General features: G+C 39.2%; 59 protein-coding genes (1 of these 59 cut by a window edge). 23 read left to right on the forward strand and 36 right to left on the reverse strand.

Annotated features, from left to right (window positions below; translation table 11 throughout):
* Window positions 1-30 precede the first annotated feature (30 nt).
* From CBG49_RS06120 to CBG49_RS06145, 7 genes are read right to left on the reverse strand one after another with little or no spacing between them, the layout of a single operon-like run.
* Window positions 31-963, reverse strand: coding sequence for a sugar transferase (locus tag CBG49_RS06120; protein ID WP_009412465.1), 933 nt, complete (start codon window positions 961-963; stop codon window positions 31-33).
* Between the two features lie 30 nt (window positions 964-993).
* Window positions 994-2,133 carry a glycosyltransferase family 4 protein gene (locus CBG49_RS06125; RefSeq protein ID WP_193433079.1) on the reverse strand — a complete coding sequence of 380 codons (1,140 nt, stop codon included), beginning with the start codon at window positions 2,131-2,133 and terminating at the stop codon, window positions 994-996.
* Window positions 2,134-2,145: 12 nt separating this feature from the next.
* Complete coding sequence (locus tag CBG49_RS06130) at window positions 2,146-3,123, reverse strand: cation diffusion facilitator family transporter (protein WP_088593797.1); 978 nt, start codon at window positions 3,121-3,123, stop codon at window positions 2,146-2,148.
* Window positions 3,124-3,147: 24 nt separating this feature from the next.
* The gene (locus CBG49_RS06135) at window positions 3,148-4,557 is read right to left on the reverse strand and encodes an alkaline phosphatase (protein WP_088593798.1); all 1,410 of its coding nucleotides are present in this window, start codon (window positions 4,555-4,557) and stop codon (window positions 3,148-3,150) included.
* 10 nt (window positions 4,558-4,567) lie between these two features.
* A complete protein-coding gene (locus CBG49_RS15855) occupies window positions 4,568-4,717 on the reverse strand; it encodes a hypothetical protein (RefSeq protein ID WP_167372070.1) in 150 nt (49 codons plus the stop codon).
* Between the two features lie 13 nt (window positions 4,718-4,730).
* Window positions 4,731-5,780 carry a thiamine-phosphate kinase gene (gene thiL, locus CBG49_RS06140; RefSeq protein WP_088593799.1) on the reverse strand — a complete coding sequence of 350 codons (1,050 nt, stop codon included), beginning with the start codon at window positions 5,778-5,780 and terminating at the stop codon, window positions 4,731-4,733.
* Window positions 5,777-6,241 carry a DinB family protein gene (locus tag CBG49_RS06145; protein WP_009412471.1) on the reverse strand — a complete coding sequence of 155 codons (465 nt, stop codon included), beginning with the start codon at window positions 6,239-6,241 and terminating at the stop codon, window positions 5,777-5,779. The genes thiL and CBG49_RS06145 overlap by 4 nt, the downstream gene beginning before the upstream one ends.
* 140 nt (window positions 6,242-6,381) lie before the next feature.
* On the opposite strand from CBG49_RS06145, the gene CBG49_RS06150 reads away from it, so the two are divergent.
* From CBG49_RS06150 to CBG49_RS06165, 4 genes are all read left to right on the forward strand, one after another.
* Window positions 6,382-6,828 (forward strand): hypothetical protein, encoded by a 447-nt coding sequence (locus tag CBG49_RS06150; protein ID WP_088593800.1) that lies wholly within the window; start codon window positions 6,382-6,384, stop codon window positions 6,826-6,828.
* A gap of 439 nt (window positions 6,829-7,267) precedes the next feature.
* The gene (locus CBG49_RS06155; RefSeq protein ID WP_088593801.1) at window positions 7,268-10,405 is read left to right on the forward strand and encodes a SusC/RagA family TonB-linked outer membrane protein; all 3,138 of its coding nucleotides are present in this window, start codon (window positions 7,268-7,270) and stop codon (window positions 10,403-10,405) included.
* Window positions 10,406-10,424: 19 nt separating this feature from the next.
* Window positions 10,425-11,993, forward strand: a complete 1,569-nt coding sequence (locus tag CBG49_RS06160) for a RagB/SusD family nutrient uptake outer membrane protein (RefSeq protein ID WP_088593802.1) — start codon at window positions 10,425-10,427, stop codon at window positions 11,991-11,993.
* 100 nt (window positions 11,994-12,093) lie between these two features.
* Window positions 12,094-12,864: a lysophospholipid acyltransferase family protein gene (locus CBG49_RS06165; protein ID WP_088593803.1), complete on the forward strand. Its 771-nt coding sequence runs from the start codon at window positions 12,094-12,096 to the stop codon at window positions 12,862-12,864.
* On the opposite strand, the gene CBG49_RS06170 is transcribed toward CBG49_RS06165, so the two are convergent.
* From CBG49_RS06170 to CBG49_RS06305, 28 genes are all read right to left on the reverse strand, one after another.
* Complete coding sequence (locus CBG49_RS06170) at window positions 12,821-13,537, reverse strand: hypothetical protein (protein WP_088593804.1); 717 nt, start codon at window positions 13,535-13,537, stop codon at window positions 12,821-12,823. The genes CBG49_RS06165 and CBG49_RS06170 overlap by 44 nt on opposite strands.
* A gap of 12 nt (window positions 13,538-13,549) precedes the next feature.
* On the reverse strand, window positions 13,550-13,834 hold the full coding sequence (locus CBG49_RS06175; RefSeq protein WP_009412478.1) for a winged helix-turn-helix domain-containing protein: 285 nt from the start codon (window positions 13,832-13,834) through the stop codon (window positions 13,550-13,552).
* Entirely contained in the window at window positions 13,827-14,423 is a 597-nt protein-coding gene (locus CBG49_RS06180) for a hypothetical protein (protein WP_088593805.1), read from the reverse strand. The genes CBG49_RS06175 and CBG49_RS06180 overlap by 8 nt, the downstream gene beginning before the upstream one ends.
* Before the next feature lie 116 nt (window positions 14,424-14,539).
* Complete coding sequence (locus CBG49_RS06185; protein WP_088593806.1) at window positions 14,540-15,124, reverse strand: riboflavin synthase; 585 nt, start codon at window positions 15,122-15,124, stop codon at window positions 14,540-14,542.
* 34 nt (window positions 15,125-15,158) lie between these two features.
* Window positions 15,159-15,602, reverse strand: a complete 444-nt coding sequence (locus tag CBG49_RS06190; RefSeq protein ID WP_088593807.1) for a hypothetical protein — start codon at window positions 15,600-15,602, stop codon at window positions 15,159-15,161.
* A 2-nt stretch (window positions 15,603-15,604) separates the two neighbouring features.
* Entirely contained in the window at window positions 15,605-16,171 is a 567-nt protein-coding gene (locus CBG49_RS06195) for a Panacea domain-containing protein (RefSeq protein ID WP_088593808.1), read from the reverse strand.
* Window positions 16,172-16,189: 18 nt separating this feature from the next.
* Window positions 16,190-17,185: an NAD(P)H-dependent glycerol-3-phosphate dehydrogenase gene (locus CBG49_RS06200; protein ID WP_088593809.1), complete on the reverse strand. Its 996-nt coding sequence runs from the start codon at window positions 17,183-17,185 to the stop codon at window positions 16,190-16,192.
* Window positions 17,182-17,565, reverse strand: a complete 384-nt coding sequence (locus CBG49_RS06205) for a type II toxin-antitoxin system VapC family toxin (protein WP_088593810.1) — start codon at window positions 17,563-17,565, stop codon at window positions 17,182-17,184. Before CBG49_RS06205 ends, CBG49_RS06200 begins: the two co-directional genes overlap by 4 nt.
* Window positions 17,552-17,749 (reverse strand): hypothetical protein, encoded by a 198-nt coding sequence (locus CBG49_RS06210; protein WP_088593811.1) that lies wholly within the window; start codon window positions 17,747-17,749, stop codon window positions 17,552-17,554. Before CBG49_RS06210 ends, CBG49_RS06205 begins: the two co-directional genes overlap by 14 nt.
* A gap of 17 nt (window positions 17,750-17,766) precedes the next feature.
* Window positions 17,767-18,210 carry a PIN domain-containing protein gene (locus CBG49_RS06215; protein ID WP_088593812.1) on the reverse strand — a complete coding sequence of 148 codons (444 nt, stop codon included), beginning with the start codon at window positions 18,208-18,210 and terminating at the stop codon, window positions 17,767-17,769.
* Between the two features lie 5 nt (window positions 18,211-18,215).
* On the reverse strand, window positions 18,216-18,458 hold the full coding sequence (locus CBG49_RS06220; RefSeq protein WP_088593813.1) for a hypothetical protein: 243 nt from the start codon (window positions 18,456-18,458) through the stop codon (window positions 18,216-18,218).
* A gap of 25 nt (window positions 18,459-18,483) precedes the next feature.
* A complete protein-coding gene (locus CBG49_RS06225) occupies window positions 18,484-19,020 on the reverse strand; it encodes a DUF1599 domain-containing protein (protein WP_088593814.1) in 537 nt (178 codons plus the stop codon).
* 37 nt (window positions 19,021-19,057) lie between these two features.
* Window positions 19,058-19,537 (reverse strand): hypothetical protein, encoded by a 480-nt coding sequence (locus tag CBG49_RS06230; RefSeq protein ID WP_088593815.1) that lies wholly within the window; start codon window positions 19,535-19,537, stop codon window positions 19,058-19,060.
* 4 nt (window positions 19,538-19,541) lie between these two features.
* Complete coding sequence (locus CBG49_RS06235) at window positions 19,542-19,847, reverse strand: type II toxin-antitoxin system RelE/ParE family toxin (RefSeq protein ID WP_009412486.1); 306 nt, start codon at window positions 19,845-19,847, stop codon at window positions 19,542-19,544.
* The gene (locus CBG49_RS06240) at window positions 19,832-20,056 is read right to left on the reverse strand and encodes a hypothetical protein (RefSeq protein WP_002680550.1); all 225 of its coding nucleotides are present in this window, start codon (window positions 20,054-20,056) and stop codon (window positions 19,832-19,834) included. The genes CBG49_RS06235 and CBG49_RS06240 overlap by 16 nt, the downstream gene beginning before the upstream one ends.
* Before the next feature lie 133 nt (window positions 20,057-20,189).
* A complete protein-coding gene (locus tag CBG49_RS06245) occupies window positions 20,190-21,659 on the reverse strand; it encodes a DUF4832 domain-containing protein (protein ID WP_088593816.1) in 1,470 nt (489 codons plus the stop codon).
* Between the two features lie 450 nt (window positions 21,660-22,109).
* Window positions 22,110-23,693 carry a glycoside hydrolase family 31 protein gene (locus CBG49_RS06250; RefSeq protein WP_088593817.1) on the reverse strand — a complete coding sequence of 528 codons (1,584 nt, stop codon included), beginning with the start codon at window positions 23,691-23,693 and terminating at the stop codon, window positions 22,110-22,112.
* A gap of 391 nt (window positions 23,694-24,084) precedes the next feature.
* Window positions 24,085-28,215 (reverse strand): hybrid sensor histidine kinase/response regulator transcription factor, encoded by a 4,131-nt coding sequence (locus CBG49_RS06255; RefSeq protein WP_088593818.1) that lies wholly within the window; start codon window positions 28,213-28,215, stop codon window positions 24,085-24,087.
* 105 nt (window positions 28,216-28,320) lie between these two features.
* Window positions 28,321-29,409 (reverse strand): DUF5017 domain-containing protein, encoded by a 1,089-nt coding sequence (locus CBG49_RS06260; RefSeq protein WP_088593819.1) that lies wholly within the window; start codon window positions 29,407-29,409, stop codon window positions 28,321-28,323.
* A gap of 1 nt (window position 29,410) precedes the next feature.
* Window positions 29,411-31,216 carry a RagB/SusD family nutrient uptake outer membrane protein gene (locus CBG49_RS06265; RefSeq protein ID WP_088593820.1) on the reverse strand — a complete coding sequence of 602 codons (1,806 nt, stop codon included), beginning with the start codon at window positions 31,214-31,216 and terminating at the stop codon, window positions 29,411-29,413.
* A 12-nt stretch (window positions 31,217-31,228) separates the two neighbouring features.
* Window positions 31,229-34,294, reverse strand: a complete 3,066-nt coding sequence (locus CBG49_RS06270; RefSeq protein ID WP_088593821.1) for a SusC/RagA family TonB-linked outer membrane protein — start codon at window positions 34,292-34,294, stop codon at window positions 31,229-31,231.
* Window positions 34,295-34,513: 219 nt separating this feature from the next.
* A complete protein-coding gene (gene trpA / locus CBG49_RS06275) occupies window positions 34,514-35,278 on the reverse strand; it encodes a tryptophan synthase subunit alpha (RefSeq protein WP_088593822.1) in 765 nt (254 codons plus the stop codon).
* Window positions 35,268-36,452: a tryptophan synthase subunit beta gene (gene trpB / locus CBG49_RS06280; RefSeq protein ID WP_088593823.1), complete on the reverse strand. Its 1,185-nt coding sequence runs from the start codon at window positions 36,450-36,452 to the stop codon at window positions 35,268-35,270. Before trpB ends, trpA begins: the two co-directional genes overlap by 11 nt.
* 11 nt (window positions 36,453-36,463) lie before the next feature.
* Window positions 36,464-37,075, reverse strand: a complete 612-nt coding sequence (locus CBG49_RS06285; RefSeq protein ID WP_088593824.1) for a phosphoribosylanthranilate isomerase — start codon at window positions 37,073-37,075, stop codon at window positions 36,464-36,466.
* A 3-nt stretch (window positions 37,076-37,078) separates the two neighbouring features.
* Window positions 37,079-37,711, reverse strand: coding sequence for a hypothetical protein (locus CBG49_RS06290; protein ID WP_088593825.1), 633 nt, complete (start codon window positions 37,709-37,711; stop codon window positions 37,079-37,081).
* Between the two features lie 54 nt (window positions 37,712-37,765).
* Window positions 37,766-38,494: an indole-3-glycerol phosphate synthase TrpC gene (locus CBG49_RS06295; protein WP_088593826.1), complete on the reverse strand. Its 729-nt coding sequence runs from the start codon at window positions 38,492-38,494 to the stop codon at window positions 37,766-37,768.
* A 20-nt stretch (window positions 38,495-38,514) separates the two neighbouring features.
* Window positions 38,515-40,143: an anthranilate phosphoribosyltransferase gene (gene trpD, locus CBG49_RS06300; RefSeq protein WP_088593827.1), complete on the reverse strand. Its 1,629-nt coding sequence runs from the start codon at window positions 40,141-40,143 to the stop codon at window positions 38,515-38,517.
* A 27-nt stretch (window positions 40,144-40,170) separates the two neighbouring features.
* Window positions 40,171-41,511, reverse strand: a complete 1,341-nt coding sequence (locus CBG49_RS06305) for an anthranilate synthase component I family protein (protein WP_088593828.1) — start codon at window positions 41,509-41,511, stop codon at window positions 40,171-40,173.
* Between the two features lie 127 nt (window positions 41,512-41,638).
* On the opposite strand from CBG49_RS06305, the gene CBG49_RS06310 reads away from it, so the two are divergent.
* The 13 genes from CBG49_RS06310 to CBG49_RS06370 all read left to right on the forward strand — a co-directional run bounded on the left by CBG49_RS06310 (window position 41,639) and on the right by CBG49_RS06370 (window position 52,484).
* Window positions 41,639-42,427 carry a tetratricopeptide repeat protein gene (locus CBG49_RS06310; RefSeq protein WP_009412500.1) on the forward strand — a complete coding sequence of 263 codons (789 nt, stop codon included), beginning with the start codon at window positions 41,639-41,641 and terminating at the stop codon, window positions 42,425-42,427.
* A 69-nt stretch (window positions 42,428-42,496) separates the two neighbouring features.
* On the forward strand, window positions 42,497-42,982 hold the full coding sequence (gene ribH / locus CBG49_RS06315; RefSeq protein WP_088593829.1) for a 6,7-dimethyl-8-ribityllumazine synthase: 486 nt from the start codon (window positions 42,497-42,499) through the stop codon (window positions 42,980-42,982).
* 91 nt (window positions 42,983-43,073) lie between these two features.
* Window positions 43,074-43,733 (forward strand): DUF4294 domain-containing protein, encoded by a 660-nt coding sequence (locus CBG49_RS06320; RefSeq protein ID WP_088593830.1) that lies wholly within the window; start codon window positions 43,074-43,076, stop codon window positions 43,731-43,733.
* A 55-nt stretch (window positions 43,734-43,788) separates the two neighbouring features.
* Window positions 43,789-45,093 carry a cation:proton antiporter gene (locus tag CBG49_RS06325; RefSeq protein ID WP_088593831.1) on the forward strand — a complete coding sequence of 435 codons (1,305 nt, stop codon included), beginning with the start codon at window positions 43,789-43,791 and terminating at the stop codon, window positions 45,091-45,093.
* Between the two features lie 14 nt (window positions 45,094-45,107).
* Window positions 45,108-46,940, forward strand: coding sequence for a GNAT family N-acyltransferase (locus CBG49_RS06330; protein ID WP_088593832.1), 1,833 nt, complete (start codon window positions 45,108-45,110; stop codon window positions 46,938-46,940).
* A gap of 36 nt (window positions 46,941-46,976) precedes the next feature.
* Window positions 46,977-47,714: a hypothetical protein gene (locus CBG49_RS06335; protein WP_088593833.1), complete on the forward strand. Its 738-nt coding sequence runs from the start codon at window positions 46,977-46,979 to the stop codon at window positions 47,712-47,714.
* Window positions 47,715-47,771: 57 nt separating this feature from the next.
* Window positions 47,772-48,206 carry a DUF4268 domain-containing protein gene (locus CBG49_RS06340; RefSeq protein WP_009412507.1) on the forward strand — a complete coding sequence of 145 codons (435 nt, stop codon included), beginning with the start codon at window positions 47,772-47,774 and terminating at the stop codon, window positions 48,204-48,206.
* Window positions 48,207-48,216: 10 nt separating this feature from the next.
* Complete coding sequence (locus tag CBG49_RS06345; protein ID WP_088593834.1) at window positions 48,217-48,768, forward strand: TlpA family protein disulfide reductase; 552 nt, start codon at window positions 48,217-48,219, stop codon at window positions 48,766-48,768.
* Between the two features lie 170 nt (window positions 48,769-48,938).
* Window positions 48,939-50,408 carry a Fe-S cluster assembly protein SufB gene (sufB, locus tag CBG49_RS06350; RefSeq protein WP_009412509.1) on the forward strand — a complete coding sequence of 490 codons (1,470 nt, stop codon included), beginning with the start codon at window positions 48,939-48,941 and terminating at the stop codon, window positions 50,406-50,408.
* Window positions 50,409-50,450: 42 nt separating this feature from the next.
* Window positions 50,451-51,095: a ribulose-phosphate 3-epimerase gene (gene rpe, locus CBG49_RS06355; protein ID WP_088593835.1), complete on the forward strand. Its 645-nt coding sequence runs from the start codon at window positions 50,451-50,453 to the stop codon at window positions 51,093-51,095.
* A gap of 11 nt (window positions 51,096-51,106) precedes the next feature.
* Window positions 51,107-51,898 carry a DUF2797 domain-containing protein gene (locus CBG49_RS06360; protein WP_088593836.1) on the forward strand — a complete coding sequence of 264 codons (792 nt, stop codon included), beginning with the start codon at window positions 51,107-51,109 and terminating at the stop codon, window positions 51,896-51,898.
* 42 nt (window positions 51,899-51,940) lie between these two features.
* On the forward strand, window positions 51,941-52,168 hold the full coding sequence (locus CBG49_RS06365; RefSeq protein WP_088593837.1) for a hypothetical protein: 228 nt from the start codon (window positions 51,941-51,943) through the stop codon (window positions 52,166-52,168).
* Window positions 52,158-52,484 carry a plasmid stabilization protein gene (locus CBG49_RS06370; protein WP_088593838.1) on the forward strand — a complete coding sequence of 109 codons (327 nt, stop codon included), beginning with the start codon at window positions 52,158-52,160 and terminating at the stop codon, window positions 52,482-52,484. Before CBG49_RS06365 ends, CBG49_RS06370 begins: the two co-directional genes overlap by 11 nt.
* Before the next feature lie 65 nt (window positions 52,485-52,549).
* Here CBG49_RS06370 and yaaA read toward each other — a convergent pair whose 3' ends face one another.
* Complete coding sequence (gene yaaA / locus CBG49_RS06375) at window positions 52,550-53,308, reverse strand: peroxide stress protein YaaA (RefSeq protein WP_088593839.1); 759 nt, start codon at window positions 53,306-53,308, stop codon at window positions 52,550-52,552.
* Between the two features lie 143 nt (window positions 53,309-53,451).
* Between yaaA and CBG49_RS06380 the strand changes: the two genes are divergently transcribed.
* The 6 genes in view from CBG49_RS06380 to CBG49_RS06400 are tightly spaced (at most 38 nt apart) and all read left to right on the forward strand, a layout consistent with a single transcriptional unit that may run on beyond the window.
* Window positions 53,452-54,495 carry a hypothetical protein gene (locus CBG49_RS06380; RefSeq protein WP_088593840.1) on the forward strand — a complete coding sequence of 348 codons (1,044 nt, stop codon included), beginning with the start codon at window positions 53,452-53,454 and terminating at the stop codon, window positions 54,493-54,495.
* A 38-nt stretch (window positions 54,496-54,533) separates the two neighbouring features.
* A complete protein-coding gene (locus CBG49_RS06385) occupies window positions 54,534-56,363 on the forward strand; it encodes a glycoside hydrolase family 13 protein (protein WP_088593841.1) in 1,830 nt (609 codons plus the stop codon).
* Between the two features lie 12 nt (window positions 56,364-56,375).
* Window positions 56,376-56,618 (forward strand): hypothetical protein, encoded by a 243-nt coding sequence (locus CBG49_RS06390; protein ID WP_088595276.1) that lies wholly within the window; start codon window positions 56,376-56,378, stop codon window positions 56,616-56,618.
* Window positions 56,608-56,919 (forward strand): zeta toxin family protein, encoded by a 312-nt coding sequence (locus CBG49_RS16250; protein WP_250644835.1) that lies wholly within the window; start codon window positions 56,608-56,610, stop codon window positions 56,917-56,919. The genes CBG49_RS06390 and CBG49_RS16250 overlap by 11 nt, the downstream gene beginning before the upstream one ends.
* Window positions 56,822-57,421, forward strand: coding sequence for a zeta toxin family protein (locus CBG49_RS06395; protein ID WP_250644836.1), 600 nt, complete (start codon window positions 56,822-56,824; stop codon window positions 57,419-57,421). Before CBG49_RS16250 ends, CBG49_RS06395 begins: the two co-directional genes overlap by 98 nt.
* Window positions 57,422-57,424: 3 nt before the next feature.
* Window positions 57,425-57,671, forward strand: the start of a protein-coding gene (locus tag CBG49_RS06400) for a T9SS type B sorting domain-containing protein (protein WP_088593842.1). It continues 2,768 nt past the right edge of the window; only the first 247 of its 3,015 coding nucleotides appear in the window; its start codon is at window positions 57,425-57,427; its stop codon lies off the right edge, out of view.

Here is a 57,671-nt window from a genome sequence, read left to right on the forward strand (position 1 = left end):
ATGAGATAGGGCGCAAAGATACGAAAAAAATTAGTTACTATTTAAGGTAAGTATAATTTTTGTAGTTTCAAGTACTATTTTAATATCAAGGAATAATGAATATCGCTTGATGTAGTACAAATCATATTCTAATTTTTTAATACTATCTTCAGGAGTGGCTTTTGGGATATGAATTTGAGCCCAACCTGTAACTCCTGGTTTCACCATATGGCGTAGTTTGAAAAAAGGTATTTGTTCTGCGTATTTTTCTACATATTCAGGAATTTCAGGGCGAGGGCCTATAATACTCATATCACCTCTCAATACGTTGTATAATTGAGGTAGTTCATCTATTTTAGTAAAGCGCAATATTTTTCCAATAGGGGTAATACGTGAGTCATTTGCCTGAGTAAAACCTCCATTGTTTAATACCATAGTTCTGATTTTGTATATTTTAAAAGTTTTTCCTTCTCTTCCTACACGTGTCTGCGCAAAGAAAGCACCTCCTTTTGAACTTAAAAGAGTAAGAATAACTCCTATAATAGTTAAAGGTAATGCTATAGGAAGAGCTAAGAAAACAAGTGATAAATCAAAAAAACGTTTGATTAATCGGTGTCTAATTCTTTGTTTTATAGAAAAAATATCATCGCCAATATATTTTTTAGCTTCTAATTTTACGATAGGAATACGTTTGTTGATATTTTCGTAAAATTCTTCTGCTTCATAAACAATAATACCTTTAGTCCTCAAATCAATAATTTCTCTAATGATATCATCAGGATATTCTTTGATTTTTGAAGTTTCAATAACAATAATTGCTATTTTTAGCTTATTGACAATACTCGAAATGGTTCTTTTTTTCTTGGAAATATCATATTTGATAATTCTATAAAATTTAGAGATATTTGATTCCTCTAACAATTTCTCAAGAATACCACCCACATTAATAAATAAACAAGTTGGTCTATGATAAAATATTTTCATAATTATATCTTTTTAAAACAATAAATTATTTCAGTGCTTTTTATGAATTTCATTGATAAGATGTCTAATTTTTTGTTTGTTTTTAAGATTGTGATATCCTCGATTCACAATAAATAAAATAATAGCTAAAACTATAGAGAAAGCTATAAACAAAATTCCCAGCATCAAAGGGGATATTCTTGTATTAAAAAATAAAATTGTTACAAAAACAGCGAGATTAATCAAAGCTAACAGCAAACTTGCTTGTGAGTGCGACAATTTCATATAATCTATCATCACGTGGTGGATATGACTGCGGTCGGCTTTAAAAGGTTGTCCGTGGCGCAACAAGCGGGTGGTGAACACGCGAGTAGTATCAAAAAAGGGAATGAAGATGATAGAGAGTAGCACCCACACTTTGTTGGAAGGGGTGATAACAGCACTTTCTAACAACTCTGTATTGAGCGAAAAGTATTTGATAGCCAATACAGCAATGAGGAACCCTACAATCATAGAGCCTGTATCGCCCATAAACACCCGTTTTTTAGCCGATAAATTATAACGCAAAAAAGCCAATAGAAAACTGATGCTCAACAGTGATAACAGAAAGTAGAAGTACATTTCGGCATCGTAGAAAACATAGGCAAAAGCTCCAAAAATCACAATGCCTACCATTGCTGCTGAACCATTAATGCCATCGATCAGATTGTAAGAATTGACAATAGCCATCACTATAGCACAACTGATGAGTATAGAAAACCAATAAGGAATATCAGTGATACCTAAAAAATTGTTTAATGTGGTGATTTTAAGTCCTGATCCAAAGAAAAGAATGAGAGTAGCGATGATTTGACCTATGATTTTTGTACTGGGGTTTACACCTGTGAGGTCATCCTTTAAACCTACGAAAAACAATACACCAACCCCTGATAGAATATTAATCCCCACACTATCGTTATCAAACGGACGAAGCAAGAACAAGGTAAAAATCAAGCTTACAAAAAAAGAAAGTCCTCCTAAAGTAGGAGTTTTTTCTTTGTGGGAGCTACGCGCATTGGGTTTATCCATCAAGTTTTTTTGTTTTACGACATAGATAACACTTGGCAAAGAAAAGTAAGTTACTCCTAATGAAAGGAGGCACACAAAAAAAGCTGTAAACCATAGGTTTTCCGAAAAGAAAGTAACTATCATATTGTTTATTTCTTATTGATCATTTATTTTATGTTTCGCTACTCCAGCGATGTTTTTCACGTCCCACTGTATAGTCTGTACAAAAGGTTTTTCTCTAAAGGGACAGTCGATAGCGCATATTTTGCAAGAAAAAGGCTTGCAATAGTCTAAGTGAAAGTTGAATTCTATAGTTCTATCTACTTTTTCTACCAATAAATGAATCACTTTTTCCATCTCTTGGTGGGCTTCTTTTAGCGAATAGTAGTAAGGCAGAGTGATATGGGCATCAATATGCAAGTGAGCCCCAAACTGCTGAATACGCATATTGTGAATGTCTATCCACTCGGTTTTGCGGTTAGCTTGCAATATATTTACGAGTTCGGCAAAGAGGGCTTCGTCGCGCTCGTCCATAATACCACTAAGGGCTTTACGTACAATCTTCCACCCTATTACTATGATATAACTACCAAAGCTAATAGCAATTAGAGGGTCGAGCCATAACCAACCGGTGAAGTGTACCAACACCAAACTCAATACAATAGCTGAAGTGGCAAAAGTATCTGATTGCAAGTGTTTGCCTGCACTCATTAGTACTAAAGAGTTCTCTTTTTTCCCTTTTTGGTAAGAAATATACCCCATAGTGTAATTCACTATGGCGGTAGACCCGAAAAGGGCAATCCCCCAGCCTAATTTATCGAGATGTATTCCCTCTATAAGTGACGAAATAGCTTCGATGAGGATAAGTACTCCAGCGATAGCGATGAGCATTCCCTCAATACCAGCGGTAACAAACTCTACCTTGCCGTGTCCGTAAGGGTGGTCGGTATCGCGAGGTTTGTTGCAAAGGTATAGCGAATAGAGCCCCATAAAGGCGGCAATGATATTCACAATGCTCTCCATCGTGTCCGAAAAAATAGCGTTAGAATTGGTAATATGCCACGCTATCAACTTCACGATGAAGAGCAATGTACCTATAAAAGTAACGAGCTTTTGAAACTGAAAACTTTTCACCCTCTAATTTCTACTTCCTAACTTCTAAACTTTAACCTCTGCTGCTTCCAACAAGAAATTGTGTATATCGGTATTGCGCATAAAAGGTTTTAGGCGTTCGCTACCAGGTCCATACATTCCCAATTCAGTGTAATCGGATGAGTGATCCATACTAATCCAACCTACTGAAGTATGAGCTTTTTGTATTTCGGCAAACAATCGGTAAGGCAGGTGTTTGTAGTTGTACAAGCCGTCTTCTTTTCTTTCGGTTTTAGCGTAATAGCCTAAGAGTTCTTTAGCTTGTTCCTCATTGATGTTCATCCCACCGCAGTATTGAGCAACGTGCTCACGCACTTTGGCTACCGAGTCGTTAGAGTTGATTTGTTGTAAAATCCAATCGTTAGAATGGGTGAAGTTTTGCAATCTGTCAAAATTGTCGTTACAATCTTTGCCGTAGATGAGTCCAGGGTTAGCATTACCGTGGTCGGAAGTAAGCACCACAAGAGTGTTGCCGTCGGCTTTAGCAAAGTCGAGTGCTACTCCTATAGCCTCGTCAAAAGCAACTTGGTCGTAGAGCAAAGCCCCTATATCGTTAGCGTGTGCAGCCCAGTCTACTTTACCACCTTCCACTTGTATTACAAAGCCGTTAGGGTGATTTTTGAGCTGGTCGATAGCTTTAGCGGTCATCTCAGCAAGGGTAGGCGATTTAGCTTGTTCTTCACTGCTTTGAGCGCGATCGATAGTGTAGGGGAGTGCATCTTCAGCAAAGAGCCCATAGAGAGGTTTGTTAGCAGGGGCTTTCTGCATTTCACTACGAGTGCGGGCTACGGTATAACCTTTCTTTTTGAGAACGGCAAAGAGGTCTTTCTTGTCCTTGCGATGGGCAGGGTCGAAGTATTTGCTACCGCCACCTAGCATCACGTCAAAGCCTAATTCGGTGTAGTTGAGGGCTATCTCGTCCATAGCATTCCGACTCTTACTCCACGTACAGAAGCCTGCCGGAGTGGCGTGGTTTACCATTACAGTAGTGATACAGCCCACTTTCTTGCCTGCTTTTTTGAACTTTTGCAAGATAGGCATATTCTCTTTGCCATCCGGACTGATATTGAGGCTACCGTTCTTCACACGTACACCACCGCCCCAAGAGGAACTTGCTGCTGAGGAGTCGGTGACTACCGAACTTGCCGATGCCATATCCATTACGGCACGCTGTGCGAGGTTTTGCTCGTATAGTCCCATCCAATGAGAAGGACGACCGAATTTGCGTTTGAGGTAGAGATCGGCCATTACTAAAGTGCCGAAACTCATACCGTCACTCACCATAAAGATGATGTTTTTAGTGCGTTTGTTTTTATGGGCTTCCCCAAGGGTTTGCGCTTGTAAATCAAAGGAAGGCAATACTAAGCCTCCTAAAGCTGCTAAAGCCCCATTTTTAAAAAATGCTCTTCTTTTCATAATAGTTTTTTTATGATATATTTAATTTCTCTTTTAATTCTATCGGAAATTTAGCACGTTGCAAGAGTTCTTCAGCAAGTGCTAATTTCTTTGGAAAAAGTACTTTCCCTTTAAATTTATCAAGACTTTTATCTATTTTTATATCTATCTTTTTATTCATCAACCATTAATCATTATTCATTACTCAAAGCATTCCACCCTCTCGCTATGATTGGGATGAACTGCCCTGCACGAGTGACGAGGTTTACGCCTTCCCCTTTATCAGTAATGTAACCTATTACGCTAAAATTGGGGTTGCCTTTAATTTTGTCGTAATCGGCTTGAGCAATAGTAAAGAGCAGTTCGTAGTCTTCACCGCCACTTAGGGCTATGGTAGTACTATCTAAATTGAACTCCTCACAAGTGCTAATCACTTGTGGGTCAAGAGGTATTTTATCTTCATATAACCTACAACCTACCCCCGATTGTTTGCAAATGTGCAAGAGCTCTGACGATAAGCCATCGCTCACATCCATCATCGCAGTAGGTTTTACACCCAATTGTTTGAGCAGTGGCGGAATGTCCTTGCGGGCTTCGGGTTTGAGCTGGCGTTCCAAAATATAAGAATACATCTCTATATCGGGTTGAGAATTGGGGTTTACCTGAAAGACAGCTTTTTCGCGCTCCAATATCTGCAAACCCATATAGGCACCTCCTATATCGCCTGTGAGCACTATAAGGTCGTTAGGATGTGCCCCGTTGCGGTATACCAAGTCCTCTTCATTCGCTTCACCTATTGCCGTTACCGAGATGATAAGTCCGCGTGTAGAGGAAGTCGTGTCGCCCCCTACCAAGTCCACTTTGTAACGATCACACGCTAAGCGAATGCCCGCATAGAGTTCTTCTAAGGCTTCCAACGGAAAGCGATTAGATACTGCTATTGATACCGTTATTTGGGTAGCGGTGGCATTCATTGCATAAATATCGGATACATTCACCGATACCGCTTTGTAACCCAAGTGTTTTAGCGGTACATAACTGAGGTCAAAATGCACCCCCTCAATGAGCAGGTCGGTAGAGACAACCGTTTTTTTATCTTTAAAATCCATTACCGCGGCATCGTCGCCTACGCCTTTGAGAGTGGAAGGATTGTGGTTTTCAAAACCTTCTGTTAGGCGGTTGATGAGTCCAAATTCACCTAAATCGGCTAATGAGGTGCGGTGTGGCGTTTTATCTTCTATCATTTAGCAAAGTAGTTTAAAGCAATTACCACCCCAAGGTGCATACCCTCGTGAGTGTTGTTGAAATGTATCGCATCTTCTATACAAGTGAGCGCATAGCCATAGCTGGTAGTATAAGGGGTAAAGTTAGAGAATACTCCACGCTCGTAGTCGGCTTGCAGTTGTTTTTGGGTACTGATGAGCAGGCTGCGCAATTCTTGAATTTCGTCAGCGGTAGGGATATGCCCATCGGGATAAGTGCCTTTTTTGTAAGTATCTACAAAAGTTTCGGGTACAACGAAATTGAGTCCTGATAGTTTGTAGCAGAGTATTTGTTGTTGTGCTACACAGTGAGCGATGTTCCACCAGATATTATTGTGAAATCCATTAGGGATTTGCGCTAATTGTTCAGGAGTTAGGTTCTCCAAATAAGTTAAAAGATTGTTGCGGGTTGCCACGTGTAGGGCAAATACTTGGTCTGTCATTATAGTGAAAATTTAAGAGTGAAAAGCAAAAAAGTTGCTAATCACTGTATTTCAGCGCAAAATTACAAAAAATAGACCAATATATCACTATATTTGGAAAAGATTTGTATTTTTGCGCCCTAAATTTAAAAGAAAGCTTTATGTATCAACTAATTAAACAATTACACTCATTCACTGCCTATATAGTATTAGCTGTGCTTATTGCGGCGGTAGTTAATGCACTTATCGGTTATTTCAAGAATAAAAAATACTTTGAGGTAAAAGATCTCCGTTTAAGTTTGTTTGCACTTGTTTTCTCACATATACAAATGTTATTAGGTTTGTTACTATATGTAACAACACCTCGTTTGCAGATGTGGGGTGAGGGGGCTAAGATAGTAATGAAAGATTCCTTATTGCGCCTTCTGTTGTTAGAACACCCTTTGATGAATATCATTGCCATAGCGCTCATCACTGTTGGTTGGGTAAAACTCAAAAAGCAGACTGAGGTGCGCCAGATGTTTGGCAAAATAGCCTTGTTCTACGGTATAGCTTTAGTGCTATTACTTTCCAGAATTCCTTGGGGATTATGGTTAGGATTTTCATAATAGATTTCGTTTTTTAACGAATTATTTTCAATAAAATAGAGGTCTCTCGTTGTAAAATAGCTTTGCAACGAGAGATTTTTTACGTTTATGCAGATGTTAAATATAGTTAAAATTTGAAGAAAAGAGTATTGATTTTCTTGGTTATAAAAAATACTTATAACAGTATATGTGTTATTTATATTATTGAAAATAAGAGACTTAATACAATTTTTAGCAATGTTGTAATATAGGTAAAAAATTAAGATGAAAAATGAGATATTTTTATTAAAAAGTCTATTTTATTGAGAATATGATAAATTCTTAACTGAAATATTGCGATTTGTTCAAAAAAATAGTTTCACTGAGAAATATTTAAGTCTGTAGAAAAAAAATCTGATAGTATTTGGATTCTTGTAAAATTATTCTATAACTTTGCGGTGTTAAACTAAAATTAATAGCGATGAAGAAAAAACTATTTTACGTGTTTTTATTCGTTCTTTTCTTTTCAGCAGTCGCTACTGCACAAGAAAGGACGATTACAGGGGTCGTGAAAGACGATGCCGGTTTGCCCTTGAACGTTGTATCAGTAATGATTAAGGGTTCTTCGCACGGGGTAGCCACCGATTTCGATGGGAATTACAGAATTAAAGTGCCTAACAACAAAGCAGTGTTAGTCTTCTCACAAATAGGGATGAAGACTGTAGAGAAAGTGGTAGGCAAAGCTAACAACATTGATGTAATACTACGTGAAGAAGCTCAAGAGCTTGGAGAAGTAGTAGTTACTGGTGTAGGGGTAGCTACCGATAAGCGCAAAGTAGCGATTTCAGTAGATGCCGTTTCTGAGAAAAGCCTCAAACGTACACCTGTAAAGAGTATTGATGATGCTCTTAGTGGTAAAATTGCCGGAGCACAAATCCAGTCAACCTCAGGGCAACCAGGGCAGCAAGCTAATATCATCTTGCGTGGTATCAACTCTTTGAGTACTACCCAACCGATGGTGATTGTAGATGGAGTAGAAGTAAATACCAATAGTTATTCTTTAGGGACTACGGGTAGTAGTTCTGTGTCTTCTCGTTTAGCCGATTTAGACCTTTCTAATGTAGAACGCGTAGAGGTAATACAAGGTGCCGCCGCCGCTACTATCTATGGAGCACAAGGGGCTAATGGGGTAATCCAGATCTTTACCAAAAAGGGTAAAAAAGGAGAACGCACAGAAATAACTTATAATTCTTCTCTCAGTGTAGATGAAGCTCTTACAGGAAATCTTTCGTTTGCACAAAAACATCCTTATAAAACTGATAAAGAGGGTTATATTATAGATGCTCACAAAGCACGTATAACAGTAGATCCTGAAACAGGATATTGGACAAAACCAGATCCTACTATTAAGGACACAACAGCTAATATTTATTCATACAAAGAGAAAACATACGATCATTTAAAACAGTACTACAAAACTGCTTATACTACCCAACATTCTGTAAATATTACAGGGGCTGCTGGGAATGTAGATTATGCCATAGGAGCTTCTTTGTTAGACCAAACTAGCCCTGTGAATGGTAGTTATAAAAAGAAAAATCTATCAGCCAATGTAGGGGTAGAAGTATTTAAAGGACTTACACTTCGTTCTAATACACAGCTTATCAATAGTAAAAATACAGCAGGAGGAATAAATGGTAGGAGTTATATAACCTCTGGTGTCGGCGGTGCTTTAGGAACTCCTGCTTATGTAGATTTACACTTTAGAGATACAGCAGGAAAATCTCCTGTACATTACGATCCTGACTCTAATGAAGTATTGCCTTTTTATATTTATGAAAATCAAAGCAATTTAGCGGAAAATAATCGTGTAATACAGAGTATAAATGCTAACTACAAGTTTAGCAAAAACTTAGACTTTGATTACAAATATGGTTATGACCATACTCGTTACGATAATAGTGAATTTATTAAAAATCAAAAGAACACCAATACTTCTGGTAAAGGAATCTCTCCTTTAGATGGTCAACTTACCGAACGTTTTATTCGTCATACCCTTCAAAATTCCTTATTAAGTGCTTATTTACGCCTTGATTTTCAAAGAGATTTAAAATGGAAATTACCTATACAATCTACAACTCAGTTATCTTATGATTGGCGTAAGGATAATTATTATCGTCTTACAGCTACAGGTTCAGGTTATGGGGTAAATCCTCCTTTTACGATTTCCTCAGCCAACACTTCAACCTCTAGTGATCTTGAACAAGAGTTTGTAACTTTTGGTTATTTGGTGAACCAAAAGTTTGATTACGCAAATCTTTTTGGAGTATCCGTAGGGGTACGTTCCGACTTTTCGTCTGCTTTTGGTGAAGGAGGTAAACCATTTACTTTTCCTCGTGCGGATGCGTATTTCCGTATAGCCGATTTACTTAAATTAGAAAAAGTTACAGAATTGAAACTTCGCGGGGCTTATGGTGAAGCGGGTATCCAACCTGATGCTTACGACCGTTTGATTACTCTTTCTAATGGTAAATTAGGCGATAAGGGATATTATTACCTGCCTACTACGGCTCGTAACCCTGAATTGGAGGTGCAAAAAAGTAAGGAGTTAGAAGTAGGCTTAGACTATGGATTTCGTCTCGGAGAAGGTTGGTTTCATCGTATCAGCGGGAATGTAGTGTATTGGGATCGTAAATCGTTCGGAACAATTTATAATATTGAAACACCACCTTCTTTAGGAGCTCAAGAACTTACTACCAATGCAATAGACTTATCCAGCAATGGATTGCAAGCATCTTTGGATTTAGGAGTCTTGAGCACTGATAAAGTAGATTGGACTTTTAGCACACGCTTTAGCAAAGGAGAAACAGTAGTCGATAAAATTTCTAACGGCAAACGTATTGTAGTAGGTATTCAAGGAGGGGGACAAAGTACTCTCGATGAAGGTGAACGCGTAGGTACTTTCTTTGGGTACAAGCCACTCAGCTCACTTACTCAAACTAATTCTAAAGGTGAACGTTATATCGCTGATGCTGATTTGAACAATTATCAATTGGTAAATGGGATGGTAGTAAATAAACAAAGCAAAGAAGTAATATTTAGCACTGAACAGGAAAAAATGGGTGATGCTACCCCTGATTTTACGATGTCGTTCTTTAATGATATTACCTTTGCCAAAAAATTGACCTTCTCTGTGCAAGTAGATTGGACAAAAGGAGGTGATATTTACAATGGTACAAAACAACGTATGTATTTCAATAGAACCCACGGTGACCTTGATACACCTATACCTGTAGATAAGAATTTACCCTATACAAACTATTATGTATCTTTGTATAACAAGGGACAAGCCACTTCTTATTTTATAGAAGATGGTTCGTATGTAAGAGTGCGCAACGTCTCTCTTTCTTATGATATGACCGATATCCTAAAAGAAACCTTTATCAAAGGATTGACACTTACTGCTTCAGTAAGGAATTTGCTTACCTTTACTAACTATTCAGGGTTAGACCCTGAAGCCGTAGGGGTATCACTCAATGAACCACTCTATCGTGGTATCGATTTGTACACTTTTCCTAATATGCGTACCGTTACAATGGCACTTAATGTTAGATTTTAACTCTTAATACCGAAATACAATGAAAAAGATATATACAATAATTGCTGTAGTAGCTTTACTCTTTACTGCTTGTAGTAAGGATTCACTTAAACTACAGAATCCTAATGAGCCTGGTTTGGAAAATCTTAGAACGGAAGAAGGTATCCAAAAATTTGCCTTAGGGGTGTATGCTCCAATGAAAGGAGGAGTTAATTATTACGCTTGGTTTGCACTTACTCTTCATAATTTGATGGGAGACTCCACTACTGCTTTTGCACTTAACTTTGGTTTCTGTTATAGTAACCTAATGTTTACTATTACACGTCCTGATGGAACTGTTGTCAAATCTTCTTTGTTAGGAGAAAGAACTCAGGGAGCAGTGTTGAAACAATTAAATATCAGAGAAAATGGGAATGAAAATGCTTTCAATAATGAATGGATGGCTATGTATGGTGTATTAGGACATTGCAACTTAGCTCTTAAACTCCTTGATGACAATGAAGTAGTTTTTAAAGATAATGCTGAAGTAAAGAAAAAAACTTATCAAGCATGGTTCTTATGGTGGAAAGCTTTTGCTTACTCTCGTATTGGTTCTCTTTATGCAAAGGGAGTGATTACTAATGAATACAATGTGCTTAGCAATAACTACCAATCACACGAAGCAATAATCACTGAAGCCAATCGTATCTTTGAAGAAGCAAAAGCAATCTTAGCTACTATTCCCGAGGGAGACACTACTTATAGTGGTCTTATTGATGCTTTTATTCCCTCTCAGTTTAAAGAAGGCAATGGAGGAATTATAACTCCTCAAATGTTTATCCGCAATATCAATACCTATATAGCGCGTAACATTCTAGTAAACAAATACGCTTCAGACCTTACAGCTACTGATTTATCTCAAATAGAAACTTTAGTGAATAATGGTATTCAACAAGGTGATAAGATCTTTACAATGCGCTCTATGGCTAATACTACTTTGTGTTTTGTAAGTGAAACCGCTTGGACTCCTTATAGGATTCTTGTAGGTTGGGAAAACCTTTCTGAGCGTTTAGTGCAAGATTTTAAAGCTGGAGATAATCGCTATACTCGAAATGTAGTAAGAAGGTCTAGCGTTCTTTTCAATCCTCGAAATCGTGGTTATGGTATAAGTACTCGTTATGCACTTAAAGATGGTGGTGATTATGCAAGTACTACCGCAGGAGTTGTAGAACTCCCTTTTGCAGGTACTTATGAAGAAAACCAATTGATGCTTGCTGAGGTAAAATTGAGAAAAGACAACGATATTGATGGGGCTTTAACCCTTGTAGATGCAGTGCGTACTTACCAAAATGCAGGCTTAGCAGCTGTTGCAGGTACAGGCTTAACCAAGGAACAAGCTTTGGAAGAACTCCGCAAAGAACGTCGTATAGGCTTGTTCCTTAAAGGGACTTCTTTCTATGATGCACGTCGTTGGGGCATTCTCAAACCCGTAGCTCAAGGAGGTGGTCGTACTAATGCCAATGTAGTAGTTGCCGCCGATGGTACTACCGAGGCTTGTACTATAGATTATCAATACTTAGAGTGGTTTGATGTTCCTGCTTCTGAAACTGATTTTAATCCATTAAACTAAAAAGTAAAGCGTTTTTTATACTCGCTATACATCAAAAAAACACCTATAGTTGCTTTACTATAGGTGTTTTTATTATCTTTGCCCTCTCAAGATAAGAAAAATGAAATTTTTGAAATACACTTTTTGGCTACTTTGGAAGTCTTGGTTTTATGTGCTTGTAGCCTCTATTATACTACTCCTTTTGCCCCTATTACTCGTTCTTACTGCTCATAAAAGGTGGTATCGCGCCTTGTATTGGGTGATGCGATACCTCTGGGCAACCCCTATATTGTACGGTATGGGCTTCTTTCCTAAAGTAAAACGCGAATATACAATACCTAATGATCACCATAGCTATATGTTGGTTGCCAATCACTACAGTATGATGGACATAATGCTAATGTTGTATTGCAGTAAAAACCCCTTTGTGTTTGTAGGAAAGAAAGAACTCTCTAAACTTCCTTTGTTTGGTTATTTCTACAAGCGTGTGGCAATAATGGTGGATAGAAAGAGTCCGCAGAGTAGGAGGGAGGTCTATACTCAAGCAATGGAGCGCATAGAGGCAGGTTTGAGCATTTGTATTTTCCCTGAAGGGGGCGTCCCCGATGATGAGAGTATTGTACTCGATAGTTTTAAGGATGGGGCTTTTCGCATCGCGATAGAATGCCAAATACCCATAGTGCCAATGGTGTTCTACGACACTAAAAAACGCTTTCCTTTCCGCTTTTTTGCGGGCAGTACGGGCACAATGCGAGTGGATGTACTACCCCCTATTTCTACCCAAGGCAAAACCCTTGACGATAAAGAGACTCTACGAGAAGAAGTGCGTGCGTTGTTGTGGGAGAGACTTATAAAATCTTCTGGAAGAACTCATTCTGAGGGAAAAGAGTAGCCCCCTTGTTAGCAGTTTCTTTAGCTTTTTCCTTTTCACCTTTCTTCAAATAGTAGCTTACTAATAGTTGATAGGTTTCTTCATAACCCCAACTCACGGGACTATCCTTAGGTGCTTTGCTGAATAGGGCGATGGCTTGCAGGAAATAATTTTCGGTTTTGCGTTGTCCACCATACATTTCGGGAGTGTGCATATCTTGTATACCCTTCACTAAAAAATACCGCGGATTAGCTTTGTCTATTGATAGCGCTTCGTCTAAATCATCGTTAATTTTCATTGCTTTTTGGTACATATTGGCATTAGGAGCTACAAAATTTAAAGCATAGCTTTCACAAAGAGCCAAAAGCACCCAGTCTTCAGCATCTTTATCGGTTTTCTTTTCCAATAACTGAACAGCTTTCTCTATATCGGCTTTGCCAAGAAGGCGAAGAGCCTCATTCTTTACACTTCCATAAGTGCCTAGCATAGAAGCTTTGCGATACAAAAGATAGGCTTTCCAATAATCGGAAAGTTGCTTTTCGTTCTTTTCGTAAAAGTCACGCAAAGGCTGCTCGCTCTTTTGTTGGTGAGCAGTGGCTAAAACGGAGGCGATTTGTGCATCCGTACTTTGTGCTGTAGCTATGCCGCTGAACAATAGCCAACACATTAAATACAAATTAAAATACTTCATCATATTCGTTATTTTTTAGAGTTTGAGATAACTTTTTAAGGCTTCTACATAGTTTTCAAAGGCAAGCAACCCTTTATGCGTGAGCTGAAGTTCGGTATTTGGATAATTGTCCTTGATAGATTTAGTTACTGTAACATATCCTACCGCTTCTAACTTTTGTATTTGCACTGATATATTTCCCGATGTAGCTTTAGTAACCTCTTTGATGCGCACAAAATCGGCTTTTTCTTCCGATATTAACAAAGAGACTATTGCCAAGCGGAGTTGTGAGTGCAAAATAGGGTCGAGTTCGCTAAACATTTTGTTGCTTTTTATGGTGAATATAGAGTTGAACACCAGGAATTAAAAACAGTAAACACGCTAATACCGATGAGAGTAAAGGTAGATACACACCATATTGACAATACAAAACGGTATAGATAATTACGATGGCAATGAGAGAAGTAGCGACCCAAAGGCGCATTTTGAGTTGCAAAGCTACAGCTAAAGCTACAAAAGCAAAAGGAAAGTAGATGGTTAGCAGGGCAATTTCGTAATGATTCCACAAACTAAAAGGCATACAAAAACTGAACAAAGCCACTACTCCTGCCACACACCACGCCCAGTCGAGCCAATCGGCAGAAAGAAAAGCTTTGCGCTGTTCTCCTCTATTTCTCAAGAGGATTCCAAAATTAATTATAAAGCCTAAAGGCATCAATACTGCCCATACCATTCCCGATTGTTTAGGGTAAAAATTGCTGATGAGCATTGTAAACTGCACTATTCCTGACAGTGCGATGAGTGCGCCCCAAAAGAGCAAGAAAAAGCCATTGGCTTCATACTTTTGCTTGCGTTGCTGAATGATTTCTTGAATGATTTTGAGGCTTTCTGAAGGTTGTAATTCTGTCATAATAAAATGATTTTTAGGATTAAATACGGGGCAAAGATAATTAAGTTTATTTTATAAACCAAATTTTTTAACTAAAAAAATTGCCAAAGTCTTTGAACTCTGGCAAAATCTATATTTTATCGTTGCATAAGTCGGGCGACATATTTACCAATTACATCGAATTCTAAATTTACAATGCTACCTATTTGTAAATGTTGTAGATTGGTATGCGCTAAAGTATAAGGGATTACTGCTACGCTAAAACTATCACGAGTGGCATCGACTACAGTGAGGCTTACGCCATTCACAGTGATAGAGCCTTTTTCAATCACTACATTACCCGTGGAAGGGTCGTACTGAAAAGTAAAACGGGTGCTACCGGCTTCCTCTTGAATGGCACTACAAGTACCCGTTTGGTCGATGTGACCTTGCACGATATGTCCGTCTAAACGGGTGTTGAGGAGCATACCGCGCTCTAAATTTACTGCATCGCCTACTTGCAAACTGCCCAAGTGGGTTTTGGCAAGGGTTTCGGCAATAGCGGTTACTTGGTATACATCGCCGTCGATAGCTACTACGGTGAGGCATACCCCATTGTGGGCAACACTTTGGTCTATTTTTAGTTCATTAGTAAACGAACTTTTTACGTATAAATGCAGATTCGCTTGTTTGCGTTCTATTCGTACGATTTTACCTATTTCTTCTATAATTCCTGTGAACATAAAGTTAATTAGCAAATTAGTTAATTAGCAAATATTATGGGAGTAGTTTTTTATATTTTCTTTTTACTGATTTAGAGTTTCTTAAACATTCAATCAATTCATTGAATAAAGATACTTTCATTTTTCCCCATATTTTATAATCACTTGTTTCGTTAGGATATAAATCTTCTAACAAATCAGTAGTGTATTCGTCTAATAGATGTCCGTATAGAAAAGTTGGTACGCTAAAATGCTTTCCATCTTCAGTAATTTCAGTAGAAGTAGAAAGTACAAAACAATTGAAATTACTACTTTCACATTCTATACAACCGTGTTCAATTATTAATTTTTCGGGGATGTAATCCTTACTTGTAGGCAAAGAGGCAAGAATACTTTTGTTGTTGATATTTTTTAATACTACGAAATATTTATTCTTAGCTTTATTACCATTTTTAAAATAAAAAGGAGTAAAATATATAATGGTTCTTTCGGTAAACATTTTTAAAACTGTTCGATATAATCTTCATAAATAGCTTTTTTGCGTGGGTCGTTTGCTACCAAATCGGCTAAATTGAGATAAAGATTGGTACTGTTAATCATTTCATTTTCTAAAAGAGCTAAAACATTATGCTCTTTAGCAGTTTTGTTCCATAGCGAGTCTTCATTATGTGTGTAAGTAACTAATTGTTTAGCAGATTGATTTCCAAAACGCTCTATCACTTCGTCTAATAAATTTATATCATTATCAGAAAATTCATCGTCGTTGAATGATTTTTTAGCAGAAAGATATCCGTTTTTATCGGATTTTATAAAAGGGGATAGCAGAGTCATTTCTGATGATAAATCAATAAATATAGGTTCGGCTACGGGACCGAACTTCCATACTTTATAATCCAAATTAAAGAAAGGAATTCCCGATTGTTTGATAGAGAGCTCATCTAAAATATACAACAACTTCAAAAATTTTGTTTTTGATAAATGTTGTATTCTTTCACTCAAATAGATTGCTGTGTTCCCTATTTTGTTGAGTTGCGCTTCACTATATTGTGTATAAGTTTCATTTTTCATTACTTCTTACCTATTTATCTAATCCAATTCTCCAGTGAGTTCTGAGAACACTATACTCGCTCTTTTGCCTTCGTAGAGCACTTTGTAGACGGCATTGAGTATGGGGGTGCGGCTTGGTTTTTCTTGATTTTTGTTGATGAGATAAGCGCTTTTGGTGGCGTAATAACCTTCGGCTACCATATTCATTTCAGCCATTGTACTCTTTACGGTATAACCTTTGCCAATCATCGTGCCGAACATACGGTTACGACTGAAAAGCGAGTAGGCAGTTACAAGTAAATCACCGAGATAAGCGGAGTTGTTGATATTGCGTTTGATTTTGTAAATATGCTTGATATAACGTCGCATCTCGCGAATGGCGTTGCTCATCAACACGCTTTGGAAGTTATCGCCATAGCCCAAACCGTGTGCAATACCCGCAGCAAGGGCATAGATATTTTTGAGCATAGCAGCGTATTCAATACCTACCACATCGTCGGATATTTTGGTTTTCACGTAATGGCGTTTCATTGCTTCAGCCATAAAGCGTGCTTTTTCCTCATCGAGACAAGCAATAGTGAGGTATGATAAGCGTTCGAGGGCTACCTCTTCGGCGTGACAAGGACCTGCAATGATACCTATCTGTGCGTAAGGCACGTGATGTATTTTGTTGAAATAATCACCTACTATGAGCCCGCTTTTAGGTTCGATACCTTTGATAGCAGAAAAAATATTTTTATTAGATAGCGGTTCGGTGAGTTTTTCTAATTCATCGCTTAAGAAAGCTGAAGGGATAGAGAAGACGATATAATCGCTAAAAGCTACCGCCTCGTTGATATCGTTAGTGAGGTGTAGCTTGTTGATGTTCAGGTGTACGTCGCTGAGGTAGTTAGGGTTGTGTTTGGTTGCTTTGATGTGCTCAATAGCCTGTTCATTGCGCATATACCAACACACTTGGTCGATATTGGCAGTAAGGATTTTGATAAGGGCAGTTGCCCAGCTACCGCCGCCTATTACAGATATTTTAGATTTCATTGTTCTTTGTATAAGGTGATACCTTTAATAAGTTTAAAGTGTTTAAGGTTGTGGGTGTATACAGGCAAGTTGTAATATACTCCTGTTGCACCGATAAAAATATCGGGGAATTCAAGACTATTATCCTTTTTGATAACATCAATAGAAAGTTCAGAAATACTTTTATTGATATGGAGTACTTTTAGAGAGTCCATAAAGGCTTTGATTTCCTTTCTGTCCTCACGAGTAAATTTTCTAAAAGCACTAAGCCAATGTACGATTTCGATGTATACAATAGGAGTGATATATACATTTTTCAGTCCTATTATATTGATTTGCTTCATTACTTCAGGATCGCGAAATAGAAGTTTGCTAATGATATTTGTATCACAAATTACCATATAATTCTTTTCTGTTAAAAGGTTTGATATCGTACTTGCTAATGATAGCTTGAGCTCTTTCAGCTAATTCTTCTATTGTTTTTTTCTTTTTAGATACGGTCTTCTTTTTAGTAGGCATTATAAGTCCTAAGCCTCTGCTGTTACTGGCTTTGTGGGTAGTTGTTATTGTAGCTGTTGTAGGCATAATATTGTATTTCCTTATTATTTTTTATAGAGATATTTTTTCATTTGTTCAGTAGTTATGAAAAAATGTCCATAACCTTTAGCAGTGAGCCCATTGATAAGAACTTGGTCTCTTGACCAAATCTTGTGTTTTATTTGTAGGTGCAAGGCGATAAAGGGGTAATCGTCTTCATCTATATCTTTCACAATAGTAAAGGCTTCTTGTAAATATTCTTTGTCGATTTTATCTAAAGAGATAATAGTAATTTTTTCTAACAAATAGTTTAAATCAGCTAATATTTTCTTCTTAGTTTTATCTTTTTTCCTACTTGCCTCTATAATATCCAAATGTTCTTTTACCTCGTCGATGATAAAATCAGGAGCTATAAATTGCATATTCTTATCTCTCAAGATATTAGCTATTTCTCCATTAGGAGCTATTAATGCACTATAGAAAATATTGCTATCAGCAATTACTATCATTGGTATTAGTTTTTAAAGGGTAGGTTTAGTTTTTTTTCTTTGTTTATTTTGCGTGCAATAGCTCTATTAGTTTCTTTGGAAAGTGCCATTATAAGTTCGTACTGTTCTTGCGTTTCTTCTTCAAAATCAGGCTGGGCAAGAACAGGTTCTTTTATCTCGGTTACTTTTGCAAAATCAAGTTTCTTAGCTTTTTCTACATAGGCTAAGGCTTGTGGGCTATCATTGGTTATGGTAATTGTGTATGGCATAATATTTACAATTAACAATTAACAATTAATAATTATTGAGGTGGATGAGGGCGAATACAGCGTAATTTACTATATCTTGATAGTTAGCTGCAATACCTTCGCTTACGAGTGTTTTACCTTGGTTGTCTTCAATTTGTTTTACACGTAAGAGTTTTTGTAAGATAATATCGGTGAGAGAACTCACACGCATTTCACGCCATACTTCACCGTAATCGTGGTTTTTAGCTTCCATTAGGGTGCGAGCTTCAACTACTTTGGCATCGTAGAGGGCTGTAGCTTCCTCAACATTGAGGTCGGGTTGAGAGGCAATGCCTTTATCTATTTGAATGAGTGCCATTAAAGCATAGTTGATAATGCCTATAAACTCGGTAGTTTCGTCCTCGTCTATTTTGTGTACAGCGTTTTCTTGCAATCCGCGAATGCGTTGTGCTTTGATGAAAATCTGGTCGGTGAGAGAGGGGAGTCGCAATATACGCCACGCGCTGCCATAGTCTTTCATTTTATTGATAAAGAGGCTGCGGCATTGTTCAATTACTTTGTTATATTGATCTATAGTATTCATTTTTTTAGGTAAGAGCTAAGAGGTAAGAGATAATGTTTTATTCTATGATTATAGTGTATTTAGGGTCGATATTAGTACGAGGGTCGAATACAAAGTCAAAATAAGCGGCATCGTCTTTTTTTCCTTTTATTTGTTGTTTTACGCGCCCAATTTCTATGTTTTGTTTGTTAAATACTTTTACCATTACGCTACCTTCAAAGTCTTTTTCGAAAATGAGGTAGAGAGAAAGTTTATTATCATTACCATTTTCATCACTAACGGTGTGATGACCTAATTTTAAGCCGCGTTGGGTGAGAGTTTCAGAAAGTTTTAGTCTTGAATTACCTGATTTGTCAATGCCTTCTCCTATACCATCGCCGAAAGAACGGGCTGTACTTCCTACGATTTCGCCTGCTTTAGTAGCGGTTTTATTAGCGATTTCTTCGGTAGTATTGGCAGCTTCTTTGGCTGCATTAGAAAAGAAACTACAAGAGCTAAAAGTTGCAGTTATAGCAAAAAGTATGATTATTTTTTTCATTGATTTAGAATTTTAGTTTTTCAGGATTATCTCTATTATCAAAAAAGAAAACAATTTCTATCCTATCAGGAAAAATTTCATAAAATAGAGAAAAGTTGTAGAGTATTATTACTCTTCTAATTTCTTTTTGAGGTGTTTGATATACAACTGGGTTTGAGAAAGGGAATTGTATAATTCTCTTTTCAGCAGCTTCAACTTCTGTTATAATCTTTTGAGAGTAAGTAGAAGATTTATTGTGTTCAATCCAAAAATCTAATGTAGAAAGATACTCTAATTCTGCTTTAGGAGCCCATATTATTTGTTTGTGCATAACAATCTTGCTTTTTGATGAACTTCTGAGCTTGGGATTCCTTTTCCTTCACGCAATTCTTGCCAACCTTCCTCAATGCCTTGTATTACTTCTAAAGGTAAAGATTGTATTTCATTCTTCTGCACATCTAAACCTATGGCTTCTAACACACGTACTGCCATTTGGTATTGTTCAAATGTTATATCTTGATTGAATTGTATGTGCCTCATATTTCTTATTTTTGGGCAAAGGTATAAATAATTTGTCAATTAACCAATTTGGTGATTGGAAAATTAGTCGTCAAACAAACCGAAGTAATCTGATTTGTTTGACGACTAATTATTAATTTCTAACTGCTAATTTCTAATTCTTAATCTTTATTGAGTGAATCTTGTTGTAACCTGTTGAGGGTTCCCATACTTCTTTATTAGCTAAACGGATACTGTACTCAGGGCGATTAAATAGGCTCTTGTAGGGGTCGGGGAGATTGAGATAAACGTTGTACTCTCCTGTGGTAAGATTTTTAGGAAGGGTTATCTCTGTACCTACTTCGGTAGTGCTGCCTGCTGCCCAACGGCGAGGGTCGGTATTTACTTTGAAAATATGTTTTTCGGCAGTTCCTTTTTTTGTGAGGATTATCTGTACATCACGCGGATTGAAAGGCGCTGCAAAACCTTCATTTTTAATCTTCAATTGCAGTTGTAATTTTCCTCCTACTTTGATATTATCATTGAATTTTCCCTCAGTAAGCACAAAGCGATAACCGAGACGTCTTTTGATATCGTCCATACATTTGTTTTTCCAAAGGTTTAGAATCCCTTCATAATAGTCTTGGTTGAGATAGCTCCAATGGTAGGTAGCCATATCTTTTAGTGCGTTACTACACTCGGCATAAGAAGAATAGCCTGATGCTGGACGACAGGTTTCGCCCCCCATTACTACGTATTGAGTTTCATTGGCTACATATTTGCGATGCTCTTGTATGTGGTGGTAGGTGCCTGTATCGTCGTCATCGGCGAGGAAACAATCGTTGTGAAAACCTATACGAGATAGGTCGCTACCACTAAAAGCCGTTTGTGCTGTTAGAGCATTCCCTACGCCTATATTTTGAGTGTAGAGTTTGGCTTTTGGGTAACGCACACTTACCATTCTATCTTTAGGCAAAATGCTCAATTCTTTGGCTAATACCTTCTTGCGCGGTTCATACGCTTGGGCGTTATCAGCAGGCTCAAAGGTGTAGTGATTCGTGTAATACCATTCACCCCAAACACCCACAAAACCTGCTTCCCATACAGCTATGATATCAGCATTTTCTTTGATGATAGGGGCTAATTGATTGAGATGTTTTTCTGTCCACTGCCAAGAAGCGTCTCCTTTGCCATTGTTGTAGTCGTTTTGATCATACGAATAGGCAAAGCGCAACACTACCTTACTACCTCCTTCACGAATGGCGCGCATATTATTGCGAATGCGATTTAGAAAGCTTTCTGAAATAGGTTGCTCGCGAAACTCATTCATATAATAGATGGTGAGAACAAGACTAAGTCCCTCTTTTTCTCTTTTTTCTTTTACCCAATTGGCATTTAATTGCCAGCTATTACTTTTTTGATCTTGGTGTGTTAAAAAACCTCGTTCGGGGTTTAAGAATATTTCATTAGTAGGCTGGTAATTCACTATTTGAGTGAATTGGGTATTAGGAGGTAAGGGTTGGGTAGTTTGCGATTGAGTGGTAGGTGACTGTGTACCTCCTCCATTGTTAACGTCATCTTCTTTGCTTTGGCAAGAGATAGACACTGCTAATAAAGTACATAACGTTAAAAAGCATTTTTTCATATTATTGAATTTTTAATAAGGTTATCTTTTGAAGGTGTCCAAAAAGTTTTTCTAGAGGGGGCGTTTGCAAAACGCCCCTACACAACATACTCTAAAAGTGATTGATTATCATATTTATAGACCTTATCAAAGGTACGAGCCGTACGGGCAAGAAACTTTGGCAAAGTGTAGCGACACAAAAGCGATTTTGAGATTTTTTGGACAGCCCCATTGATTATCAGATTGCTATTATAATTTAACGTGAGTTCGGCTTAAGTAATTATTTGACAATCAGTAAAATATTTTTAATCTCCCACGAATTACACGAATTTTCACGAAATTGGGAGTGTATAAAAGTCGTTATTTTTTATTATCTCACGAATTTTCACCTGACGGTGAATTATTTTGTGAATATATTATGTTACAAAGCTGTAAAACAATGTTCTGTTATATTGAACTCACGTTAATTTATTACTTAATCTTTACAAAATAAGGCAATCGCTCCAAAGGTACTTTTAGGGTGTATGCTTTGCCTCCTTTGTACTTTTTGCCTTGTTCGTCTTGCCAAGTGCCTTTAGGGAGTTTTACCGTGCGAATATCGCTTTCGGTCATTACAGGGGCTACTAAATACTTATCGCCCAGCATATATTGGTCTTTGCAATTAGCGAAACCCTGATGAGGAAAAGCATACTCCATACTGCGCACAATAGGTTCTCCTGTTTGTGCCGATTTTTTAGCTTCGGCTATGATATAGTCGCCTAATTGTTCGTGCCATTTGGCATATTTGATACAGATAGCCAAATTTTCTTTCGAGAGAATACGCCAAGGAGCTACTGAAAATTGCATCATAGGCATCATCGAATGTATTTGGCAAGAGCGCACTATGAGTTTCTGATTGAACTTAGTAGGGTCTACATTCAAGAAACTGCCGTATTCCCCTCCGCCTATCATATCGGGACAGGCGAATGCATAACCGTTGAGTCCTGCGGCTATCATATCGGGGACTAAACGGGCTACACCGTCCCAAGAGTAACTCTTGTCACCCAAACGTTGTACCAAAGCCTGTCCGCCTAATTTCCAGCAAGCGCGGAACTCGTTGTAAGGGAATTCTAAACCTAATTTACCCCAGAGATAGGTCTGTTCAGTATCGTAAGATTTTTGGTCGAAAACCTCTACATCTTCCGCCAAATAGCGCTCTGGGTCACCTGCATCAAACTTAAATCCATCGATGCCGTATTCTTTTTGTAGGTCTTTGAGCATATTCACAAAGTAAGCAAAGGCTTCGGGATTGCTGAGGTCGTAGCAAGCGCTGAGCCCATTCCACCAATCGAGGATAGCAGGGGTGTCAGCTCCTTTTTTCTTCACTAAATAGCCTTTGTCGCGCAAAAAGCGGTACTCTTGGCTATCGGGTGATACAAATGGGCATACCCATACCATCACTTTGAAGCCCATTTGGTGGAGCTGGTTTATCATTTCCTTAGGTGTAGGGAACTTATCGGGGCGGAATTGCCATACGCCATAGTCTTTTTGCCAGTTGTCATCAATCATTATTACTCCCGTTGGCATTCCGTTGTCCAGAATGGCTTTGGCGTAGGCTAAAACGTCTTTTTCGTTCTGATTGTAAATAAGTTCTATCCAAGTGTTGTATTGCGGTTTGGTAAAGAACACTTCGGGGGGGATTACCCCTGAAGGCGGAAAATATTGTTTACTTACTGCCTGATAGGCACTTTTGAGGGTAGAGCCTGCTGTGTGGCAACCCACCTCAGCCCGTGAAGGAGTGATAAGTATCTTTCCGTCTTTAAATTGGTAAGCAAAAGGAGCTTCCGAAGCGATATAACGCCCTTGATTAGAGTACAGAAAGGGCACTGATTGGTTGTTAAAATTCTCGGTGCGCAAGTTGTAAATACGCTCCGATGGTTGGTAAGGCATCTCTTTGCCTACGCCCGTAAAGCCACCCCACCATTGTTCATTGGGTAGTAGGGTGATTTCAGTGGGCTGTTGTGCGCTCGCCCATAGCGAACTGCACAAAGTAATAAAAGCAAATATTCTTTTCATTAGTCGTTAGTTTTTAGGTGTTAGGTGTCAGGTGCCCCCGAACCCCCGAAGGGGGACAATCCGAAAAAGCGATAATGTGTTGTAAAATTAATTAACGTGAGTTTGACGTAAGTAATTACTTAACAATCAGTAAAATATTTTTAATCTCCCACGAATTTCACGAATTTTCACGAATTTGGGAGTGTATAAAAGTCTTTATTTTTTTATTATCTCACGAATTTTCACCTGGCGGTGAATTATTTTGTGAATATATTATGATATAAAACTGTAAATCAATATTCTGTTATATTGAACTGACGTTAATTATTGATTATTTCTTAAAACTTATTTGTATTATTAGTCGTTAGCTTTACTCATATACTTAGCTGTGAGTTCTTGCTGTTTTTATCTTTTACCTCTTACCTAAAATAAATTCTGAGGGTGATACCCCAAATTGTTCTTTAAAAGCTCTTGTGAAATACGACGGACTATCGATTCCTACTTCGTAGCACACTTCACTGATGAGTTTATCGGTGGTTTTAAGCAGTTCGGCAGCTTTGTCTAAGCGTATTTTGCGAATGTAGTTTGCCAAGGTAAGCTCGGTAGCTTGTTTGGCAAAGCTGTACAACTTAGTGCGGTTCATACCGAGTTCAAGACAGAGGTTGTCTACCGAGAAATGTGGATTTTGCATATTGGTCACAACCAAATGAGTGAGCTTGTCTAACTGTTCTTGTTGTTTTTTATCAATCACTTTCTGACGGATATTCTCAATAGGAGCGTGTTGTTTGCTCTTGTTGAGCAAGTTGCGCACATTGGTTTTGAGCAGTTTCACATCAAAAGGTTTCGTAAGGTAGGCATCAGCTCCTAACTCAATTCCTTCTATTTGTGACTCTATTTGCGATTTCGCCGTGAGCAATATCACAGGGATAAAGCACGTTTGCAGGTTCTTTTTCAGGATAGCACAAAGCTCAAATCCGTCAATTTTAGGCATCATCACATCCGATATGACCAAATTAGGAAAATGCTGATTACACTTCTCAATCGCTTGTTCGCCGTCGGAGGCGAGAATGATGTTGTACTCTTTGATAAAGATGTTTTTGAGTATCATCAGTACCTCGTGATTGTCGTCTACTAAAAGCAAGGTAGGTTTATCTTCTTGAGGCAAATTTAACATTTCGTCCTCTTCTTCGCCTATGTGTTCATACTCAACCGCATAGTCCGATAAGTATTCTTTCAGCTGAAAAGCACTGTCCTGTAACTTCTGTTCGGGCAATAAGTAACTATCGTCCATAGGAAAAGTGATGATGACTTCGGTACCTACATTGGGCTTACTGCTAATGATAATCCCACCGCGATGCGCTTCAACTAATGATTTTACCAAAGAAAGCCCGATGCCCGAACCTACTCTTTTTTGTCCTTGTCCCTCTACACGGTGGAAGCGTTCAAAGATTTCGGATAAGGCATTCTTCTCCAACCCTATGCCTTCATCTTGCACTTTTACCACCAACTGTTTGCCTGGCAAGGTATGCGCAGTGTTCTCAAAGGCGCTCTTGTAGAGCGGTGTGAGCTCTCTCAAATTCTCTACCGAAATCGATAAGCGTATAGTGCTTCCCGCATTGGAGTACCTAATAGCATTGGAAAGAATATTCGAAAGTATCTTGCTAAAATACTTCTCATCTAACCACAGCTTCACTTCTTGTTCAGGTAGTGTTAATTGCAACGTTATAGCCACTTGGCTTGCCCACTCCTTAAACTCGTTGTAAATGGCTTGCACATAGCTGTTTGCCGAAATGTAATTGGCTTTTAGCTGAGGTGTATACACGTCCATACGGTGTATTTCAAGGAGTTCGTTCACCATATTGCTGAGTTTGCCCGTATTGCGTTTGAGGGTATGCACATACTTATTGGAAGGCATTTCCTCTTCCATTTCAGTTACTGCGTGGCTCATTAGGGTAAGTGGTGTACGGAACTCGTGTGAGACGTCTGTAAAGAACTGCATTTTCATCTGCATTAGCTCTTCTTTATGTCGCTCTTTTTCCTCTTGTACAGCTATGGTATGCTTCATTTGCGTCCATCGCATAAAGTACCTGAAACCTATGTACAGCAAGCCTGCAAGGGCAAGTGCATATAGGGTGTACGCCCACCACGTAAGCCAAAAAGGAGGCTTGGATACCACTGTAAGCTCGGTCTGCGCTCCGCTCCATTGTTGCCAATCGCCTACCTCTACTAATAGTTTGTAAGTACCATAAGGGAGCTTTTGGTAAGTGGCGTGTGGGGCAGGGTCATTTACGGCTATATAATGCCAATCAGTGTCGTAATCCTCTAATTTATAACGGTAGCGCAACCGCTGAGGTGCATTGTATGACAAAGTGGTGAAGTACACCGAAAAATCGTTGTTCGGGTACGCAATCGAAAGCGCATCGGTAAACTCTATAGACGAATTGACTACCTTGCCGTTGTTTTCAAACCTGCTAAAATGTACTCTTAGGTGAGCTGACGAAAACATTTGCGCTTGTGGTTTGAAATAGTTAAAGCCGTGTGAGCCCCCAAAGTACAGATTCCCCTCAGCATCTTTGCAAGAGGAAGCCGTCCCGAAACTGTGTCCTTGCAAGCCATCATTGTTGCTGAAAGCCGCAAAACGTTTTAGTTTTGTATCAAAGAAACTCAAGTAAAAGCCTCCACACCACACATTGCCAAAAGCATCTACTTCCACACTTTCAATATCGTTAGAGGTTGCCCCTTCTTCTATGCCGTAATGTTCGGCAGTATAAGTGAGTTTGCCATTAGCGTTATCAGTGAGAACCACTTTGTTGAGTCCGCTACCCATAGTGCCTATCCAATAAGTATCTTTGTCTTTATCAATTGCCCAAAGATAATTACTACTCAGGCTGTGCGGGGTTTTAGCGTCGGCAGCATATTTGAGCACACGCACTACCTCGCCTTTGGCATTGAGTTGCAATCTGTTTAAGCCCATTACCGAGGTTATCACCAGTTCGTTCTTAGCTTTATCCACATATATTTTGTGGAGCTTGTTAGTAGATAACCTACGAGGTTCAGGTGTTGTTTCGGTAAAGGTGTAGACGTTTTGCCATTGTCCTTTTTGCTCTTCAAAGCACTCCAATCCTGAATAGGTAGTAATCCACAAACGGTGAAAGGTATCGAGCTTGATATCAAATATATAATCGTTGCACTGTGTTGCAAACGAACCGATAATGCGTCGGCTTTGCTTGTCTATCACCCATACCCGTTCGCGAACCGATACGTACAAGTGTGCTTTATCGCTCTGAATACTCGTAACGTTAGGCGAAAGCTCAGGAGCATTGCAATAGTGCTCGTCTAACTGCTGACTCTGGGTGTGAAACCTAATCACTCCGCCGAACTTATTGCCTATATACACATAGCCATCGGGGTCGTAGTGCATCGTGCTTACAAACTCCGAACCCACTTTGCTCTGGGGTTTTATCCATACCGTCTTGAAGAACGCATCGCGCGTACTGCTGTACGATACACCATTAGACCAAGCCGATACCCACAAATTGCTGTCCTTGTCTAAGAACACACTGTTGATATGATTGCTTGCGGAATACGGATTCAAAGGCGAGTGACTGTGTTCTTTCAGCAGAGAAAGACTGTTTTTATCCAACTGAAAGATACTTTCTTCATTCACTACCCACACGTATTGCCCGCTCAGTGTAAGAGAAAGCAAATGTTTGTTCAGGTCAAAATCCTTTTTAGCGACTATCGTATAGGTGTTATCGGGCTTACAGGCGTACTTCACTAAGCTATCTCGGTAAATCACCCACAAATAGCCATCGGCATAGAGCATCTTTACGATACCCGAACCTATGTTGTTCACCTTTTCAGGTAGGGCTTTTAGTCTGCCCTTGTCAGGAACGTAAGCTGATAACCAAGGGAACCCCGAAAGCCACACTTCTCCTTTTTCACTCACTGCTATTTGCGGATTGAGTTGCGAAGTAGTGAGTTGTGAGACAGAGCCAATAGGCAATGTTTTCAGCGTAAGTGCCTTCTCACGTTGATTCCACACTACCTTAGCACGCCTAATTTGGTTTTCGCTCAAAAGCCAAAGTTCATTGTTTGTGCCTTTTTGTAAGAGTTTTACTTTGGTATAGAAAGCCAAATCAAGGGGGTCGTCTATTTTGAAATTGACAAACTGTTTCAGCCGAATATCAAAACAAGCTACCCCTGCTTCGGTAGCTACCCAAAGGTAACGCCCCATAGGTTGCAAGCTGTACACACGGTTGTAGTACACCGAGTTGATAGGGTCTTGCTCGTACTTGTAGGCATCAAGGGTATAGCCGTCGAAACGGTTGAGCCCTCTATGAGTACCTAACCAAATAAAGCCCAACGAATCCTGAGCAATGCAAGTAACGTTGTCGTGTAACAGACCTTCATTGCGTGTGAGATGGTGGAAAAGGAAAGTTTCTTGCGCTTGAAGCTTCATCCACAGTCCTTCTCCTAAGAAAATAGAGGAAAGAAAATACCACAACAACAGGATTCGCAAGAGCTTTATCGTTCTATTCATTTGTCAGTTTCATTTTTCATTTAGAACACAAAAATATTAAACAATTGACAATTAACAATTAATAATTAACACAATTGTCATTCGTAACTCGTCATTCGTAATTATTTACGGTGTTACCGTAATTTTGACAGTCCGGTATTCAGTGTTGTACTTGTACTCGTTGGCACTTACAGTTCCTACATCAGTTTTATAGCCATCTTTTGAATAGCTTTTAAAACTACTGCTACTGCCCACTACCACTACCTCATAAGTTCCTGCTTTGTCATACGTATGAGTGTATTTGGTCACACCAGAATCATCGGTAATGGTAATACCTTTTCCTGTATCGAATGGGAAATAATCAATAGAAGCAAAACTCGCTGATTCTAAATAAATATTACCAATATATGCTATATTAGAGCCGTCTTTTGCAGGAAAGATAATGCGGATATTTGATAATTTTTCCATTTTTTTACCCATTGAATTTTCCCACGCTTCTATAATTTCACCTATATTCACTTTGTAATCAGCATAAGAAGTGCTAATATTAGGTAATTCTCTGCCCCATACTGTTACATCTCTAAAGGTAACTTGAGTTTCGCCTTCAGCTATACCAGCTACTTTGGTTACTATACGAAGATTCTTATCTTCTGGGTGAGGTGTATTATTTGTAAAGTCCTTTTGGATATCAGTTTCAAATTTCATACGCAAGGTAAGAGTTTTATTATTACCTACCTTAGTATTTACGTTGAAAATGAGTGTTTCACTCCACCATTCGGGATGAGCAGAAACTAATTTTAGCACTTTTTTACCTGTAGAGGCATCAGTAACTACTTCAGAAGAAGCTAAATTGCTACTCACCTCAAAAGCGCCTCCTTCAAAGGGGGTCTTAGCGCCCACTTCCGATTTGTCAAAATTCAATCGGTAAGGAATGATGTTCGCATCGTAATTGCGGTAAATCTTACTTTGTAACTCTTGAGAGCTTTTGTTTTTGAGTATATTGTCAGCGCTCTTTAGGTAATCGTGTCCTTCATCACCGGTGTAAATAGCCAAAGCATTTACATTATGATGAATAGTAAAAGTTACGGGATCGCCTACCCTTACTTGGGTTTTATCGGCAGTTACCGATAGGTCTACGTCTTCAGGTTTGTTCTTAGTACAAGCACCCAAAGCCGTGAGTAGCAAACTGCTAATGAGTAATATATGTGTTTTCATTTTAGTATCCAGGATTTTGAGTTAAATTTTTATTTGTGTCCAATTCGCTAAGCGGAATAGGTAACAATTGGTGATAAGGGCGGACATTTTCAGGAGTAAGAGGAGGTGGAATACGACGTTCTTCTCCACTGATAAACGGATTATAAATACGCCAGTTTTGAAAGGCTTGTACCAAAATACCACGGCGTACGAGGTCGCACCAGCGGTCGGTAACTTCTCCTACAAGCTCGCGTGCGCGTTCGTTTAAGATTTCAGTACGGAAAGCGGTATAATCATCGCTGTAATGTTTAGCTGTCCACATAGCAGTACCTGCATAGTCATAACCATAAGAGGAGGGTTTCCAATCGGGTACTACAGTATTTACATCGTTGATATGGGTTTTATCCAAATCACGAGGCAATACATCGCGGTGCACCACACGTCCGCCTGCTTTGTTAGAGATACGAGCACGTTTGCGCACTAAATTCACCGCATCGTAAGCACTGTTCACGTTGGAGCCATTCATTGCTAAAGAAGATGAGGGTGTATAAGCACCTGGTGAGTGATTTATCTCATTATAAGCTTCTGCATAGATGAGGAGTACATCGGCAAAGCGAAGTAACGGCTCATCCATACCAAAGTTTTTGTAGTTATACGAAGAGACATCAGCTAATGGAAAACGGCGGAACTTACCGATACTCCACATCACCCAGCTATTGTTTTCGGTAGCATTACTAAGAGGTTGGTCTACACGTGTATCCCAATAGATTTTATAATCCCAACCCCATAACTTACCATTGTCGAGCACTTGCACACGTGGGCAGTTCCACAATCGGCGAATAGAGTCGGAGGGTTCATAAATCATACGGTGGTAATCGGAGCTGGAGATGTTATCCCACGAACCTCCTAAGTTCTCATTCCCTCTCATTCCGTAAAGCATTCCTGTGAGGGTACCGGTATCGTCGCCTGTAAGACCTTGTACGCACCAAATAACTTCTTTTGGAGCTTCGCTTATTTTGGTTTTAGCGTTGAATACATCAGGATAGTATTCTACTAATTGGTAGCGACCGCCTTGTATGACCTCTTTGGCATAGTTCATTGCTTTGGTGTAGTTTTCAGTAGCCGAACCAAGCACTTCACGTTCGTCGCGTTGTGCTACTGAAGCGAGCCACAAGTGTACTTTAGCTAAGAACCCGCGACAAGCATCTTTGGTAATACGCCCGTATTGATAACCATTGCTTCTATCGTCTTTTTCGGCTACGTGAGCCATCGAGTAAGTAAAATCGGCAATAATTTGCTCAAACACCTGCTTTTGAGGGGTGCGAGGCACTTTGAGGTCGTCGAGCGATTCGGTTTCTTTTAATACCAAAGGCACATCGCCAAACCAACGCACCAAATCGAAGTACAAGTAAGCGCGCACACCACGAGCTTCGGCTACATAGCGTTCCCAGTTATTGATACGATCTTGGTGTTCGGTTACATTATCGATTACCGAGTTGCAGTTCTTAATGGCAGCATAGTGTTGTTGCCACATTTGGGTGATATAATCGTTGTCAGGCCCAAACTTATAGTTACGCAAGCCTTGCCCCTCGTCCCAATCAGCGCGTTTGGCAAGGTCGGTACTAATTTGTTTGGTGCCGTGTCCTGTGATGTACACATCGGTGAGGTAACGGTAAGTACCGTTCATCGCTTGGCGAGCATCCAATTCATTTTGATAGAAAAATTGAGACGTAAGGGTGCTCTTGGGGTCTTCTTCTAAGAACTTAGCACAACTGCTCAATCCGAGGCTTGCCCCTATTGCTATAATGGTGGTAATATGTAATTTCATAATCTATATCTTTTAAAAACCAACTTCTACTGAGAATAAAACCGATGTAGGTCGTGGGTACGGACTCATATCGAGACCTGGGGCTAAGCGGGCAATAGTTCCATAGCCCGTATTGGCTTCGGGGTCAAACCCTGAATAACGTGTCCAAAGAGCGAGGTTAGTACCTGTTACCCCTATGCGCAATTTGTTGAGTTTATAAGGTTCTAATACTTCTTTAGGCAAATTGTAGCTGAGACTCACGGTTTGCAAACGCAAGAATGAACCATCTTCTACCAAGTCGCTACGGAAAGCGTTTTCAGCCCAAAAACCACCTCCAAAGAGCGGAAAGTTACGGTCAGGGTGTGCTTCCGACCACACGTTGTTATAAACGCTTTGTGTGATATTGTCGATATTCTTAGTGCCTGTGAGGTAGTAAGCATTTCCGTTTACTACATCGTTGCCATACGACCAACGCAAGAAAGCGTACAATTCCCAACCTTTATATGAGAAAGTGTTGCCTATACCACCTGTGTGCAATGGGTTTACATCGGCTACAGGCACACGGTCGTTAGTATCGATTACACCATCGTGGTTGATGTCTTTCACACGCAAACCTCCTAAAGCGACGTTAGGCCCTGGCTGAGCGTTATCCACTTCGTTTTGGTTGTGGAATACACCATCGGCTACATAACCGTAGTAGATACCTACCGGCATACCTACGCGCAAGAGCACATCACTTTTGATTTTGGAGTTGATGCCTCGGTCGTAAAATTGTTGATACTGACCTTCGTCTAATGAAAGGATTTTGTTTCGGTAGAAAGAAATATTGAAATCGGTTGTCCATTTGAAATCGCCTTCACGCAACCATTGTGCATTGAAGCTCACTTCGAGACCTTTGTTTTCCATTGAACCTGCATTCTTCCACGCTTTTTGGAATCCCGAAGTAGAAGGGATATTCACTTCCAAAAGCATATCGTCTATGCGTTTGTAATACAATTCAGTAGAAAGGGTGTAACGGTTTTTGAGGAAGGACAAATCTAAACCGATATTGTATTGCTTTTGGCTCTCCCATTTAAGATTGTCGTTAGCAATATTGCTGGTATAACGACCAATTTCCACTTTGTTACCATCTAATACTACTTTGTTTTTAGCGAGTTGCGCTAAAGATTGGTAAGATGGGATTTGATTGTTACCTGTCATACCAAAACTACCGCGCAAACGCAAATTGGAGATAGCTTCTATTTTCTTGATAAAGTCTTCTTCGTGAGCATTCCAAGCCAAAGAAATAGCAGGGAAATAACCGTATTTGTTGTTCTTACCAAATTTAGAAGAACCATCGGCACGTAAAGAAGCATTAAGCACATACTTGTTGTTATAACTATAAGTAGCCCTACTGATGTACGATACCAATTGGTTACCATCATAAGTGTACAAAGGCGCATAGGTTACTAACCCTTGGTTGATACCCCAAATACCTTGTTTGGTATCCTCGAAGTTGGTAGACTTATTGTAAGTATAATCTGTCCAATACTTATTGGCTTCAAAAGCACCCATTATAGAAAAATAGTGCTTATTGATGCTCTTAGAGTATTGCAAACGGGCTTCATATACCCAGCTGTTCTCATTGCGATGAGAGAGTTCCATACGTCCGCGTTCTGACTGTCCGAACCAAGTGTCAGGTCCCCAAAAACGGTCTTGACCAATAGTGTGTAAACGGTAAGAAGCACTGGTGTTAAAAGTCAAATCTTTAAGCAGTTGATAGCTGAGGTATACATTGGCGTTGAGCTCGTTGTATTTGGTATTGATATCCACTTGGTCTACCGCTACCTTAGGGCTCATCGTACGAATATTAGGATAACTCATTAGGGTACCAAAGCCAGGGTAGTCTAAGAAAGGAGAAGTTTGCAAAGCTTTGAGAACCACTCCATTTTGAGACCAATCGCTTACGGGATTTTTATCCTTAGAAACGGCATAAGAGAGGTTGATACCTGCATTCATCTTATCGTTAATCTTCTGAGAGAGGTTGAGACGTGAAGTAAAGCGATTGAAAGCAGAACGCTTGATAAGTCCTTCTTGGTTCAGATAGCCCACTGAAAGCATATAGCGGGTTTGGTCGGTACCCCCCGTGATACTACCGTTAGCTTCGTTTTTGGTACCTGTTTGGGTAACTTCTTTCAGCCAATCTTTTACGGCAGGGTGATTCCAGCCTTTTTCGGCAATCATTCGTTGCCAAAAGTCTATTTGAGGTTGATTGCCCCAAGTGCCATAATCGAGCATTTTGTGAGCATAATCTTCAGCACTGAGCACCTTCAAAGGGATATTAGGCATCATTTCAATAGAACTTGCATAACTGAAGTTAAATTTAGGTTTAGCGAGTTCCTTACCTTTTTTGGTGGTGATAAGCACTACCCCATTAGAACCGTTAGATCCGTAGATAGCTGCTGCTGCGGCATCTTTGAGGATTTCCATCGATTCGATATCGTTAGGGTTTAAACTGAGTAGCGGATTGGTAGCCACATCTTCATTGGTATTGGTTACCCTTTGGGTAGGCATAGGCACCCCGTCGATTACAAAGAGCGGTTGCGTACCTCCTGTGATGGAGTTCACCCCGCGAATTCTAAATGTGAGTCCGCTGGAAGCAGAACCATCGGAAGAGATGATTTGCACCCCACTCACTTTACCTTGCAACGCTTGCAATACCTGCGATGGACTGCTTTGGGCGATATCTGCCATCTTCACCGAAGCTACTGCCGTAGAGATATCGCTTTTGCGCTGTGTACCGTACCCTACAAGCACTACTTCATCAATCTGAGTGACCTCAGGTTCGAGAGATACATTGAAAGTACGTGTTTTACCTACGGCTATGGTTTTGGAGCGATAGCCCATAAAGCTCACTACTATTTTATCGGTAGGAGCTACACTTAGGGAGAAACGCCCTTCAAAATCAGTAGCCGTACCTGAATGCGCGTGCTCTACGGCAACGCTTGCACCAGGGAGGGGTTGTTTGTTTTCATCGGTAACTACCCCCGTAATAGTTACTTTTTGCGCCAGCATTGGGATACTGAACAGCAAAATACAAATGCTAATGATGCTTTTCATTATATAAAATTTAAAGTTTTTTCTTTGGGACAAAATTAAGAATTGATTAACAAAGTACTCTTTACCTATTGTACGTTTTTCTTTACTAAAGTTTGTTTTTCTTATGAAAACGTAAGTAATCAGTAAGTTAGGAAAGCAGTCGTTAATGATTAATCATAAAAAAACTTTGTTAAAGTCATTAGACTCTAACAAAGTTACTTGTTATTTGTTACCCAAATGTTACTTAAATAGTTCTTCAATTTCTTTCATAGTTTTTACCACATCATTGTTTTGGGTGAGAATGACGATGCTCGTACCTACAATTACTCCATCGGCATAATGGCGCATCGTTTGTACATCGTTATTCGTTTTGATGCCAAATCCTAACGCTACAGGTAGGGTGGTATGTTGCTTGATGTCGGTAATGAACTGTTCCAATCTACCTAAATCAACCTGCTTGCTACCCGTTACTCCTAAAGACCCCACAGCATATACAAAACCACCTTTAGCTAAAGAAGCGATTTTAGCAATGCGGTCGCCAGAAGTTACACTCACCAAAGGAATAAAAGCAATGTTATGAGCGTTTAGCAGTTGTGCTACTTCGGTGGCTTCTTCATAAGGCAAATCGGGGATAATCATACCTTTGATACCTACTTCAGCACTTCGCTTTACAAAGGCTTCTACTCCATAAGCAAAAACGAGATTGTAATACACTAAAAACACTAAGGGCTTATGTATTTTTTCTTTTACTGAATTAAGAAGATCAAACACTACATCGGTAGTAACCCCTGCTTGTGAGGCAGCAAATGAAGCTTCAGCAATGTGTTTACCATCGGCTAAGGGGTCGGAATAGGGAATGCCTATTTCCAAAATATCAATAGCCGAGTCGTCTAACTTCGTGAGAAATTCTTTTGTAAATTGAGTAGAGGGGTAGCCTGCTACTATATAGCCGATATTAACGTTTTTCTTTTCGGCAAAAACATCTGTTATAGTTTTATATTTCATCTTTTTCTCCTTTTAATACTGAAAAAACAGTGTGCATATCTTTATCACCTCTACCCGATACATTTACTACTATGGTTTGATTAGCAGGCAAGGAGGGGCATAATTTTTCTAAATACGCCAAAGCGTGAGCACTTTCAATGGCAGGGATAATTCCTTCAAAGCGAGTGGTGCGTACAAGAGCATCCATAGCCTCCGCATCGGTGATAGGTATATATGTAGCTTTACCACTTTCAAAGAGATGGGCGTGCTGAGGGCCTACCCCAGGGTAATCAAGCCCAGCCGAAATAGAATGCACCGGACTTATTTGTCCGTACTTATCTTGTAAAACATAAGTTTTCATTCCGTGAATAATACCCTCTTTGCCTAAAGTGAGGGTAGCAGCGTGCATATCGGTATCAATGCCGTAACCACCTGCTTCTACTCCGTAGAGGTGTGTAGTATCATCATCTAAAAATCCTGAAAAGATGCCAATAGCGTTGCTACCACCACCTACGCAAGCAATTACGTGATCGGCGTGTAAGCCTAAAGTATTAAGTTGCTCACGGCATTCTGTACCTATAATCGATTGAAAATCTTTTACCATTGAAGGGTAGGGGTGAGGACCTACTGCCGAGCCTATCACGTAGAACACTGTTTCAATCTCAGCTACCCACGATTGGATAGCGGCGGTAGTCGCCTCTTTAAGCGTTTTAAGTCCGTCGTGAATGGCTACTACGTGTGCGCCCAAGAGTTCCATACGGAAAACATTTAGCTTTTGGCGCTCCATATCTACTGCACCCATATACACATCGCATTCCAATCCTAAGAGAGCCGCTGCAGTAGCGGTTGCCACCCCGTGTTGTCCTGCACCAGTTTCGGCAATCACTTTTTTCTTACCCATACGTTTGGCAAGCAATACTTGCCCCAGAGCATTGTTAATCTTATGAGCTCCAGTATGGTTGAGGTCTTCGCGTTTCAGGTAAATCTGCTGACCGTAGTGCGCACTTAAGTTTTTGGCGTGATAAAGGGGGGTAGGACGACCTACATAGTTTTTGAGTAGGTCGTTTAGTTCTTCTTGAAAGGTAGGGTCGGCTTTGGCTTTAAGGTATTCGGATTCTAATTCGTTCAAGGCGAACATAGCAGTTTCGGGCACGTATTGCCCTCCAAATTTACCGAAATAAGATTTTGTATTCATTTGTTAATTTTCTAATCTGCTAATTTACTAATTATTTTTTCCACAAGTGAGCGATTTTTGCGGTGGTTGCACTCTACTTTGCTGTTCACATCTAATATTGCAGGGCGATAACACAAGGCTTCTTGTACATTATCTACCTCAAGACCTCCTGCTAAAATATAAGAGTAAGGCGATAGGTCTTTAAGTATTTCCCAGTTAAATCGAGTGCCATTACCACCTTCGGCAATGCCTTTGGTATCAAATAAAGGATATTGAATATAAGGCTGATAGGGAGTAATATCAGGTAAAGTATCGTATACTGAAAAGGCTTTCCAAAGAGTGTAGCCTGCATTGTGTAAGGTGCTACAATCTTCAACACTTTCATTGCCGTGTAGTTGCAGTATATCAATGTTTGTTTGTTGCTGAATTTGTTGCAGTTCGTGTATAGGGGTATTCACAAACACCCCTACTGCCACTTTGCCAACTGAGTGTATTTCAGTAACTATATCTTTTGCTAAATCCACGCTCACATAACGCGGACTTTTAGGCGCAAAGATACAGCCGAAGTAATCAATAGGCAAATCTTTCAGTTCTTGGATTTCACTAAGAGAGCGAATTCCGCATATTTTTAGTTGAGTGGTCATTGGTTATTCTGCTATTATAGTAAGCCATTCATCTAAATCATTCACTAAATCATTAGCTACTCTTTCGAGTTGCCCGTCGTAATAATCATTTTTTTGTATTTTTTCTAAAATACTCACATACTGCACTACATCGTCAGAAGCTAAAGTATAAGTTAAAAAATATAACTCTCTCACTTCTTTTTCTTTTAGGTAGAGAGGAGCGCTATAATAAGGCATCCCAGCAAAAGGTATACTTGATACATCGGTTACTACAATGTATTGCAAAATCTTTTCTTCGTTGAGAATGAAATAAAGATTTTCAGTAACTTTTAGGGTTACCAAGTCTAATATTTTATTGCAATTGGTGTAGCTAAATACAAGATTATTATCACATAAGTACGCACGGGTATGGGTGTAGTCGTCTACTTCAAAGCTGAAATCCTCACGCGAAAGAGTGGTGAGCGTAGTAGGTTTTTCTTCTAACAGAAAGGAAGGTAAAACAGGTAGTATAACACTCCCTACATTGTGTTGCAAAAGGAGGTTTATGCCGCGCAAATTTCCCTCAGTATCAAAGAAAAACACATCACCAGATATTTCTAAACAAGTAGAACTCTCACCCCATCTAAAAAATAAGGTTCTATCAATAATTTTATTCATAAGTTCAGTGATTTATTTACTTTTCATTTGTCCCTCGTCATTCGTTCCTCGTCATTAAAAAATCTCTCCTTTCATCAGTGCTTCTCCTATTAAAAGGGCATCTATGCCTAAGTTTTCGGCATATACAATATCTTCTTTACTGTGATAGCCACTTTCGCTTACTATCAATAGTTCTTCTCGTTGGCTTTTGGGAATTGCTTTGAGTAGTTGCTCTGTTGTTTTCAGCGATACCTCAAAAGTATTGAGATTGCGATTATTGATGCCTAAAAGTTCTAAATCAGGCACTTGTAAAGCGCGTTGTAGTTCTTTTTCATTGTGAACTTCTACTAATACTTCTAAATCCAAAGAATGTGCTAACAGATGCAAGAACATCAACTCATCATCAGTAAGCATACGTACAATCAGCAAAATTGCCGAAGCTCCTAAGCTCTTGGCGTGGAATACCTGAAAAGGAGTATAGATAAAATCCTTGCGGAGGATAGGCATTGTAGGAAAAGCTTTGGCTACAGTGGGAATAAAAGCGTTATCTCCCTTAAAGTAAGCTTCTTCGGTAAGGATAGAAAAGGCAGCTACGCGGTTATTTGCGTAGTGTTGGGCTTGCTTTAGAAGGTCGAAATCTTCTGTCGCTATTTGTCCTTTAGAGGGAGAAGCACGTTTGATTTCACCGATAATGCTAATGCCAGGTTGTTCTATAGCCTGCGTTAAATAAGGGCGCGCCCATTCTTCTATTTCACGATGTAATTGAATTTCGCGTTGTTCTTTGATTTTTGAAAGAATATCCATAAATGAAATTTGTTAATTTGCTAATTGACTAATTTGCTAACTAATTGCCATACTTTTCCACTCCTTAACGCTTCTTCAATAAGAGGTTTAGCTTCAGCGGGGTGTTTTACTACATTGGCGGTATAGAGGGCAAACATTGCGTTGAGTACCACGATATCAGCCTTAGCACCGCGTTCTTCACCTTTGAGAGTGCGACGTAGTATCTCAGCGTTTTCAGTAGGCGTACCACCCTGTATATCAGCGTGAAAAGCACGCTTAAAACCAAACATTTCAGGTGCTATGGTATACTCTAATATTTGCTTACCTTTTACCTCTACAATCTTCGTCTCATCACAAATACTTATTTCATCTAAACCATCATTGCCACGTACTACTAAAGCGTGTTCGCGTCCTAAAAGCTGTAGTGTTTCGGCATAGAGGCGCATCACGGGCTCGTGATATAAACCTACTAATTGGTATTTTAGTTTTGTATTGGGGTGTAACAGAGGGCCTAATACGTTAAACACCGTGCGGATACCCAAACGTTGTCGCACTTCACGTACTTCGCCTACTAAGTTATGGAAGAAAGGCGCGTGGAAGAATGCTAATCCGTTTTTCTCCAAGCTATCTAATTGCTTCATCAAGTTGCTTTCCATCGCAATACCAAGCTCTCCTAACACATCAGTACTGCCACTTTGGCTTGTAACCGACCTGTTGCCGTGTTTGGCTACTTTCACCCCTAAGGCAGCTACTATAAAGGCTACCGTGGTAGAAATGTTAATAGTTTTGAGTCCGTCGCCTCCTGTACCACAGAGGTCTATCATAGGTCTTGGGTCGGCAAAGGTGGTGCTATATGCCAAGATGTTGCGCACGAAAGCAGTAAGTGATTCTGGATATAAACTCTTTTCGCTGATAAGCACCAAAAGCGCGCCTAATTGTACAATGTCGTACTGCTTGCTGTGCAATACCGCACATATCTGTTTGAAATCGCTATCGCCTAACGGCTGATTCTCTTGCAGTTTCTTCAAAGCTGCTTTGAACACTTCATTGGCGTAGACTTTTGCTTTTTCTTCAGTATTTTGAACGCTTTGAGCAGTTTGTGTCCCTATCAAAAAGTTCTTGAGGATATTTTTGCCGTATTCAGTAAAAAACGATTCAGGGTGAAATTGGATACTGTGAATAGGTTTTGTTTTGTGTTGTAATGCCATAATCACCCCATCGTCCGAGAGTGCAGTTATGATGAGTTCTTGTGGCAAGGTGTCTTTATCTACATATAGCGAGTGGTAGCGCATCACGTTAAACTGCTGTGGCAAGCCTTTAAACAATACCGATTGTGGTTTGCTAACGGTAAGCACAGAAGTCTTGCCGTGCAAAGGTATTTCTAATCGTTTTACAGTGGCACCGTGTACCAATCCAAACGCCTGATGTCCTAAACAGATACCTAAAATAGGAATATCGGTAATTTCTTTTAGTATTTCCAAACAAATCCCACTGTCCTTAGGGTGTTTAGGTCCTGGTGAAAGCACTATACGTGAGGGCTTTAGAGCGCGTATCTCGGTAAGAGTGAGTTGGTCATTGCGCACAGTACGCACTTCTTCATCAGTGAGTTCGCCGAGGTATTGTGCTACATTAAAAACAAATGAATCGTAATTATCTATTAGTAAAATCATTTTTAGTTGTTAGGTTTTAGTCATTAGTTATAGTCCTTTTTTGCGGATTGCCCCCTCTCCTTGAAAGAGGGCTTGGGGGTGAGGATTACAATTCTTCTCAAACACTTTCACTACTGAAGCTCTTTTGTGTTGTATTTCAGCATATTCTTTTTCAGGTATAGAATCATAAACAACTCCTGCTCCGGCTTGTATAAATACGCGGGTGCGTTCAGAATCCTGAAAAGCAGGTTTTTCAAAAAAAGCACTGCGTATCACAATAGCGAGCTGTACGTTGCCGTTGAAGTGTAAAAAACCAATACCTCCTCCATACATATTACGGCGGTATTGTTCCAGCTCAGCAATAATTTCCATAGCGCGTATTTTAGGCGCTCCACTCAGCGTACCTGCAGGGAATACTGCTCCAATCACCTCAAAAAGCGACACCTCTTTGCGCTTGCGACCATACACATCGGTTACTATGTGCATCACGTGCTCTAACTGCTTAATGTGCATCATATTCTTCACCTGCACAGTACCTTTCTCGGCAAAACGCCCTATATCGTTGCGTGCTAAATCAACCAGCATTCGGTGCTCAGAACACTCTTTAGGATCGGCGAGAAGTTCTTGTGCCAAACGAGCATCATCGTTAGCATCTTTACCACGCGGGCGTGTACCAGCGATAGGTGCTATATACATAGTTTCCGAGTTGATTTCTACTAATATTTCAGGACTTGACCCCACCACCTCTCCATAAGGAGTAGGGAAGAAAAACATATAAGGAGAGGGATTGGCTGTACTAAGTAGTTTATAAAATTCTAAAGAGTTAAGGTTGCTTTCCAAACAGAGTTGTTCGCTCAATACCACTTGAAAAATATCGCCAGCACGTAGGTATTCCTTAGCTTTTTCAACAATCTTGTAGAAGTGTATTTGCTCCTCATTCAGGTCGGTATTGATGTGATAAAAAGGTTTTTCAGCTGAAATTGATTTTATAGAAGTAGAAGTTTCTTCATTGGCTGCTTCCAAAAAGTTGAAGTATAATACTTCATCGCCGTAAAAAGAGTACACTTTGTTCACTTTGGAATAATGCAAATAGGCTTTCGCATTCGCAAATACAAAGGTGGGAAACTCGTATTGAGCTTGCTCTTGTGTGGGAATATTTTCAAAAAAATGGATTGATTCATAACCTAATACCCCAAAAAGTCCCGCAAAGGGTGCGATGGGTGTTTGTTGCTGGTAATAGGCTTGCAAAGAAGCGTAATTATGACTGTAGGCATCGAAGTAATCGCAATCTATCCCAATGATAATCTGATGAATGTCTTCAGCTAAGTAAGAGTTTCTGAAATGTTTGCGTATAGTAGAAAAATAATGTAATGGTTCTTTAGTAAGCATATAAAATTACTTTGGAGTGGCAAAGGTATAAAATAATTAGCAGATTCACAAATAAGTAAATTAGAAAAAAAATTTGTCAATTCAAATAATTGTCGTACTTTTGCCGAACTTTAATTGAAAATTATATATGGCAACTTACAAAAAGAACAACAATCGACCTAATAGACATAGAGATAACGAGCAACTCGACGACGCTCAAGAAACTCGATTGCACCAAGAAAGTACTACTGCCGAGGTATTCGATGCCCTTGATGCAGGCGCTACTCGTACTGAAGATTGGGTGAAACGCAATCAGAAAATTATTATCGGAGCCCTCATAGCTGTAGCCGTATTGGGCTTAGGTTATTTGTTATACCAACAATTTGTGAAAGCTCCTAACGAAAAGAAAGCTGCTAACGAATTCTTCTTCGCTCAACAATTCTTTGATGAAGCTATGCAAGCTACCGATGCTAAAGCCAAAGATTCTCTCTTCAAAGTTTCTATCGAAGGTGGTAAAGGTAAATATGGCTTCAAGCAAATCGCTCAAAACTATAGTGGTACCAAAGCAGCTAACCTCGCCGAGTATGGTATGGGTATGGCTTATATGCGTTTGCGTGACTACAACAATGCCATCAATCACCTCAAAGAATTTAATTCTGATGACGATATTTTCGGTGCTTTAGCCTATGGAAATATAGGTGATGCTTACCTTCAACAAAAAAATAATGCCGAGGCTCTCAAATACTACATCAAAGCCTTTGAACATAGCAACAACGATTTTGTAACTCCTATATACCTCAAAAAAGCAGGTATCGTAGCTTCTCTACAAGGTAAAAAAGACGATGCTCTCAAATACTACGAGCGCATCAAAGATGAATTCCCTACTTCAGAAGAAGCTCGCACTATCGATATCCTTATCGGAAAAATCAGTCAATAAAACAAGATAAGAATAAAAGGCAGAAGATGAACATTCTTACCTCTTATCTCTTATCTCTTATCTGAAAAAATGGCAACAGAAAACAAGAATTTATCTCAATACGATAAAAATACAATCCCAAATGCGAAAGCTCTTCGCTTTGGGATTATTACTTCTCAGTGGAATGAACAAGTAACTTATGGAATGCGCAATGGTGCTATCGCTACCCTTAAAGATTGTGGTGCTGTAGATAGCAACCTCCTCCTTTGGGAAGTCCCTGGTAGTTTTGAATTGGTGCACGCTGCCAAACGAATGATCGATACTCAGCACTTGGATGCTATCATCGTAATAGGCTGTGTAATACAAGGCGAAACCAAGCACTTTGATTTTGTGTGTCAAGGGGTTACACAAGGTATTGCTCAGCTCAATGCAATGCAAAGTAAGGTACCCGTAATCTTCTGTGTCCTCACCGATAACAACCTTCAGCAATCACTCGACCGAAGTGGAGGAAAACTAGGCAACAAAGGTGTAGAAGCCGCTATCACTGCTATCAAAATGGCTGTTTTAGGGAAATAGTGAAGCTGATAGTGAATAGGTAACTTGGAATAATTTTTGCAGTATGTTATGCAGGGGAGTATGCCATACGTCCTTAATAAGAAAAATCACTATGAAAAACATCATCACATATATAAAACATTATCTCCTACCATTTATAGCTTACCTCTTACCTCTTACCTCTTACCTCTTGCTCGCTCAAGATTTTCACGAAGGTGATACTATCTATCTTCCTGAGGTAAACCTCTTTGGTAGAGAGCGTTCCTTTGGTGATGCCGATGCTCAAAAACGATATCTACTGCTCAAAAGTCGTGTAAAACGCGTGTATCCTTATGCTAAAATGGCTGCCGATCGCCTCTATACTATGGAACGTACTATGGATACTATGCAAAACAAACAACAACGAAAAGTCTATGTAAAGCGCACTCAACGCTATATAGAAGACCACTTCACCGACGAACTCAAAAAACTCTCTCGCTCTCAAGGGCGCATCCTCATCAAGCTCATCCACCGCCAAACAGGGCGTACTGCCTATGATTTGGTAAAAGAACTCCGCAACGGGTGGAATGCCTATTGGTACAATAAAACCGCTTGGCTCTACGATCTTTCCCTAAAAAAAGGTTATGACCCTATGAATATCGAAGAAGATTATTGGATAGAAGAAATCATCCTCCGTGCCATTAGCAATGGTGAATTAGAAGAACAAACCCCTGCTCTCCAATACAATTTCTCTGAACTTACTGAACACCGACGAAAGCGATTAGCTAATTAGCAAATTTGTAAATTTCCAAATTATTCGTACCTTTGCCGACAAATAAAATAGTAATATGGAGTTATACTATGCTTTTTCAGTGATTATCGTCTTAGCCGCCTTGTTTTCGTACGTGAATGTGCGCTACGTAAAACTACCTATGACTATAGGTATTATGGTGATTGCTATGATGGTATCAGTAGGCGTACGTCTTTTCGGTGGTGAAATATTTTCAGGTTTGGCACACCGCTTGGAATCTCTATTACAAGGATTCGATTTTACCGAAATCTTAATGGGGGCAATGCTAAACTTCCTCCTCTTTGCAGGTGCTCTCCATATCAATATCAACGACCTCAAAAATTACCGACTCCCCATTTTTACCTATGCAACTATCAGCGTAGTACTCTCAGCTTTCTTTATATCAGTCTTATTGTACTATATAGCTCCTTTGGTAGAAATCCATATTCCTTATGTTTATTGCCTGCTTTTTGGAGCGCTTATTTCCCCAACCGATCCTATTGTAGTGTTGGGAGTACTCAAACAAGCTAATGTACCTAAACGTATCGAAAATAAAATTACAGGTGAATCTCTTTTCAACGATGGGGTAGCCGTCGTAATGTTCGCTGTCGTACTTAAATTAGCTACCGATCACACTTTCGAACCTTCCTTCAATACCATTACAAAACTTTTTCTCTTAGAGGCTGGAGGAGGCGTTTTCTTAGGGGGGCTCTTAGGCTGGATAGCCTCCAAAATGATGAAAAAAGCCGACGACTATCACGTGAGTGTCTTGCTCACTTTAGCCGTTGTAATGGGAGGCTTCCTCATTGCCAAAACTTCTCACGTATCCTCGCCTTTAGCAATGGTGATTGCAGGACTCTTTGTCGGTAACATAGGGAAAAAGGCAAATAGTGCCGAAAATAAAGATTACTTAGAGAAATTCTGGGCTATCGTCGATGAAATTATGAATGCCATCTTGTTCTTATTCATAGGTTTTGAGATGCTACTGATAGATAACTTAAATGAACAGTTCCTCTTAGGAGGTGTTGCTATTCTCGTGTGCCTCTTAGGGCGTGCTTTAGCAATTTATATTCCCGCCCAAACTATATTACGCAAAGCTACTACCTATTCTTCAGGATCACTCATTACTATGGTGTGGGGAGGCGTGCGCGGCGGTGTATCTATTGCCTTAGTGCTCTCTATCCCAGCCGATAAGGGCGGTCTTAAAGAAACATTGTTGCAAATTACTTATATAGTAGTATTGTTTTCTATTTTGGTACAAGGGCTCACTATAGGCAAGGTAGCTTCTAAATCCCTCCACCGTGATGAAGTGATGGCACGACTTAAGAGAATAAAGCAACTGCAAAAAGGAAAACAATCATAAAACTTTAATAACGAATGAGAATGCAAAAAGATAAAGGATTGGTAAGTGCCAAAGAAGTAGCCAAAGCAATTAATATTGATAAACTTGGTTTCTTGGGTACCTTTGGAGGATGGGCGCTGATGAAGCTACTCCGTCTCTCCAAACTCAATGCTATTTACAACCGAACCAAAAAATTTGAAGGCTTAGACTTCCTCAACAAACTGTTAGACGAGTTTGAAATAAAGTTCGAAATACCTGAAGAAGATTTTAAAAATATCCCCAAAGAAGGAGCTTTTATCACGATTTCTAACCACCCACTGGGGGGTGTTGATGGCATTTTGCTCCTCAAATTGCTCTTAGAAAAACGCCCTGATTTCAAAATTATGGCAAATTTCCTCCTCCAACGCATTGAGCCTTTAGCTCCTTATGTGTTGCCTGTCAATCCGTTTGAAGACCGCAAGGATGCAAAATCCAGTATTGTTGGTTTCAAACATACTATTGCACACCTCAAAGAAGGAAAACCCTTGGGGCTTTTCCCTGCTGGCGAAGTCTCTGTAACCAAAGAAGGACAACTAATGGTTGATAAACCTTGGGAAGAAGCAGCAATGAAGCTCGCTAAAAAAGCCAAAGTACCTATCGTCCCTATCTATTTCCACGCTAAAAATAGCAAATTGTTCTACTTTTTAGCGAGCCTGAGTGATACCTTACGCACTGCCAAATTACCTTCAGAACTCCTCACTCAAAAACAACGTACTATCTACATACGTATAGGCAAACCCATCTCGGTAACTATGCAAGAAGAACATACCGATTTAGCCGATTTTACCGAGTTCCTTCGCAAGAAAACCTATATCTTAGCCAATGCTTTTGAACAAGATAAAAAATTCTTGCCTTTGCCTAATGTGTTGAAATCAAACAAAGGTACTCCTAATCCACAACAAATTGAAGCTCCTATACAGCAAGATCTTATAGAAAAAGAAGTAGAAAATGTAACTAAAAAGGATTACCGACTGCTGAAAAACAATAATTACGAGGTCTTTTTAGCTCCTTATCAGGAAATCCCTAATATAATGAAGGAAATAGGTCGCTTGCGTGAAATTACCTTCCGCGAAGTAGGGGAGGGGACAAACGCTTCCTCCGATGTCGATAAATTCGACCTCTATTACCACCATCTTTTCCTTTGGGATAACGAAGCTAAAAAAATTGCAGGAGCTTATCGTATGGGATTAGGCGCTGAGATATTCCCTAAATATGGTATTGAAGGTTTCTATACGCACGATTTATTCCGTTTTGAGCCCGAACTCTACGATATGATGAGTAAAACCATCGAAATGGGGCGTGCTTTTATAATTTCGGAATACCAACAGAAACCAATGCCTCTGTTTTTGCTTTGGAAAGGAATTGCCCACACTACTTTGCGCTATCCCGAACACTCTTATCTGTTGGGTAGCGTGAGCATTAGCAACCAATTTTCCAACTTTTCTAAATCGCTGATGATAGAGTTTATGAAGTCAAACTTCTACGACCCTTACATCGCACAATATGTACGCCCCAAAAAAGAATTCAAAGTAAAACTCAAAGACGAAGATAAAGACTTTATTTTCGACGAAACTAAAGCCGACCTTAATAAGTTCGACAAGCTAATTGATGAACTCGAACCTGGGAATTTGCGTTTGCCAGTGCTCATCAAGAAGTATATCAAACAGAACGCCAAAGTCATCGCTTTCAATGTCGACCCACTGTTCAACAATTCTGTCGATGGACTGATGTACATTCGTATCTCCGACCTCCCTGAAAGCACTATGAAGCCCGTTATTGAGGAGTTCCAGGCCGAACTCGAAGCTCGTATGAAGAACAACGAAGAATAACATCCTTTTTTATTTGACCATAAATAAATAAACCCAATGAAAAAAATATTATTTTTAGTAGCATTACTACCACTAACTCTTGTAGCACAAACCGTGATTGTTCCTAATCGATATGCCTTCCAAAAAGAAGACAATCAGTATCAACTCAATATGCTCACAAAATTCTTGCTCGAAAAACAAGGATTTAAAGTCTATATGGAAAGTGAAGCTCCTGCCGAGCTACTCCAAAACCCTTGCGCTACCCTAAAAGCTGATGTGAAGAACCAATCGAATATGATGACCTCTAAAGTACAATTCCTTCTCACCGATTGTACTAATAAAGCGGTCTTTACTTCTCAGATAGGTAAAAGCCGTGAAAAGGAGTTTAAAAAATCCTACCAAGAAGCCTTGCGCAATGCCCTTTCAGGTACAGAACTAGCTACTTTTAAGGCAGATTATCAAGCTCCTTCAGTAGCCTCAAACCCCTCTATTCCCTCAGCAACAACAGCAGTACCCGAACTTACAGTTACTGCTGCGCCTATAAGCGAACCTCTTATTCTATTTCTGTATGCTAAACCAACTAATTGGGGATATGAGTTGTTTGATAAAAAAACAAATGAATTGCAATTCAAACTTAGAAAACTCAATACTCCTGATGTATTTCTGGCTTTTGATGTAGAAAAACAAAAATATGGTGTTTTAGAAAAAGACGGTTCCACTTTCTATAAATTTACTTTTTACAAGCAAATAGATGGATCTCCTCTTACTTTCTCCGCCCAAATAAATTTCAATTAATTTATTATCACATATCAACTTGTTACCTATTACCTGTTACTTGTTACCTAATTAAAAGTGTATAGCAAAGCCGAAGCAAAAAAACTACGCGAAGACTTCTGGATATCTTTTGGTAAATCGTTCCCTCGCAAATGGACGTTGTATGACACTAAAATAAAGGATTTCAGTTTTAAGTTTTCATTCGACACTCGTAAAGCGCGGGTGCTACTCGCTGTAGAAGACCCTCACGAGGAGATACGTAGTTTGTATTATAACAAATTGCTGTCGCTCAAAACTATACTCCAAGAAGAATACCTCCCTAACGCTGTTTTCGAAGAGCATTTCTTCTTGGACAATGGTAAAGAAATTAGTTGTGTATATGTAGAATTGCAAGGGGTAACCATTCACAACAAAGACACTTGGCAACAAACAATGGAGTTTCTATACCAATCAATGTCGCAGTTCGAAGCCTTTTGGGAAGAATATAAAGATATCATTCAAGAAGAAAAATAATTTAGTTTATATGAAAAAACGTACCATACTTAATCTACTCCTTATCCTTTTCATACTTTCTTTCTTCGTAACCCCCTTAGGTTATGAAAGTAAGATTTTATTACAACGAATTTTCGCTAGTTCGGTAGACATCATTCCTGCCGATAAAGCTCAAAAAATTGATTTCAGTTGGCAACTCAAAGATCGCAAAGATGTGCAGTTCAACTACTCGCAAACCCGAGGAAAGAAACCCTCATTCGTGTATTTCTTCTCCTCTTGGCGAGGTATTAGTATTGCCGACCTCTATGCAGTAGAAAAACTATATGATGCCTATAAGGATAAAGTAGATTTCTATATCATCACTAACGAGCGCCCTGAACCAGTGGAAGAAATGATGCAAAAACGCAATTTCCATTTCAAAGTAACCTACCTCATCATCGGTGAGAAAATGCCTTTCGACCCTGAAAAAATCCCGTCAGGTTATATCGTAGATAAAAACGGACTCGTACGCGCTCAAAAAGAAGGAATTGCCCGTTGGAATAGCGATGCCGTCCACGAACTCTTAGACGCCTTGGTTAAGTGATAATTCCTTACCTCTTATATCTTATCTTTATCCGAGATAGAAAATAATTATAAAGATAGTATTTTAGATTCAATTTAAAGTACTATCTTTGCGCTTTGTAAAATCACATCTCGGTATAAATAAGAGGAGTTTTTTATCTCTTATCTCTTATCTCTTATCTAAAAGAAATTATGGCTAAATATACAGAAGAAGAACTTAAAGAAGAATTAGAAAACAACGAATATAAATACGGCTTTTATACTGATATAGAATCCGAAACTTTCCCTAAAGGACTCAATGAAGAGGTGGTAATTGCCCTCTCTAAAAAGAAAAACGAACCTCAATGGATGACCGATTGGCGCTTAGAAGCTTTCCGCGCGTGGCAAGCGATGGAAGAGCCTCCTCATTGGGCAAACCTTAAATTTGAAACTCCCGATTTTCAAGATATTGCCTACTACTCTGCTCCTAAACAAAAACCTAAACTCAATAGTTTAGACGAGGTTGATCCTCAACTCTTGGAAACTTTCCAAAAACTCGGCATCTCTCTTGAAGAACAAAAACGCCTTACAGGGGTAGAAGATAAACCTGCTGTCGCAATGGACGTAGTAATGGACTCCGTTTCAGTAGCAACTACTTTTCAAAAAACATTGGCTGAACGCGGCATTATCTTCTGCTCTATTTCCGAAGCTATTCAAAAATATCCCGATCTCGTGCGCAAATATCTCGGTACGGTTGTCCCTAAAACCGATAATTTCTATGCTGCGCTTAACTCTGCTGTCTTCTCCGATGGCTCTTTCTGCTATGTGCCTAAGGGAGTGCGTTGCCCTATGGAACTCTCTACCTATTTCCGTATCAATCAAGCTGGTACAGGTCAGTTTGAACGTACTCTCCTCATTGTTGATGAAGGGGCTTACGTCTCTTACCTCGAAGGTTGTACAGCGCCCAAACGCGATGAAAACCAATTACACGCTGCTGTGGTAGAACTTATAGCTATGGATAATGGCGAAATTAAATATTCTACAGTACAAAACTGGTTCCCTGGTGATAAAGACGGTAAAGGTGGGGTTTATAATTTTGTAACCAAACGCGCTTTGGCCGAGAAAAATGCAAAAATATCGTGGACACAAGTAGAAACAGGTTCAGCAATTACTTGGAAATATCCTTCTGTAGTGCTCAAAGGCGATAATTCTATAGGTGAATTCTATTCTATTGCCGTTACCAATCACTTTCAACAAGCCGATACAGGTACTAAGATGATACATTTGGGTAATAATACTAAATCTACAATTATTTCTAAAGGTATTTCGGCAGGCAAATCACAAAATAGTTACCGCGGATTGGTAAAAGTAGTGCCTAATGCTAAAAATGCGCGCAATTTCTCTCAATGTGACTCTCTCTTAATGGGAAATGATTGTGGAGCACACACTTTTCCTTATATAGAAGCTAAAAATCCTACCGCCCAAATAGAACACGAAGCTACTACTTCTAAAATTGGTGAAGACCAAATTTTCTATTGTAACCAGCGTGGTATTGATACCGAAAAAGCAATTTCACTCATCGTAAATGGTTTTGGAAAAGAAGTACTCAACAAACTGCCTATGGAGTTTGCTGTCGAAGCTCAAAAACTCTTAGAAATCTCCTTAGAAGGCAGTGTAGGATAATTGTTAATTGAAATTTGTTAATATTAATTGTTAATTGAAAATATGATTCTTGCGCCTTCTCTCCTTGCTGCCGATTTCGGCAACCTACAACAAGCCATTGAAATGGTAAACGCCAGCGAAGCCGATTGGTTTCATATTGATGTTATGGATGGCGTGTTTGTCCCTAACATCTCTTATGGTATGCCCGTGCTATCGGTGATTCAAAAACACGCTACCAAACCCCTTGATGTTCACTTGATGATTGTCGACCCTGACCGATATATCAGTACTTTTGCAAAGCTCGGCAGCGATATTCTCACCGTACATTACGAGGCGTGTACACACCTGCACCGCACTTTGCAAGCCATTAAGGCAGAAGGAATGAAAGCAGGGGTAGCACTCAATCCACACACTCCTGTGGCGCTTTTAGAAGATATTATCCAAGAAGTAGATGTACTTTTGTTGATGAGTGTAAACCCAGGATTTGGAGGTCAGTCGTTCATAGAAAATACTTATAAAAAGGTGCGACAAGCCAAAATGCTGATTGAGCAAGCAGGAGCTTCAACCCTTATTGAGATAGATGGAGGAGTGAGTTTAAAGAATGCCAAAGCATTAGTAGAAGCAGGCGCCGATGCTTTAGTGGCTGGTAGTTTTGTATTCAATGCTGCCAATCCTATCCAAACCATTGCAGATTTAAAACACATATAGTCAATAAAACAATGTTTCAAGGAGTACTTCAAAAAATGCTTACCGAATGGGCTAACCCTATACGGTATTATTTGCCAATGGAAGGTGACTTTGTGCTGATGAACCAACTTATCGGCAAGGATATAACACTCCAATTTGTGCGTTTTCAGTGTATGAATTGTGGTGAAAACAAACCAATCTTCCGTCAGGGCTATTGCAAAGAGTGTTTTTTTGAAGTCCCTCAAACCGCCGATTGGGTGATGCACCCCGAACTCAGCAAAGCACACCTCAATATCGAAGAACGCGATTTAGGCTATGAACAGCAAGTGCAGTTGCAACCGCATTATGTATATCTTGCCAATTCTAGCGATGTAAAAGTAGGAGTAACACGCAAATCACAAGCTCCAACCCGCTGGATCGACCAAGGGGCGCACGAAGCTCTCATCCTTGCCGAAGTTCCTAATCGATATTTAGCAGGCATTGCCGAGGTCGCTCTCAAAGAGCATTTAGCCGATAAAACCAATTGGCGCAAAATGCTCACCAACCAAATCACCCCTGTAGATTTATTGCGAGTAAAATTAGAAGTGCGCGACTTTGTACCCAATGAAGTACAGCCCTACATCACCGAAGATATCACTCCCCTACGCATTCATTTCCCCGTAGAAAAATACCCTACCCAAGTGCGCTCTCTGCAATTGTCGCAAACCCCTACTTATAGTGGTAAACTAATGGGTATCAAAGGACAATACCTCATTTTTAATGACAATACCGTTTTCAATGTACGAGGCAACGAAGGACTGGTGATTAATTTACAAATTAACTGATTTTTCAATTAATTTTTATACCTTTGCAAAAAAAGAATAATTATGTGTGTATTAGTATATCCAAAAGATGAAACCCAAAAAACAGTGCTAACTTCGTTTTTAGAAGAGAAAAATATAGATTTTGACTATAATATTTCAGATAGTGAGACTTCTAATGAATATTTGCAAGTGCTTTTGAAACGAGCTAATGAAATTACAGAAAATCCTGAACAAGCAGGAAGAGCTTTTGATGAATTTGATAAAAAAATGAGAGCAAGATATGGATTTTGAGCTAATGATTCATCGTCAAGCCGAAATAGACTTGGAAGAAATTGTAGTTTACTACAATAAAATAAGAGAAAATTTAGGATTTGAAGTATATGAGGAGATTTATAGCTATATACAAGAAATAAAAAGTCGTCCCTTTTCTTTTAGAAAAGAAATAGAACAAGTGCGGGTTTGCTTTACCAAAAGATTTCACTTTGGTATTTATTTTCTTATTGTAGAAGAATTGTCAAAAATTTGGATTATAGGAGTTATAAATGCTAAAGAAGACCCTAATAAATTATTGAGAAGACTTACTATTATCAATATTCCCCAAAAATGATTGGTATCATAGACTTTGCCAAAGGTTGTAGCACGACGTGCAATTAGAACCTTTGGCAAAGTTTTTTATCTAATAAAAACAAGTGTATTTCCTTTTGAAAACTGTTCAGCAAAGGCATAACCATCAGCGTTAAACCCTTTCAAATCTTCTACTGAGTGAATCTCATTTTCTGCCAAAAAGCGTACCATACGACCCCGCGCTTTCTTCGCGTAAAAACTAATAATTTTGAGCGTATCTCCCTTATAATCTTTGAAAATAGGTGTAATTACGGTCGCTTTTAGCTTTGTGGTATCAATCGCCTTAAAATATTCTTCGCTAGCGAGATTGATAAACAATTCGCCTTCTTGTAATTCGTTATTTAGTGCTTGAGTGATTTTCTCTTTCCAAAAAGCATAAAGGTTTGCAGCCTTTCCTATAGGTAGTTTGATGCCCATTTCTAATCGATAAGGAGCGATAAGATCTAATGGTTTTAGCACTCCATAAAGTCCTGATAGGATGCGTAAACTCTCTTGCAGCTTGTCAATTTGCGCCTCAGAAAGTGAATAGGCATCAAGCCCCTCATATACGTCACCATCGTAAGCAAAGAGTGCCGGACGTGCATTTTCGGGAGTAAAAGGCATTGCAAAAGTTTGGTTGCGCTGCCAGTTAAGTTCAGCAAGTTTAGATGAAATTCCCATCAAATCCGATAGTTTTTTGGGGGATAGCGGCTTAAGAGCAGCGTGTACTTCAGCAATTTCCTTTGGAAAAATAGCCGTTGAATAACGTTCTGTAGGTAAAACCGATGTTTCGTTAATAGTTTTAGCAGGGGAGATAACGATTTTCATAGTGATAAATAATTTAGTAGCGCAAAGTTACAAAACAATTAGCAATTTACAAATCCTCACCTCACAATTCCCATAACTTCCATATTCTCTTTGCTATTTAAAAAGAAACACTTATCTTTGCCAAAAATCTTAACAAAAAACTGATGAAATACTTTCTAATATTTTTTGTAATATTGCTTTCTAACAGTTGCCAACTCTTTCAAACGCAACAACCAATAGTAACAACACCATCAGCCGAAACAACACAACAGGCAGAAGAACAACAAGAAGAAAAATTTGTACCTATAAACAAAGAACTATATGTAATTAATACGAATGGAGCCTATCGTTATTCAGAACCTAATAAAATGGGAGTTGACAAAAAGAGTCATTTTTTCTTAGGTGATAGAATAAAAACCATTGAAGAGTCACTCCATTTTTATAGAATAGAAGATGATAAAACTTCTTTTGTTCGTAAGGAAGATGTAGGTATTTATGAAGATATTACTTTAACCAAAGAGTTATTAGAAGCTACAAATACTTTTTTTAAGGAAAACAATAAAAATGCAATAGATAAAGAGGTCTCTAATTTTTCTAAATATTTTTCGGTAGCTCTTATTTCTCGTGAAGAATACCTATCCGAACTAAAAAATAAGTATAGCTTTCTCACTGAAGATACGCTTTCTATTACTAAGAAAAACGGAGTTCTCACATTCCCTTGTAAGAATACTTTGCTAAAACTAAAAGATGTCGATCCTCAAGATGAAACAGTTGAAAATGATATGGATATGGCTATTTATAGTTATAAAGGGAGAATAGATCCTATTCAACAATATGTAGTCTATGCTTCATACTATGAAGCTGGAGGTTGTCTTCTCATAGATAAGAATACAGGTAAAAAAACAAATATAACAGATATTCCTTTTCTTTCTCCTGACAATAAATATATAGTATGTCTTAGTTATCAGCCTATGGATGGTGCTGCAATTTCTCTTTATGAAATAACAAATAAAACACCTCTTTTTCAGTTGACAACTAAAGTAGAAGCAAATATCTCTTGCTGGCAACCTTATGTTTGGGGAGAACTACCTATATTTTTCAGCAAAAATGGTTATCTCTATGCTTCTATGAATCCAAGTGGATGTTATTATGACCAACAAGGCAACCTCAACAAAAATCGTAAATACATCAAAATTAAAATCAAGTAACTGATTCATTGCTAAATCACCAAATTAACAAATCGAATATGAAACACATTATTATCCTTATGGGACTATTTACTTTTTTTAATACTCACGCTCAAATCGAGCGTGTAGAACCACCTTTTTGGTGGGAAGGAATGCACTATGCCGAAATACAAATATTATTGTACGGCAAAAATATAGCACAATACCGCGTGGAAAGCGACTTGCCTATCAGTAATGTGCTAAAAACCGAAAACCCTAATTATCTATTTGTTACTGTAGACACTAAGGATAAAAAAGCGGGCAACTATACCATTTCGCTATGGCAGAAGAAGAAACAAGTGGGCAGTGTCCGCTATGAACTAAAAGCGCGTCGTGAAGGCTCGGCTTACCGTAAAAGTTTCGACAGCAGTGATATGATTTATCTCATTATGCCCGATCGCTTTGCCAATGGTAATCCTAACAACGATTCACACCCTGCACTTACCGATAAACTCAACCGCTCGCTTGCTAATGGTCGTCACGGGGGAGATATTCAGGGGATTATCAACCATTTGGATTATATACAATCCTTAGGCGCTACAGCCTTATGGAGCACGCCTCTCTGTGAGGATAACGAACCACAGCATTCTTACCATACTTATGCCCAAACCGATGTGTACAAAATAGACCCCCGCTATGGCACGAATGAGGAATACCAACAGCTCTCAGCGGCTTTGCACAAGCGCGGTATGAAGCTCATCAAAGATTATGTAACCAACCACTGGGGGAGTCAGCATTGGATGGTGAAAGACCTACCTTGCTACGATTGGTTACATCAATTCCCTGGGTATGGTCAGAGCACTTTCCGTATGAGTACTCAGATGGATAGTAATGCTTCGGAATGGGATAAAAAGTACTGTGAAAAAGGTTGGTTTGCACGCTCTATGCCTGACCTTAACCAAGAAAACCCATTGGTACTAAACTACCTCACCCAGAACGCAATTTGGTGGATAGAATACGCCGATCTCGATGGTTTGCGCGTAGATACTTATTCATATAACGATAAAGAGGGCATCGCTAAATGGACAAAAGCTATCACCGATGAGTATCCTCATTTCAATATTATGGGGGAAGTATGGCTCAACCAGAGTGCCCAAGTATCGTATTGGCAAAAAGATAGCCCTATCAGTGCGATACAAAGCTATAATACTTACCTGCCTACCGTGATGGATTTTCCACTTTTTAATGCGATAGGTGAGGCGTTTCGCTCTACGCCTTCGTGGGACAAAGGTATGATACAACTCTACGACAATTTCACTAATGATTTTCTGTATAAAGACATCAACAACCTGCTCATCTTTGCCGAAAATCACGATACAGCACGTATCAATCACGTATATCCTAAGATAGAGGATTATAAAATGATTATCACATTGCTAGCAACGGCACGAGGCATTCCACAATTGTACTACGGTAGCGAGATAGCAATGACAGGCGACAAGAGCAAAGGCGATGGCGATATACGACAAGATTTCCCTGGTGGCTGGGCAGGCGATGCACAGAATGCTTTCACAGCCTCTGGGCGTACGGCTACTCAGAAAGAGTATTACGATTTTACGGCTAAACTCTTCAATTGGCGTAAGGACAAAGCCGTAATTCACTACGGGAAGACCAAGCAATACTTGCCTGAAAATGAAGTGTATGTCTATTTCCGTTACAACGATACCGAGACCGTAATGGTAGTGCTCAACAACAACGAAAAGAGCCAAACGCTCCACCTAAACCGCTTTGCCGAGAGTTTGGCTGGATTTTTGAGGGGAAGAGATATTATCTCGGGGAAAGAGATCTCTCTGAGCGGTGACACTTTAGAAATATCTGCTAAAACTCCTATGCTCATTGAATTAAAATAACAAAGGTATATGATGAAAGAACCTATTAGTTTAGATACAGCATTACAGATTGTAGGCTCATTAAAAGTAAGGGCTATTAATGAGATAGATGAAACTAATAACGCTAATGAAAAAGAGTTATTAAGTCAAAAGATAGCGATGTATACACAAGAGGAAAAAATGCTATATGGTGCAAATGATATGGCAAGGCTTTCTGTTATGGATAAAGTAGTACATTATTATAGTCCGCTAATAAAACAAATGAATGGATTTTAAAGAAGTTGAAAGTATTTATCTTTGTAAAAAAGATAAATTACTTAGAGGAGTATTTTCTCAAGAAAATCCTATTGCCTTTATATTAGGAGGACAGCCTGCATCAGGAAAGAGTGGACTGGCAAAAGCTATCCTAAGACAATTTCCTGATAAAGATTTCCTTTTTGTAAATGGAGATATTTACCGAGAGTTTCATCCTAAGGCTAATGAACTTATCAAATATACTGATAGCTACTCAGCAGAGACACAAATATTCTCTAACTTTTTTACAGAAGCACTCATACAAGAAGCTATTAACCATTAAATACAATATCATTGTAGAGGGGACTATGCGCAATCCTGAAGTACCTTTGCGTACGGCATTGGCTTTTAGAGAAAACGGTTTTAATGTAGAAGCTTTTGCGATTGCAGCTCCTGCACTCTTTACCGAATTAGGTTTTTATTTGCGCTATCAAGAAGAAAAAGATTTTCAAGGATATGGACGATTAGCAGATAAAAATTCCCACGACAGAGCTGTAGAAGGCTTACTTCACTCATTAGACCATTTGTACAACGAAAAAGCCGTAGATAAAATACATCTTTACGATTATCAAGCTGAAAATCATTTGGTAACTTTCTCATTGAGTGAACAGCAATGGGATATAGATATTTTGCCTTCTACAGAAGTTATAAAAGCAAGGAGAGAACAAATTCAGGATAAGACACTTCGTTTGCTACTGATAGCACGAGCTTACTCTGCCATACCGAGAATGTCTCCGCCTATAAAAACCATCGTAGAAGCGCTTATAGAGCAGTTAAAAAATTAAAGAATGAAAAATATCATCACAATCATATTATTAGCTATTGGTTTCCTTGGGAATGCTCAAACCGCAGAAACTTATCTCAAAGAAATTGCTAAAAATCAACAACTTGATATCCAATGGCAGGAGCGCAAAACCTCTCTTGCCTCAGAGGGTATTCGCTCTTTTGTGGGTTACTACCAAGACAATTTTGTAGCGACCCTTTCGGTAGGAGGACAGAGCGTATCGGGGAGTTTCCACTACCGAGATACATCGT

The sequence above is a fragment of the Capnocytophaga endodontalis genome, assembly GCF_002209445.1.
Classification (GTDB): Bacteria; Bacteroidota; Bacteroidia; order Flavobacteriales; family Flavobacteriaceae; genus Capnocytophaga; species Capnocytophaga periodontitidis.

Bases quoted from the DNA above. Each gene is read 5' to 3' on its own strand.
- CBG49_RS06120 (WP_009412465.1), bottom strand. From the start codon at position 963: ATGAAAATATTTTATCATAGACCAACTTGTTTATTTATTAATGTGGGT.
- CBG49_RS06125 (WP_193433079.1), bottom strand. From the start codon at position 2,133: ATGATAGTTACTTTCTTTTCGGAAAACCTATGGTTTACAGCTTTTTTT.
- CBG49_RS06135 (WP_088593798.1), bottom strand. From the start codon at position 4,557: ATGAAAAGAAGAGCATTTTTTAAAAATGGGGCTTTAGCAGCTTTAGGA.
- CBG49_RS15855 (WP_167372070.1), bottom strand. From the start codon at position 4,717: ATGAATAAAAAGATAGATATAAAAATAGATAAAAGTCTTGATAAATTT.
- thiL (WP_088593799.1), bottom strand. From the start codon at position 5,780: ATGATAGAAGATAAAACGCCACACCGCACCTCATTAGCCGATTTAGGT.
- CBG49_RS06145 (WP_009412471.1), bottom strand. From the start codon at position 6,241: ATGACAGACCAAGTATTTGCCCTACACGTGGCAACCCGCAACAATCTT.
- CBG49_RS06150 (WP_088593800.1), top strand. From the start codon at position 6,382: ATGTATCAACTAATTAAACAATTACACTCATTCACTGCCTATATAGTA.
- CBG49_RS06155 (WP_088593801.1), top strand. From the start codon at position 7,268: ATGAAGAAAAAACTATTTTACGTGTTTTTATTCGTTCTTTTCTTTTCA.
- CBG49_RS06160 (WP_088593802.1), top strand. From the start codon at position 10,425: ATGAAAAAGATATATACAATAATTGCTGTAGTAGCTTTACTCTTTACT.
- CBG49_RS06165 (WP_088593803.1), top strand. From the start codon at position 12,094: ATGAAATTTTTGAAATACACTTTTTGGCTACTTTGGAAGTCTTGGTTT.
- CBG49_RS06170 (WP_088593804.1), bottom strand. From the start codon at position 13,537: ATGATGAAGTATTTTAATTTGTATTTAATGTGTTGGCTATTGTTCAGC.
- CBG49_RS06175 (WP_009412478.1), bottom strand. From the start codon at position 13,834: ATGTTTAGCGAACTCGACCCTATTTTGCACTCACAACTCCGCTTGGCA.
- CBG49_RS06180 (WP_088593805.1), bottom strand. From the start codon at position 14,423: ATGACAGAATTACAACCTTCAGAAAGCCTCAAAATCATTCAAGAAATC.
- CBG49_RS06185 (WP_088593806.1), bottom strand. From the start codon at position 15,124: ATGTTCACAGGAATTATAGAAGAAATAGGTAAAATCGTACGAATAGAA.
- CBG49_RS06190 (WP_088593807.1), bottom strand. From the start codon at position 15,602: ATGTTTACCGAAAGAACCATTATATATTTTACTCCTTTTTATTTTAAA.
- CBG49_RS06195 (WP_088593808.1), bottom strand. From the start codon at position 16,171: ATGAAAAATGAAACTTATACACAATATAGTGAAGCGCAACTCAACAAA.
- CBG49_RS06200 (WP_088593809.1), bottom strand. From the start codon at position 17,185: ATGAAATCTAAAATATCTGTAATAGGCGGCGGTAGCTGGGCAACTGCC.
- CBG49_RS06205 (WP_088593810.1), bottom strand. From the start codon at position 17,565: ATGGTAATTTGTGATACAAATATCATTAGCAAACTTCTATTTCGCGAT.
- CBG49_RS06210 (WP_088593811.1), bottom strand. From the start codon at position 17,749: ATGCCTACAACAGCTACAATAACAACTACCCACAAAGCCAGTAACAGC.
- CBG49_RS06215 (WP_088593812.1), bottom strand. From the start codon at position 18,210: ATGATAGTAATTGCTGATAGCAATATTTTCTATAGTGCATTAATAGCT.
- CBG49_RS06220 (WP_088593813.1), bottom strand. From the start codon at position 18,458: ATGCCATACACAATTACCATAACCAATGATAGCCCACAAGCCTTAGCC.
- CBG49_RS06225 (WP_088593814.1), bottom strand. From the start codon at position 19,020: ATGAATACTATAGATCAATATAACAAAGTAATTGAACAATGCCGCAGC.
- CBG49_RS06230 (WP_088593815.1), bottom strand. From the start codon at position 19,537: ATGAAAAAAATAATCATACTTTTTGCTATAACTGCAACTTTTAGCTCT.
- CBG49_RS06235 (WP_009412486.1), bottom strand. From the start codon at position 19,847: ATGCACAAACAAATAATATGGGCTCCTAAAGCAGAATTAGAGTATCTT.
- CBG49_RS06240 (WP_002680550.1), bottom strand. From the start codon at position 20,056: ATGAGGCACATACAATTCAATCAAGATATAACATTTGAACAATACCAA.
- CBG49_RS06245 (WP_088593816.1), bottom strand. From the start codon at position 21,659: ATGAAAAAATGCTTTTTAACGTTATGTACTTTATTAGCAGTGTCTATC.
- CBG49_RS06250 (WP_088593817.1), bottom strand. From the start codon at position 23,693: ATGAAAAGAATATTTGCTTTTATTACTTTGTGCAGTTCGCTATGGGCG.
- CBG49_RS06255 (WP_088593818.1), bottom strand. From the start codon at position 28,215: ATGAATAGAACGATAAAGCTCTTGCGAATCCTGTTGTTGTGGTATTTT.
- CBG49_RS06260 (WP_088593819.1), bottom strand. From the start codon at position 29,409: ATGAAAACACATATATTACTCATTAGCAGTTTGCTACTCACGGCTTTG.
- CBG49_RS06265 (WP_088593820.1), bottom strand. From the start codon at position 31,216: ATGAAATTACATATTACCACCATTATAGCAATAGGGGCAAGCCTCGGA.
- CBG49_RS06270 (WP_088593821.1), bottom strand. From the start codon at position 34,294: ATGAAAAGCATCATTAGCATTTGTATTTTGCTGTTCAGTATCCCAATG.
- trpA (WP_088593822.1), bottom strand. From the start codon at position 35,278: ATGAAATATAAAACTATAACAGATGTTTTTGCCGAAAAGAAAAACGTT.
- trpB (WP_088593823.1), bottom strand. From the start codon at position 36,452: ATGAATACAAAATCTTATTTCGGTAAATTTGGAGGGCAATACGTGCCC.
- CBG49_RS06285 (WP_088593824.1), bottom strand. From the start codon at position 37,075: ATGACCACTCAACTAAAAATATGCGGAATTCGCTCTCTTAGTGAAATC.
- CBG49_RS06290 (WP_088593825.1), bottom strand. From the start codon at position 37,711: ATGAATAAAATTATTGATAGAACCTTATTTTTTAGATGGGGTGAGAGT.
- CBG49_RS06295 (WP_088593826.1), bottom strand. From the start codon at position 38,494: ATGGATATTCTTTCAAAAATCAAAGAACAACGCGAAATTCAATTACAT.
- trpD (WP_088593827.1), bottom strand. From the start codon at position 40,143: ATGATTTTACTAATAGATAATTACGATTCATTTGTTTTTAATGTAGCA.
- CBG49_RS06305 (WP_088593828.1), bottom strand. From the start codon at position 41,511: ATGCTTACTAAAGAACCATTACATTATTTTTCTACTATACGCAAACAT.
- CBG49_RS06310 (WP_009412500.1), top strand. From the start codon at position 41,639: ATGGCAACTTACAAAAAGAACAACAATCGACCTAATAGACATAGAGAT.
- ribH (WP_088593829.1), top strand. From the start codon at position 42,497: ATGGCAACAGAAAACAAGAATTTATCTCAATACGATAAAAATACAATC.
- CBG49_RS06320 (WP_088593830.1), top strand. From the start codon at position 43,074: ATGAAAAACATCATCACATATATAAAACATTATCTCCTACCATTTATA.
- CBG49_RS06325 (WP_088593831.1), top strand. From the start codon at position 43,789: ATGGAGTTATACTATGCTTTTTCAGTGATTATCGTCTTAGCCGCCTTG.
- CBG49_RS06330 (WP_088593832.1), top strand. From the start codon at position 45,108: ATGAGAATGCAAAAAGATAAAGGATTGGTAAGTGCCAAAGAAGTAGCC.
- CBG49_RS06335 (WP_088593833.1), top strand. From the start codon at position 46,977: ATGAAAAAAATATTATTTTTAGTAGCATTACTACCACTAACTCTTGTA.
- CBG49_RS06345 (WP_088593834.1), top strand. From the start codon at position 48,217: ATGAAAAAACGTACCATACTTAATCTACTCCTTATCCTTTTCATACTT.
- sufB (WP_009412509.1), top strand. From the start codon at position 48,939: ATGGCTAAATATACAGAAGAAGAACTTAAAGAAGAATTAGAAAACAAC.
- rpe (WP_088593835.1), top strand. From the start codon at position 50,451: ATGATTCTTGCGCCTTCTCTCCTTGCTGCCGATTTCGGCAACCTACAA.
- CBG49_RS06360 (WP_088593836.1), top strand. From the start codon at position 51,107: ATGTTTCAAGGAGTACTTCAAAAAATGCTTACCGAATGGGCTAACCCT.
- CBG49_RS06365 (WP_088593837.1), top strand. From the start codon at position 51,941: ATGTGTGTATTAGTATATCCAAAAGATGAAACCCAAAAAACAGTGCTA.
- CBG49_RS06370 (WP_088593838.1), top strand. From the start codon at position 52,158: ATGGATTTTGAGCTAATGATTCATCGTCAAGCCGAAATAGACTTGGAA.
- yaaA (WP_088593839.1), bottom strand. From the start codon at position 53,308: ATGAAAATCGTTATCTCCCCTGCTAAAACTATTAACGAAACATCGGTT.
- CBG49_RS06380 (WP_088593840.1), top strand. From the start codon at position 53,452: ATGAAATACTTTCTAATATTTTTTGTAATATTGCTTTCTAACAGTTGC.
- CBG49_RS06385 (WP_088593841.1), top strand. From the start codon at position 54,534: ATGAAACACATTATTATCCTTATGGGACTATTTACTTTTTTTAATACT.
- CBG49_RS06390 (WP_088595276.1), top strand. From the start codon at position 56,376: ATGAAAGAACCTATTAGTTTAGATACAGCATTACAGATTGTAGGCTCA.
- CBG49_RS16250 (WP_250644835.1), top strand. From the start codon at position 56,608: ATGGATTTTAAAGAAGTTGAAAGTATTTATCTTTGTAAAAAAGATAAA.
- CBG49_RS06395 (WP_250644836.1), top strand. From the start codon at position 56,822: ATGAACTTATCAAATATACTGATAGCTACTCAGCAGAGACACAAATAT.